General features: G+C 40.5%; 54 protein-coding genes (1 of these 54 running past the window's edge). 21 read left to right on the top strand and 33 right to left on the bottom strand.

Features of this window, described 5'->3' with window-relative positions:
* From hisB to hisG, 4 genes are all read right to left on the bottom strand, one after another.
* A protein-coding gene (gene hisB, locus AB4140_RS10370; RefSeq protein WP_102437271.1) for a bifunctional histidinol-phosphatase/imidazoleglycerol-phosphate dehydratase HisB crosses the window boundary here: on the bottom strand, window positions 1-188 show its 5' portion. Its footprint begins 880 nt before the window's first position; 188 of the gene's 1068 nt are visible here — the first part of the coding sequence; it begins with the start codon at window positions 186-188; its stop codon lies beyond the left edge, outside the window.
* 126 nt (window positions 189-314) lie between these two features.
* Entirely contained in the window at window positions 315-1382 is a 1068-nt protein-coding gene (gene hisC / locus AB4140_RS10365; protein ID WP_102476616.1) for a histidinol-phosphate transaminase, read from the bottom strand.
* A 23-nt stretch (window positions 1383-1405) separates the two neighbouring features.
* On the bottom strand, window positions 1406-2692 hold the full coding sequence (gene hisD, locus AB4140_RS10360; RefSeq protein WP_102476649.1) for a histidinol dehydrogenase: 1287 nt from the start codon (window positions 2690-2692) through the stop codon (window positions 1406-1408).
* Between the two features lie 26 nt (window positions 2693-2718).
* The gene (hisG, locus tag AB4140_RS10355; RefSeq protein ID WP_102437275.1) at window positions 2719-3618 is read right to left on the bottom strand and encodes an ATP phosphoribosyltransferase; all 900 of its coding nucleotides are present in this window, start codon (window positions 3616-3618) and stop codon (window positions 2719-2721) included.
* Window positions 3619-4203: 585 nt separating this feature from the next.
* Between hisG and AB4140_RS10350 the strand changes: the two genes are divergently transcribed.
* The 8 genes from AB4140_RS10350 to rnd all read left to right on the top strand — a co-directional run bounded on the left by AB4140_RS10350 (window position 4204) and on the right by rnd (window position 13193).
* Window positions 4204-6147, top strand: coding sequence for an ATP-dependent DNA helicase (locus tag AB4140_RS10350; RefSeq protein ID WP_372000856.1), 1944 nt, complete (start codon window positions 4204-4206; stop codon window positions 6145-6147).
* Between the two features lie 147 nt (window positions 6148-6294).
* Window positions 6295-7002: a tRNA (adenosine(37)-N6)-threonylcarbamoyltransferase complex dimerization subunit type 1 TsaB gene (tsaB, locus tag AB4140_RS10345; RefSeq protein WP_102437279.1), complete on the top strand. Its 708-nt coding sequence runs from the start codon at window positions 6295-6297 to the stop codon at window positions 7000-7002.
* Between the two features lie 127 nt (window positions 7003-7129).
* On the top strand, window positions 7130-7528 hold the full coding sequence (locus AB4140_RS10340; RefSeq protein ID WP_102437281.1) for a hypothetical protein: 399 nt from the start codon (window positions 7130-7132) through the stop codon (window positions 7526-7528).
* On the top strand, window positions 7521-8207 hold the full coding sequence (locus tag AB4140_RS10335; RefSeq protein WP_372000854.1) for a M50 family metallopeptidase: 687 nt from the start codon (window positions 7521-7523) through the stop codon (window positions 8205-8207). The genes AB4140_RS10340 and AB4140_RS10335 overlap by 8 nt, the downstream gene beginning before the upstream one ends.
* Window positions 8208-8372: 165 nt before the next feature.
* Window positions 8373-9149 carry a class I SAM-dependent methyltransferase gene (locus AB4140_RS10330; RefSeq protein ID WP_372000867.1) on the top strand — a complete coding sequence of 259 codons (777 nt, stop codon included), beginning with the start codon at window positions 8373-8375 and terminating at the stop codon, window positions 9147-9149.
* A gap of 43 nt (window positions 9150-9192) precedes the next feature.
* Window positions 9193-10107, top strand: coding sequence for an alpha/beta hydrolase (locus AB4140_RS10325; protein WP_102437287.1), 915 nt, complete (start codon window positions 9193-9195; stop codon window positions 10105-10107).
* A 230-nt stretch (window positions 10108-10337) separates the two neighbouring features.
* Window positions 10338-12011, top strand: a complete 1674-nt coding sequence (gene fadD / locus AB4140_RS10320; RefSeq protein WP_102437289.1) for a long-chain-fatty-acid--CoA ligase FadD — start codon at window positions 10338-10340, stop codon at window positions 12009-12011.
* Between the two features lie 69 nt (window positions 12012-12080).
* Entirely contained in the window at window positions 12081-13193 is a 1113-nt protein-coding gene (rnd, locus tag AB4140_RS10315) for a ribonuclease D (RefSeq protein WP_102476621.1), read from the top strand.
* A gap of 117 nt (window positions 13194-13310) precedes the next feature.
* Here the strand turns inward: rnd and minE are convergent, their stop codons facing one another.
* From minE to minC, 3 genes are read right to left on the bottom strand one after another with little or no spacing between them, the layout of a single operon-like run.
* Complete coding sequence (gene minE, locus AB4140_RS10310) at window positions 13311-13571, bottom strand: cell division topological specificity factor MinE (protein WP_076537720.1); 261 nt, start codon at window positions 13569-13571, stop codon at window positions 13311-13313.
* 2 nt (window positions 13572-13573) lie between these two features.
* Window positions 13574-14383, bottom strand: a complete 810-nt coding sequence (gene minD / locus AB4140_RS10305) for a septum site-determining protein MinD (protein WP_076537724.1) — start codon at window positions 14381-14383, stop codon at window positions 13574-13576.
* Between the two features lie 28 nt (window positions 14384-14411).
* Window positions 14412-15077 (bottom strand): septum site-determining protein MinC, encoded by a 666-nt coding sequence (minC, locus tag AB4140_RS10300; RefSeq protein ID WP_076537727.1) that lies wholly within the window; start codon window positions 15075-15077, stop codon window positions 14412-14414.
* 122 nt (window positions 15078-15199) lie between these two features.
* Between minC and AB4140_RS10295 the strand changes: the two genes are divergently transcribed.
* The 3 genes from AB4140_RS10295 (at window position 15200) to AB4140_RS10285 (ending at window position 17068) form a co-directional block, all read left to right on the top strand.
* On the top strand, window positions 15200-15478 hold the full coding sequence (locus AB4140_RS10295; protein WP_102437293.1) for a YcgL domain-containing protein: 279 nt from the start codon (window positions 15200-15202) through the stop codon (window positions 15476-15478).
* Between the two features lie 134 nt (window positions 15479-15612).
* Window positions 15613-16587, top strand: coding sequence for a lytic transglycosylase domain-containing protein (locus AB4140_RS10290; RefSeq protein WP_102437295.1), 975 nt, complete (start codon window positions 15613-15615; stop codon window positions 16585-16587).
* A 40-nt stretch (window positions 16588-16627) separates the two neighbouring features.
* A complete protein-coding gene (locus AB4140_RS10285) occupies window positions 16628-17068 on the top strand; it encodes a YcgN family cysteine cluster protein (protein ID WP_303502664.1) in 441 nt (146 codons plus the stop codon).
* 7 nt (window positions 17069-17075) lie between these two features.
* On the opposite strand, the gene dsbB is transcribed toward AB4140_RS10285, so the two are convergent.
* Together dsbB and nhaB are read right to left on the bottom strand one after the other, a co-directional pair.
* Window positions 17076-17585, bottom strand: a complete 510-nt coding sequence (dsbB, locus tag AB4140_RS10280; protein WP_372000850.1) for a disulfide bond formation protein DsbB — start codon at window positions 17583-17585, stop codon at window positions 17076-17078.
* 110 nt (window positions 17586-17695) lie between these two features.
* Window positions 17696-19282 carry a sodium/proton antiporter NhaB gene (nhaB, locus tag AB4140_RS10275; RefSeq protein WP_102437301.1) on the bottom strand — a complete coding sequence of 529 codons (1587 nt, stop codon included), beginning with the start codon at window positions 19280-19282 and terminating at the stop codon, window positions 17696-17698.
* 445 nt (window positions 19283-19727) lie between these two features.
* Here nhaB and fadR point away from each other — a divergent pair, with 445 nt between their 5' ends.
* Window positions 19728-20459, top strand: coding sequence for a fatty acid metabolism transcriptional regulator FadR (gene fadR, locus AB4140_RS10270; protein WP_102437303.1), 732 nt, complete (start codon window positions 19728-19730; stop codon window positions 20457-20459).
* A gap of 80 nt (window positions 20460-20539) precedes the next feature.
* Here the strand turns inward: fadR and AB4140_RS10265 are convergent, their stop codons facing one another.
* From AB4140_RS10265 to sodB, 4 genes are all read right to left on the bottom strand, one after another.
* Window positions 20540-22162 carry a SpoVR family protein gene (locus tag AB4140_RS10265; RefSeq protein WP_102437305.1) on the bottom strand — a complete coding sequence of 541 codons (1623 nt, stop codon included), beginning with the start codon at window positions 22160-22162 and terminating at the stop codon, window positions 20540-20542.
* A gap of 9 nt (window positions 22163-22171) precedes the next feature.
* Window positions 22172-23443, bottom strand: a complete 1272-nt coding sequence (locus AB4140_RS10260) for a YeaH/YhbH family protein (protein WP_102437306.1) — start codon at window positions 23441-23443, stop codon at window positions 22172-22174.
* 70 nt (window positions 23444-23513) lie between these two features.
* The gene (locus AB4140_RS10255; protein WP_102437308.1) at window positions 23514-25448 is read right to left on the bottom strand and encodes a PrkA family serine protein kinase; all 1935 of its coding nucleotides are present in this window, start codon (window positions 25446-25448) and stop codon (window positions 23514-23516) included.
* 316 nt (window positions 25449-25764) lie between these two features.
* Complete coding sequence (gene sodB / locus AB4140_RS10250) at window positions 25765-26349, bottom strand: superoxide dismutase [Fe] (protein WP_102437310.1); 585 nt, start codon at window positions 26347-26349, stop codon at window positions 25765-25767.
* Between the two features lie 233 nt (window positions 26350-26582).
* On the opposite strand from sodB, the gene grxD reads away from it, so the two are divergent.
* Window positions 26583-26924, top strand: coding sequence for a Grx4 family monothiol glutaredoxin (grxD, locus tag AB4140_RS10245; protein WP_076537750.1), 342 nt, complete (start codon window positions 26583-26585; stop codon window positions 26922-26924).
* A 158-nt stretch (window positions 26925-27082) separates the two neighbouring features.
* Here grxD and AB4140_RS10240 read toward each other — a convergent pair whose 3' ends face one another.
* Window positions 27083-28309: a uracil-xanthine permease family protein gene (locus AB4140_RS10240; protein ID WP_102437312.1), complete on the bottom strand. Its 1227-nt coding sequence runs from the start codon at window positions 28307-28309 to the stop codon at window positions 27083-27085.
* A 186-nt stretch (window positions 28310-28495) separates the two neighbouring features.
* Between AB4140_RS10240 and AB4140_RS10235 the strand changes: the two genes are divergently transcribed.
* Window positions 28496-29626 (top strand): DUF2066 domain-containing protein, encoded by a 1131-nt coding sequence (locus tag AB4140_RS10235; protein WP_102437314.1) that lies wholly within the window; start codon window positions 28496-28498, stop codon window positions 29624-29626.
* A 53-nt stretch (window positions 29627-29679) separates the two neighbouring features.
* Complete coding sequence (gene hda, locus AB4140_RS10230) at window positions 29680-30390, top strand: DnaA inactivator Hda (protein ID WP_076537757.1); 711 nt, start codon at window positions 29680-29682, stop codon at window positions 30388-30390.
* 122 nt (window positions 30391-30512) lie between these two features.
* Here hda and AB4140_RS10225 read toward each other — a convergent pair whose 3' ends face one another.
* From AB4140_RS10225 to AB4140_RS10210, 4 genes are all read right to left on the bottom strand, one after another.
* Window positions 30513-32462 carry a hypothetical protein gene (locus tag AB4140_RS10225; RefSeq protein ID WP_372000846.1) on the bottom strand — a complete coding sequence of 650 codons (1950 nt, stop codon included), beginning with the start codon at window positions 32460-32462 and terminating at the stop codon, window positions 30513-30515.
* A gap of 238 nt (window positions 32463-32700) precedes the next feature.
* Window positions 32701-33078, bottom strand: coding sequence for a DUF2069 domain-containing protein (locus AB4140_RS10220; protein ID WP_102437317.1), 378 nt, complete (start codon window positions 33076-33078; stop codon window positions 32701-32703).
* An 8-nt stretch (window positions 33079-33086) separates the two neighbouring features.
* Window positions 33087-33437 carry an arsenate reductase (glutaredoxin) gene (arsC, locus tag AB4140_RS10215; RefSeq protein ID WP_102520231.1) on the bottom strand — a complete coding sequence of 117 codons (351 nt, stop codon included), beginning with the start codon at window positions 33435-33437 and terminating at the stop codon, window positions 33087-33089.
* 96 nt (window positions 33438-33533) lie between these two features.
* Complete coding sequence (locus AB4140_RS10210) at window positions 33534-35003, bottom strand: M48 family metalloprotease (protein ID WP_372000844.1); 1470 nt, start codon at window positions 35001-35003, stop codon at window positions 33534-33536.
* A 120-nt stretch (window positions 35004-35123) separates the two neighbouring features.
* Here AB4140_RS10210 and AB4140_RS10205 point away from each other — a divergent pair, with 120 nt between their 5' ends.
* Together AB4140_RS10205 and AB4140_RS10200 are read left to right on the top strand one after the other, a co-directional pair.
* Entirely contained in the window at window positions 35124-35357 is a 234-nt protein-coding gene (locus AB4140_RS10205; protein ID WP_102437321.1) for a sulfurtransferase TusA family protein, read from the top strand.
* 69 nt (window positions 35358-35426) lie between these two features.
* Window positions 35427-36533: an AI-2E family transporter gene (locus tag AB4140_RS10200; protein ID WP_372000842.1), complete on the top strand. Its 1107-nt coding sequence runs from the start codon at window positions 35427-35429 to the stop codon at window positions 36531-36533.
* A 235-nt stretch (window positions 36534-36768) separates the two neighbouring features.
* Here the strand turns inward: AB4140_RS10200 and AB4140_RS10195 are convergent, their stop codons facing one another.
* The 11 genes from AB4140_RS10195 to AB4140_RS10145 all read right to left on the bottom strand — a co-directional run bounded on the left by AB4140_RS10195 (window position 36769) and on the right by AB4140_RS10145 (window position 46185).
* Window positions 36769-36975 carry a DUF2897 family protein gene (locus AB4140_RS10195; protein ID WP_102437325.1) on the bottom strand — a complete coding sequence of 69 codons (207 nt, stop codon included), beginning with the start codon at window positions 36973-36975 and terminating at the stop codon, window positions 36769-36771.
* Between the two features lie 39 nt (window positions 36976-37014).
* Window positions 37015-37758 (bottom strand): 3-deoxy-manno-octulosonate cytidylyltransferase, encoded by a 744-nt coding sequence (kdsB, locus tag AB4140_RS10190; protein WP_102437327.1) that lies wholly within the window; start codon window positions 37756-37758, stop codon window positions 37015-37017.
* A gap of 175 nt (window positions 37759-37933) precedes the next feature.
* Entirely contained in the window at window positions 37934-38548 is a 615-nt protein-coding gene (gene can, locus AB4140_RS10185; protein ID WP_102437329.1) for a carbonate dehydratase, read from the bottom strand.
* A 190-nt stretch (window positions 38549-38738) separates the two neighbouring features.
* The gene (locus AB4140_RS10180; protein ID WP_102437331.1) at window positions 38739-39545 is read right to left on the bottom strand and encodes an alpha/beta fold hydrolase; all 807 of its coding nucleotides are present in this window, start codon (window positions 39543-39545) and stop codon (window positions 38739-38741) included.
* 99 nt (window positions 39546-39644) lie between these two features.
* Entirely contained in the window at window positions 39645-40331 is a 687-nt protein-coding gene (locus tag AB4140_RS10175) for a M15 family metallopeptidase (RefSeq protein ID WP_241904077.1), read from the bottom strand.
* Entirely contained in the window at window positions 40325-41455 is a 1131-nt protein-coding gene (gene dapE / locus AB4140_RS10170; protein WP_102437333.1) for a succinyl-diaminopimelate desuccinylase, read from the bottom strand. The genes AB4140_RS10175 and dapE overlap by 7 nt, the downstream gene beginning before the upstream one ends.
* Window positions 41455-41805 carry an arsenate reductase gene (locus AB4140_RS10165; protein WP_102520235.1) on the bottom strand — a complete coding sequence of 117 codons (351 nt, stop codon included), beginning with the start codon at window positions 41803-41805 and terminating at the stop codon, window positions 41455-41457. Before AB4140_RS10165 ends, dapE begins: the two co-directional genes overlap by 1 nt.
* A gap of 54 nt (window positions 41806-41859) precedes the next feature.
* On the bottom strand, window positions 41860-42369 hold the full coding sequence (gene crr, locus AB4140_RS10160) for a PTS glucose transporter subunit IIA (protein ID WP_102437337.1): 510 nt from the start codon (window positions 42367-42369) through the stop codon (window positions 41860-41862).
* 74 nt (window positions 42370-42443) lie between these two features.
* Window positions 42444-44138 carry a phosphoenolpyruvate--protein phosphotransferase gene (gene ptsP / locus AB4140_RS10155; RefSeq protein ID WP_303413109.1) on the bottom strand — a complete coding sequence of 565 codons (1695 nt, stop codon included), beginning with the start codon at window positions 44136-44138 and terminating at the stop codon, window positions 42444-42446.
* Window positions 44139-44163: 25 nt separating this feature from the next.
* Window positions 44164-44436 carry an HPr family phosphocarrier protein gene (locus AB4140_RS10150; protein WP_102437341.1) on the bottom strand — a complete coding sequence of 91 codons (273 nt, stop codon included), beginning with the start codon at window positions 44434-44436 and terminating at the stop codon, window positions 44164-44166.
* A gap of 102 nt (window positions 44437-44538) precedes the next feature.
* On the bottom strand, window positions 44539-46185 hold the full coding sequence (locus tag AB4140_RS10145) for a methyl-accepting chemotaxis protein (RefSeq protein ID WP_372000838.1): 1647 nt from the start codon (window positions 46183-46185) through the stop codon (window positions 44539-44541).
* Window positions 46186-46475: 290 nt separating this feature from the next.
* Between AB4140_RS10145 and AB4140_RS10140 the strand changes: the two genes are divergently transcribed.
* The 4 genes from AB4140_RS10140 (at window position 46476) to AB4140_RS10125 (ending at window position 50323) form a co-directional block, all read left to right on the top strand.
* Window positions 46476-47174, top strand: a complete 699-nt coding sequence (locus AB4140_RS10140) for a DUF3334 family protein (RefSeq protein ID WP_102437345.1) — start codon at window positions 46476-46478, stop codon at window positions 47172-47174.
* A gap of 88 nt (window positions 47175-47262) precedes the next feature.
* The gene (locus tag AB4140_RS10135; RefSeq protein WP_102476632.1) at window positions 47263-48303 is read left to right on the top strand and encodes a LacI family DNA-binding transcriptional regulator; all 1041 of its coding nucleotides are present in this window, start codon (window positions 47263-47265) and stop codon (window positions 48301-48303) included.
* Window positions 48304-48379: 76 nt separating this feature from the next.
* Window positions 48380-49351, top strand: coding sequence for a transporter (locus tag AB4140_RS10130; protein WP_303502659.1), 972 nt, complete (start codon window positions 48380-48382; stop codon window positions 49349-49351).
* A 30-nt stretch (window positions 49352-49381) separates the two neighbouring features.
* Window positions 49382-50323: a DUF808 domain-containing protein gene (locus AB4140_RS10125; protein ID WP_372000835.1), complete on the top strand. Its 942-nt coding sequence runs from the start codon at window positions 49382-49384 to the stop codon at window positions 50321-50323.
* 103 nt (window positions 50324-50426) lie between these two features.
* Here the strand turns inward: AB4140_RS10125 and AB4140_RS10120 are convergent, their stop codons facing one another.
* The 4 genes from AB4140_RS10120 to AB4140_RS10105 all read right to left on the bottom strand — a co-directional run bounded on the left by AB4140_RS10120 (window position 50427) and on the right by AB4140_RS10105 (window position 57614).
* Window positions 50427-50780, bottom strand: coding sequence for a DUF805 domain-containing protein (locus AB4140_RS10120; protein WP_102437350.1), 354 nt, complete (start codon window positions 50778-50780; stop codon window positions 50427-50429).
* A gap of 174 nt (window positions 50781-50954) precedes the next feature.
* On the bottom strand, window positions 50955-53462 hold the full coding sequence (locus AB4140_RS10115) for a glycoside hydrolase family 15 protein (RefSeq protein WP_372000833.1): 2508 nt from the start codon (window positions 53460-53462) through the stop codon (window positions 50955-50957).
* Between the two features lie 62 nt (window positions 53463-53524).
* Window positions 53525-55093 carry an MFS transporter gene (locus tag AB4140_RS10110; protein WP_102476635.1) on the bottom strand — a complete coding sequence of 523 codons (1569 nt, stop codon included), beginning with the start codon at window positions 55091-55093 and terminating at the stop codon, window positions 53525-53527.
* 496 nt (window positions 55094-55589) lie between these two features.
* Window positions 55590-57614, bottom strand: coding sequence for a glycoside hydrolase family 97 protein (locus AB4140_RS10105; RefSeq protein WP_372000865.1), 2025 nt, complete (start codon window positions 57612-57614; stop codon window positions 55590-55592).
* Between the last annotated feature and the right edge of the window lie 57 nt (window positions 57615-57671).

Raw genomic sequence — 57671 nt, 5'->3', positions numbered from 1 at the left:
GAGTCTGTGCCTAAACCATCTTGATTAGACACCATGACTAAGCGATAGCCCGCTTTTTGTAGCTTAAGCAGAGAAGGGATAACCTGTGGCTCAAACACCAATTTGTCTAAACGATCGAGCTGTTTATCTACTGCTGGTTCTTCAACTAAAGTACCGTCTCGGTCGATAAAGAGTATTTTCTGTTTCATCTTACTTCCTTCAATTTTTATCATTCTGTTTCGCAGGACGTTAACGTCTTAATTTAATGCGTTATGAGTAGCTATTTATCCAGCGATTATATTTTTAATAGGGGTTGAGCGTTTTTTGTATTTAGTTTAAGAGTGAGTTTTTAGCGTTCTGAACATAGTGATTAATCTATCGGTATCGGCTGGTGAGCTAAAACTAAAACGAATACGCGAAGCAAGTCTGTTGTCTTTGTAGGCTCTTGCGACAATGCCCGCTTGTTTTAGTGCGACGGCGACCCGTTCTACATCCTCAAATTCCGCTAAGATGAAATTGCCATTGGCAGGTAATACCTTGGCGCCAAACTCAGTTAAGGTTGCGGATAATCTATTACCTTGCACTTTTAGTGCTTCAACCTGTTGTTGCATCAAGGAGATACCATTTGCGGATAAGGCTTTTTCTGCCACTTGTTGAACAGGTAAAGGCACCGGATAGGGCGCGATGACTCGCATGATTAAATCAATGATGTCGGTATTTGCCATTAAGAACCCACAACGTGCGCCAGCCAGTGCAAAGGCTTTTGATAATGTTCTTAACACCACTAAATTAGGGTACTTAGGGAGCAGGTCTGCAACAGAATATTGGGCTGAAAATTCAATGTAGGCTTCGTCAATCACCACAATGGCATTAGGCATAGCAGCAATAGCGGCTTCAATGGTGTCTTTATCCATGATGGTGCCAGTGGGGTTATTCGGATTACAAATAAACACCAGTTTGGCATTCTCGACTTGCTGGGCAAAAGCATCAGGTAACTGATAATCTTTGGTCAGCGATAAGTTGGTGATGCCAATATTGAATGTTTTAGCACTGATGGCATACATGCCATAAGTGGGGCCAAAGCACGCAATACTATCAACCGCAGGAACACAAAATGCTCTTATTAATAATTCGATAGCTTCATCAGCCCCGCGGCAAGTGACAATTTTATCTGCGCTCACTTTTGAGTATTCAGCATAAGCATTAATCAAACTTGCTGGCTGGCATTCAGGGTAACGGTTGAGCTTATCAAGTTCATTATTGTTAAATGGCGACTCGTTAGCGTTTATCCATACATCACCTTGACCGCCAATACGCCTTGCACTTTCGTAAGGCGTTAACTCAAGCAGTTCTGGTCGTGCAAGTCTGGCTGCTATTGGCGTATTCATCGAATCAGTCATCATCCTAATCTCACTTCACTTTTATTTCACAGGCTGTTTAAACGTATGGCAACGGCTTGCTTATGGGCATCGAGTAATTCATTTTCAGCCAATACCATCACTGTCTCACCCAAGCTTTGTAATCCTTGGGCGCTCAGTTCTTGTACGGTAAAGCGGCGGCTAAAATCTGCAAGGGATAAGCTTGATACAGAGCGGCTATAACCGTATGTCGGCAGTACATGGTTAGTGCCGCTAGCATAATCACCAACAGATTCAGGGGTATAAGCACCCAGAAACACGCTACCTGCGCCGCGAACTTGTTTTAGAACTGCACGTGGGTTGTTGGTTTGAATGATTAAATGCTCCGGCCCATATAAATTAGACACTAAAGCCGCTTGCTCAATATCATTCACAATAATACTGCGACTACAGCTCAGTGCTTGAGCGGCTATATCACTGCGCGATAAGGTCTTTAATTGAGACTCAAGCGCCATATTAACTTTTTCAGCTAACGCCATAGACTCAGTAACTAACATAACTTGTGAATCAGGGCCGTGTTCAGCTTGTGATAATAAATCTGCCGCAACAAACGCAGGCTCAGCGTCTTTGTCGGCAATCACTAATACCTCTGATGGACCTGCTGGCATATCAATAGATACACTGCAGCGACCATCTTGGGATACTAAACGTTTTGCTTCAGTCACAAAGCGATTACCAGGGCCGAAGATTTTGTCTACTTGAGGAATACTTTCAGTGCCAAAGGCGAGGGCGGCAATTGCTTGTGCGCCGCCAACTTGATATATCTCAGTAATGCCGCATACTTTTGCTGCGTAAACAATGGCATCATTAATTGGTGGCGGGCTAACTAAAACCCGTTGTTGGCATCCAGCAATTTTTGCCGGCAGCGCTAGCATCATTACAGTGGAAATCAACGGCGCACTGCCGCCTGGAATATACAAACCCACATTTTCAATAGCTTCAGAGCGAAGCTCGCAGCGGATCCCTGGCTGAGTTTCAACATCAATAGGGCTAAAGGTTTGTGCCTGATGAAAGCGTTCAATATTTTCTGAGGCCACGGCAATGGCTTGCTTCACCTCATCAGATACGCGGGCGCAGGCGGCATTAACTTGCTGCTCAGTTAACCCTAAGGTGTCGACTTCAACGCCATCAAACTTTTGATTAAAGAGCGTTAACGCTTGATCGCCGTCTTTAACCACAGCATTAATTATGTCGCGCACGGTTTGCTCAACACTATAATCACCAATTAATGGCGAGCGAGCTAAGGCTTGTTGCTGCGCCTTAGCATCAAGCTTGGTCCATTGAAGAATTTGCATTTGCTGCTTCACATTTGCCATAAAGGCTACCCCGCCATTTTTTCAATTGGCATAACTAGAATTGAACTTGCCCCTAAGGCGGTTAATTCTTCCATCGTGTCCCAGAATAAATCTTCAGTGCTGACAGCGTGAACAGCAACTCGATTGCTATCATCGTTTAATGGCAGCACAGTTGGGTTTTCAGCGCCCGGTAATAAAGCCACAATTTGATCTAATGTTTCAGTTGGCGCGTGTAGCAGGATATATTTACTTTCGCGAGCGCGAACCACACCATTCATGCGTGATAATATTTTATCGATAAGTGCTTGTTTAGCAGGCACTTGCTCTTGTGCTGATTGGATAATACAAGCCATTGAACGGTAGATAACGTCAGTTTCGTATAAGCCGTTGGCTTCAAGGGTGGCACCAGTTGAAACCAAGTCACAGATCCCGTCAGAAAGGCCTGCACGTGGTGCGACTTCAACTGAACCTTTAAGCATACAGTCACTGTAATTAATGCCTTTTTCTTGCATATAACGACGTAGCAGGTTGGGATAAGAAGTGGCAATACGTAAACCTTCTAAAGAAGTGGCATCTTGGTAGCTAAATTCATTAGGCACCGCCAGTGATAAACGACAAGCACCAAAATCAAGTTCGCGTAATTTAACGCAATCTGATGGTTTACCCAGTGATTGACGCTCTATTTGTTCTTCTTCTAGAACATTCTCGCCAATAATCCCTAAATCAACCACACCATCCATAACTAGACCCGGAATATCATCATCACGTACCCGCAATAAATCGATTGGCATGTTGTCAGCGTGCACAATCAAGCGCTGCTCATTAACATTGAATTTAACGCCACAGCTTTTTAATAGCTTTTGAGACTCTTTTGAAAGTCGGCCAGATTTTTGGATTGCGATACGTAGTCTGTTATTTTCGCTCATAATGAAGCCTCTAATAAAATTGATATAAAAAACAAATATTTAAAACCTAAAACTAAAAAACCCCTGAAATTTCTTTCAGGGGTTTGGGTATTTTGTCCACCGCCTGAAGGAAATAGTCCTTCGGCAGTTAGCATCCGAAGGCTACCGCATATGGTGATGATGATGATTTGTATTGATTCGGATGAACATAATAAATTCTCTTTAAATTAACGTATGTAATTTTTTTACAACCTATTTTGCGACAGACTGTAATTTGTGTACAAACACGTTAACCGCTTTTAAGTTTGTTTGCAATACAGAATAAACACATATTTTGTATTTTTTTGAAATAAAAAATATATCTTATATCAGGCTGATGATTACATGGTTTTTAGGCGTTTATTTGTCCAGTTTGTATATACAAGTTAATGATAAACATTAGTTTATGTAAAGTTAAGGATTTTATCGATATTTAAAAAGGGCTGTAAAATAGTGAGCCTAGATTACTGTTCGAATAGCAACTTTAAATTGATAAATTGATAGGCAAAGATTGTTACCCAAGCGATTAAAATAGATAATAAGCCACATATAAGTTGCTTACTATCAATGCTGAAAGAGTCAAATGTGACCACTCGATTACAAAAAGAAGTACAACTGGCTTTTTCGCCAACTGGCGCATTAGCGAGAGGGATCCATTCCTATCGCCCAAGACAAAGCCAATACGATATGGCGCTGGCGGTGAGCGATGCTATAGATCAAAAGCATAATGTGATCCTTGAGGCTGGTACTGGGGTGGGTAAAACATACGCCTATCTGATCCCGGCGTTATTAAGTGGCAAACAAATTATCATCAGCACTGGCAGTAAAAACCTTCAAGAGCAGTTATTTTTTAAAGACTTACCTTTATTACTGAAGATGTTTTCAGTAGCGCCCAAAACCGCCTTATTAAAAGGCCGTAGTAATTACTTATGCCAATTAAAATTGGACAAAAACTTACAACATATTAGCCAGATGCCACCGAAAGTGGTTGATGAACTCATTAAAATTAATCAATGGGCCAGTGTGACCAAAGATGGTGATATTGGTAACTTGACCGCTGTGGCTGAAAACTCAGCCACCATTGCCACAGTAACCAGCACCAAAGAAACTTGTACCGGTAAACGTTGCAGTTTTTATGATGATTGTTTCAATCGTAAAGCCAAAATAAAAGCACAAGATGCCAAAGTTGTGGTGGTGAATCATCACTTGTTTTTTGCCGATCGTTTATTAAAAGACACTGGCTTTGCCGAGTTATTGCCCGATGCTGATGTGGTCGTTTTTGATGAGGCACATTTGGTGCCTGATGTTTGTATTAATTATTTCGGCCAACAAATTCCAACCAGAGAGCTAGACAGATTACTTCATCGTATCATTGAGGTCTATCGCAACGAGCTGCGCGATACCATTCAGCTTGAGCAATTAAGTCAACGTTGTTTAATCAAATTGGCTTCGTGGCAAAATGATTTGATTGATGCTGATGTTTCTGACTGGCGACAGGTTATTTCCAATAAATCACTTGCGAGTTCATCTTGGGAATTGTTGAAAGAATTCAATTTATTAACACAGGTTATTACCGAACACGTCGGACGAAGTGAATCTTTAGATGACATTGTAGTGAAGTTATCGACACTGGTGGCTAATCTTTATAGTTACTTTGAATGCAATGACAGTAATGCAGCTTATAGTGTTGAGCCCAGCGGGCAGCATACTATGCTACGGATCTCGCCGATTAATATTGCTAAACAATGTCAGCAATTATTTGATAAGCAAACCCAGTGGATCTTTACCTCGGCGACCTTGCAGGTTAATCGCCAGTTAACGCATTTTGCCGATGAAATGGGTTTATCGAAAGCCAAGCAAATGATTTTAGATAGCCCATTTGATTACCCCAATCAAGCGATGTTTTGCGTGCCGCGCCATTTAGCGAAATCAGGCCAGTCTGCAGCTAATGTTAATCAGCTGGTGGATGTTTGTATTCAAGCCATTAATGCGGCCCAAGGGCGAACGTTTATTTTATTTACCAGTCACCAGATGTTGCAGCAAGTGGCTATCGCATTACAAAGGCGAGTGCAATACCCCTTGTTAGTGCAAGGCTCGGCCAGTAAACAAAGTCTGTTAAACAAGTTCAGGCAACTCGGTAATGGGGTATTACTTGGCACCAGCAGTTTTTGGGAAGGTGTCGATGTAAGAGGGCGGCTACTTAGCTGTGTGATTATTGATAAGCTGCCGTTTGTTTCACCTGATGATACCTTGTACCGCGCCCGTGCAGCTAATGCTGAACGCAATAATAAAGATCCCTTTGCCAGTATATCTTTGCCCCAAGCGGTGATCAGTTTAAAGCAGGGTGTAGGACGGTTAATTCGAGATGAGAAAGATCGCGGGGTGTTAATATTGTGCGACAATCGCATCGTAAACAAAGCTTATGGTGAAGCTTTTATTAACTCGTTACCGCCAATGCATCGCACCCGAGATTTAGATAAAGCGTTAAGCTTTTTAAAAAGCATCCCATAAGTTATTATACTGTAGTTGATGATTTAGCTGACTCAGTGCCGATACAATGCCTTGCAGGCTTTAGGTTATTTAGCTAAATCACCATACTCAGCATTAGTTAGCCCAGCATTTTTTCCATAGTTAATGGTAAGGTAAACACGTTTTTACATGACTCAACTTCATACAGATTTAACGATTCTCGCATTAGATACTTGCACTGAATCTTGTTCAGCGGCTTTGTTACATGACAACAAACAGTATAATCGCGTGTTTGATGCACCAAGAGAGCATAGCCAACGTATATTACCTATGGTTGATGAGGTGCTAACCGAAGCCGGCATTAAAATTTCAAATGTAAATTTAATAGCCTATGGTCGTGGACCTGGCAGCTTTACCGGTATTCGTATTTGTACCAGTATGACTCAAGGCCTCGCGCTTGGTCATGATATTCCCGTGATTGGAGTATCAACCTTGGCTGCAATGGCGCAAATGGCCATCGAAACCGAACAAGCTGAACAGATATTTTGTGCCATTGATGCCCGTATGAGTGAAATTTATTGGGGACAATTTATTAATGTCGACGGCATTGCAACGCTAGTGGGGGCTGAGCATGTTTCTAGCCCTGATTCAGTTGACGTTATTTTAGATAAGCAAAAGCCAATGCATATTTGTGGCACTGGTTTTGTAGCCTATCCAGATTTATTAAATGATGTAGCGAAAAAACAGGCGACCCAGATAACATTACCCGACGCATCAGCTATGATTAAGTTAGCTATAAAAGCTCATGAGCAAGGACTTGCGACCTCTGTGGATGAACTTGCACCTGTGTATTTACGTGACAAAGTCACCTGGAAAAAATTACCTGGTCGTGAATAAATAACACCATGAGTTTACAGCAGTGATAGGGAGCTATTGTCAGCTATCACTGATGTAACAGATAAGGCCGATTGGGTTGCCATTGTCAAATGCGCCATAATGGCTTTTTATAATAGGAGTGATAACAATGAATGCTTTTTTACATACTTCAGTTCAGCCTTTATCCTCCTATAATCCCAGCAATATTAATGGGCATAAAAACGTTTCAGCTATCTCAACTAACGCTGTTGTTAAGCTTTCTGCATTACAAAATCAAACTCAACTAACTAATCAAACAGATACGCTTGATGCCGTTAAAGATGACAGCAAACAGTTACCGGCGCTAACTAGCGCAGAATTTGATTCCAAGCTTGATGCTAAATTGCAATACGACAATGACATGGCGTCAGCGACAAGAGATAAGCCATTCAAAGACCATTGTCAGACATTGGCCAGTGCTGGTGCGATACAAGAATATTTAATAAACCAACATTCTGCGCAACGAGAACATATTCAACAAATGGTAGGAATAGATTTATATGCATGATGCGCGACCTAACAAGTTATCCGCTATCCCTTCAAAAGGTCGCTTTTTTCTCGAACTATTATTTGCCTTTTTAATTACCAAACTGCCTTTCATTAGTATTCCATTCAAATGGTTTGAAAGTTATTTCCATGAAATATCTCATGGCATAGCAGCCATCTTATCTGGCGGCATAGTCACTAAAATCCAGTTGTTTCCCAATGGTGCAGGCCTTTGTTTTACTCAAGGCGGTTTTGCGCCATTGATTACTTTTTCTGGCTACCCCGGTGCTGCCTTGTGGGGCTATATGATTTTCTTGCTAGCCACTTGGCGTGCAGGGATCCGCTTTACCTTAGGCATTTTAGGAATAACCGTTATTGGTTCATTAATCCTGTGGGCACGGGATCTACTCACCATCGGCATATTAATTTCACTTGCGGTGGTATTCTTATTACCTCTTAAATTTGATCATAATGCTTTACTTAATAGCCTATTAAGGGTCATGGGATTGATGATTGTCTTAAATGCCATGGCGAGCCCTACGGTACTATTTCGAGTCGTAGGCCAAGGGGATGCAGCTAAACTGTCGCAACTGACTTGGATTCCTGCATGGTTTTGGGTGATTATGTGGCTGATATTCAGTTGTTTTATGTTATGGATGTGTTGGAAAAGAGTTGACGACAAAAAGCTGCAAATCGGCTAAAGTGATCGACTTAGCAACCTTTGCCGTACCAGTTGCTGATATTTTCGAGACAATTTCTTCAGGGAGAAGACAATGAAACGTACGTTATTATTATCTACCGCTATTGGGCTTAGCGTTTTAGGCTTGTCTGCTGTCACTAACACAGCAATAGCTCATAACCATGGCATGGCTGAAAATACACAGGCTGTTAAGGTTAACCCGCAACTGGCTGCAGCCGTCGCCAGTGATTTCAGAACCGAGAAAAGTAGCGCACGGGATAAATACCGTAACCCATCAGAAACTTTAACATTTTTAGGTATTCAACCTGATGATACCGTGATTGAATTATGGCCTGGCGGTGGCTGGTATGCGCAAATTTTAGCACCATACCTAGCTGATAAAGGCCAGTATATTGGTGCGATTTTTGAGACCAACCCAAAAGAAGACACTAAAAGAACCCAGTATTACGCTAAAGCCGGTAAAAAGTTTGAAGCTTGGCTTGCTGAAAACAAAGCGGTATTAGGCAATGCTTCAACAGTTACATTCCAGCCGCCAGCATCATTAGCTTTAGGGGATGATAACAGTGTTGATTATGTACTGACTTTCAGAAACCTACATAATTGGGCTGGGCAAGCGCAATTAGAAAATGCCTTCACTGCATCTTATAAAGTGTTAAAAGAGGGTGGTGTGTTTGGTGTAGTAGAACACAGATCAAACCCTGGAATGTCATTTGAAAGCGGTTATATGGATCAAGCTGAAATGATTACTCTAGCTGAAAAAGTGGGTTTCACGCTAGCGGCAACATCTGAAATTAATGCTAACCCTAAAGACACCAAAGATTATGAGAAAGGGGTTTGGACTTTACCACCGCGTTTAGCATTAAAAGAGCAAGATAAAGACAAGTATCTTGCTATTGGTGAAAGCGATCGCATGACGCTAAAATTCATCAAAAAAGCTAAGTAATCTTAAGTTAGACATTCAGATAAAAAGAGTCAATTACGTGCTTATGAATGAGTCAATTGAACAATCGCTGCCAGTTGAAGAAGTCGATTTTCAATTGGCTCATATTCGTTTAAGCGCCAAACGCTATGGCTGTAAAAATAAGCCTATTTTATTGGCTTTACATGGCTGGTTAGATAATGCTGATAGCTTTGAACCTTTAGCTAAAGCGTTACATACTCAGGGTATATTAAGCCAATTTCAACTACTCGCTATTGATTGGCCAGGTCACGGTAATTCACAACATAGACCTGGTAGTTATCCACTTCATTGGCTTGATTATATTTATGACTTGGATGAATTAATCAATCAAATAAGCCCTTCATCCCCCCTCAACATCATTGGACACTCTTTAGGTGGTATTATTGCTGCGGCTTATAATGCTTGCTTTGCACACAAAGTCGATAAGCTCATTTTGATTGAAGCATTAGCACCGTTATATGAAAAGCCAACCCATGCCCAAAAGCGGTTGATTAATAGCTTTCAACAGCATAATCGTTTTAATGGCGCTAAATCATCGATGGCAAACATAGCAATAGTTAAGCAAAGCTTTACCCTCGACAGGGCGGTTAATGCCCGTCATCAGTTAACTGGCCTTGATAAAGTATGGTGTGAGTTAATCATTAAACGTAATGTTGAAATTAAACATCAGCAATTATGTTGGAAAAGTGATCCCCGCCTTAAGCTAGACTCACCTTATCGTTTAACCTTTGAACAGGTTGACGCATTAATGAGCATGAGCGATACCCAGTGTTTATTAATATTAGGCGAGCAGGGCTTTAAGCAGTTAAAATTAGCTTTACCTCAAGCATTATCATGGTTTAGTCGCCTATCCCATATACAAATTGAAGGTGATCACCACCTACATATGGGTAGTGCAAAGCTTGTGTCCGATAAAATTAGAACTTTTATTCTAAGTTAGTATCTTGTTGTGGTGAAATCACTAGGATTTTTATTTCATTTATGTGATTATGGTCCGAATTTAAACGGCCGTATGATTTTATGGCTAAACAATAAAAATTAACGCAAACAACTTTGCTGCGACTAACAATAATAAAATTTTACGCTAGTTTTAAAGAGCAGTGATTTTTAGACCTTGCCAATATTGAAGGGCTCCTTCATAGCAATGGGCTAATTAAATAGGAGAAAATTGTGGACCATCCTTGGATTAATAATTTACCAGAAAATGTACCAGCAGAAATTGACTCTGAACAATTTACCTCTTTGGTAGACATGTTTGAAACAGCAGTGTCTAAATATGCTGATCAGCCTGCTTTTATCAACATGGGGGCGACATTAACCTATCGTAAGTTAGAAGAAAGAAGTCGTGCATTTGCTGCCTATTTACAAAACGAACTCAAGCTTGAAAAAGGCGATAGAGTCGCGTTAATGATGCCAAACCTGTTGCAATACCCTATTGCACTGTTTGGTATTTTACGTGCAGGGATGGTAGTGGTAAACGTCAATCCACTTTATACCCCAAGAGAACTTAAACATCAGTTAGTCGACTCTGGCGCTAAGGCTATTGTGGTGGTATCTAATTTTGCCCGCACCCTTGAAGAAGTCGTTGCAGAAACACCGGTAGAATCTGTGATTATCACCGGGCTTGGTGATCAGCTTAGTGCACCTAAACGCACCCTAGTTAACTTTATTGTTAAATATATCAAAAAGATGGTGCCTAAATATGATTTGCCACATGCATTATCTTTCAGACAGTCGCTTACCAAAGGTCGCCGTTTACAATATATCAAGCCTGAGATAACCACTGATGACTTATCATTTTTACAGTACACCGGTGGTACCACAGGTGTTTCTAAAGGCGCAATGCTAACTCACGGCAATGTGGTCAGTAATGTCTTGCAAGCTAATGGTGCCTATTCGCCAGCCTTAAAAAATGGCTCAGAGTTTGTGGTTACCGCTTTACCGCTTTATCACATATTTGCATTAACTGTTAATTGCCTATTGTTTTTACACAAGGGCAGTAAAAACTTACTTATTACTAACCCAAGAGATTTGCCAGCATTTATTGGTGAACTTAAGAAATATCCATTCACAGCCTTAACTGGGGTTAATACCTTATTTAATGCCTTAGTGAATAACGAAGATTTTAAAAATTTAGATTTTAGCCGCTTAAAGTTCTCAATTGGCGGTGGCATGGCGGTACAAAAAGCGGTGGCTGATAAATGGCAGGCCATTACCAAAACGCGACTGTTAGAAGGTTATGGTTTAACCGAGGCATCACCACTAGTGACCTGTTGTCCTTATAACCTCGAAGGTTACAATGGCTCAATTGGTTTTCCTGCTCCTTCGACTTTCATTCAAGTCCGAGATGATGACGGTAAGGTATTAGCCCAAGGTGAAACAGGTGAGTTATTTGCTAAAGGCCCTCAGGTAATGAAAGGCTACTGGCAACGCCCAGAAGAAACTGCCAAAGTGATTGATAAAGATGGTTGGTTAGCCACGGGTGATATTGGTTACATGGATGAGCAAGGCTTCTTTTTTATTGTTGACCGTAAAAAAGACATGATTTTAGTTTCTGGCTTTAATGTTTTCCCTAACGAAGTGGAAGACGTGGTGGCATTGCACCCAAAAGTGGTTGAAGTTGCTGCTGTTGGTGTTCCAAATGATGCAAGCGGGGAATTAGTTAAGATTTTTGTCGTTGCAAAAGATAACACTGTGACTGAACGCGATCTCATTAAGCATTGTCGCCAACATTTAACAGGATATAAGGTACCAAAACTGGTAGAATTCAGAGATGAGTTACCCAAATCCAATGTAGGTAAGATTTTACGACGAGAACTTCGAGACGAAGTTAAATCAGCGTAAAGTAAAGCCGGCAATAGCCGGCTTTTTATTAGCTTTATATTGGTTAAAAAGATAAAATTGGAGCGTATTTTGTTATCGTTTGAATATATCAGCGACCCAGAAAGTTTAGCGAAATTAGTAGCACAGTATCAGCAAAGTGAATTACTTGTGCTTGATACCGAATTTGTTAGAACACGAACTTATTACGCAAAGTTAGGGCTTATTCAAGCCTATGATGGTAAGACGCTAGCGTTGATTGATCCCGTTGCCTTAGCTGATTTATCAGCATTTTGGCAGTTATTGTCAGATACGAAGATCACTAAACTTGTTCATTCATGCAGTGAAGACTTAGAAGTGTTCGCGCGCTATGGTCAATGTCAGCCAAGTCCCTTATTTGATAGTCAAATTGCAGCGACCTTTACAGGCCTAGGGCATGGTTTAGGTTACGCGAAACTGGTTAATACCTTTTTAGATATCGAAATAGATAAAGGTGAATCACGCACCGACTGGATGAAACGTCCACTGACTGATGCACAACTGCAATACGCTGCAAATGATGTGTTTTACCTTTACAAGCTTTACCCGCAATTGTTAGCGAAAATACAACAATCTAACCGTATGGATTGGCTACTTGAAGAAGGTGAGCGCATGACAGAAGGGCGTTTAACTCCGCCTGATGAAGAGCTTGCTTATTTAAAAGTGAAAAATGCGTTTCAACTATTTCCACAGCAGCTCGCTTACTTAAAAGTATTAGCTACTTGGCGCTTACAAAAAGCGTTGAAAAAAGACTCAGCCCTTGGGTTTATCATTAAAGATCATGCCTTAATTGCATTAGCTAAAAAACAACCTAAGACAGTGATTGAGCTTAATCAGCTAAATGATCTAACAGAGCATGAAAAACGCTTTCACGGTAAAGAACTGATTAAAGTGTTACAAACTGCTGACTTAAACAATCTGCCTGAAGCAGTAGATGTAATCGCTCTGAAAAATGGTTACAAAGCCTCATTTAAAGAAGTGAAAAATATTCTTATTCAGGTGGCTGAGCAACATGACGTTGCTATTGAGTTTATCGGTTCTAAACGTTTAATTCATGAGTTTTTAATGTGGTTGTACAATAAGCAACCTGCAGAAAAACCATTGTTATTAAAAGGCTGGCGCGCCAAGCTAGTAAAAGATGCCCTAGTTGCAATCAAGTTTAGCTAAATAGACACATCAAGTGTAAAAATTGCTGCTACAAAAAAGCCAAGAGTAAACTCTTGGCTTTTCTTTACGCTCTGTGACTAGAGAGTATTTTTTACAAGCTCAGGCACAAACTCAGGCTTATTTACCTTCAGGTAAGGTCACATTTAGTTCTAATACAGATAGGTTTTCATCATTTTGTTCTAATTGAACCGATACCTGATCTTCAGAGATATGTACATATTTTCTAATGACTTCAAGGATCTCTTGTTTCATTTTCGGAAAATAATCTGGCGCGTCACGTTCACCACGTTGGTGCGCAACAATAATTTGTAAACGCTCTTTAGCTGTGACCGCTGTGTTGGTTTTTTTGTTACTTTTAAAGTAGTCGAGTATAGACATAGTTAGCTACCAAATATCCTTTTTAGGAATCCTTTTTTCTCTTCTGTCAGAAATCTAAATGGTACTTCTTCACCAAGTAAACGTTGTACAGTATCAGCATAAGCAAGACCTGCATCACTTTCGTCATCGATAATTACTGGCACACCAGAGTTTGAAGCTTTTAGCACTGCTTGTGACTCAGGAATGACCCCAAGTAATTTAATTGCCAAAATCTCATTCACATCTTCAACACTGAGCATTTCACCTGTTTTAACTCTAGCAGGAGAATAACGTGTTAGTAATAGAAACTCTTGAATAGGTTCTAAATTTTGTTCAGCTCGACGTGAACGGCTTTGCAACATTCCCAAAATACGGTCAGAATCTCGTACTGAACTGACTTCTGGGTTGGTGGTAACAATAGCAATATCAGCAAAATACAATGCCATCATTGCGCCTTGCTCGATTCCTGCCGGTGAGTCACAAACAATATAATCGAAATCTTTGCTTAGCTCTTCTAATACACCGCCAACGCCTTCTTTAGTCAGGGCATCTTTATCACGTGTTTGTGACGCGGGTAAAATAAACAGTTTGTCACAACGCTTATCTTTGATTAATGCTTGATTAAGATTGGCTTCACCATTGATAACATTGACAAAGTCGTAAACGACTCGTCGCTCACAACCCATAATTAAATCGAGGTTTCGTAAACCGATATCAAAATCAATGACGACTGTTTTCTTTCCTTTCAAGGCTAAGCCAGTCGCTATTGCTGCGCTTGAGGTTGTTTTACCAACACCGCCTTTTCCTGATGTGACAACAATAATCTGTGCCATGTTGTTATATATCCTTTTAAGTTGCCACTTACTGTGGCAATGATTCAACCATGAGTGTTTCGCCATTTAAGCGAATGCAGCCGCGTTGGTCACTGCAGTTTTGTTGCAAATGCTCAGCTAACCAATACTGCCCAGCAATAGAAACGAGTTCGGGGTCTAATGCATTGGCAATAATAATACTATTAACATCGCCAGACGCCCCGGCCATTGCTTTGCCACGTAATGCACCGTATATATGAATGCTACCATCTGCAATGACTTCTGCGCCATTGCCAACCGCACCAAAAATGACTAAATCAGCATTTTTTGCGTAAATTTGTTGTCCTGAACGGATATTTTGCTTAACTATTTTGGTTTCTTTTAATGGCGCAGGCATACTTTTAGCTTGTTTGCCTGATTTAACCACTGCAAGGCCTAATAGTTTGGCTTGGCTACTAATGCTTTCATTTGCTGATGTTACACCCACTATAATGAGTTGGTTATCAGTAAGAAGTTGTTTTAATGCGGCTAAATTAATGTTTTCTTGCTCAATTGCACTTAAATTTAAGATTAACGGTGCACCAATAAAAAACTGTGGCGCTTGGGATAATTTACTTTCTAAGTCAGCTGCAATAGCGTTGAAATCATGGGTGTTGATATGGAGTACTGAAAGCGTGAAAGAGGTAGCTTTTAACTCGAGACTTTGTGTGGCCATCCAGGCTTTACTCTCCAAAAAATGTCAGTCTAAGAACTGAATTACAATTAATTTAATCATTGTCCATGTTATAGTGTGCGTTGTTTACTATCAAGCAAGAAACAGAGGAATTTAACCCCAAGATGATTTGTACTGTATATAAAAGTAGTCGAAAAGTTGATACCTATTTATTTGTCGAGAAGCGTGACAATTTCGATGCCGTTCCTGAGGCTTTAATGAAAATGTTTGGCGTCCCCAAACTGGTGATGATGGTGCCTTTATTAAAAAGAACTGAACTTGCCATGGCCGACATTGAAAAAGTAAAAGCTGAGCTTGCTGACAAAGGCTACTATTTACAAATACCGCCCCCTGTTGTTAATTTACTGGCAGAGCATCGTAGAAGTTTAGGTTTAAATGACTAGCGATATTTTTTAAAATAGTTATAGTTTGTTTATGATATAATTATATATTTTACTATTCCGGTGCCTGCTAAAACGTGTTAACGTTTAGTTAATAAAAATAAGAATAGCAATGCTGAGTTAATTTAGGACAATTTATGATTTGGAAGATCATTTCATCTGTAATAGTTTATTTATTGGCTGTGAATTTGGTTTTTGCGCAGCAAGATATTAGTTTTGATGATTATTTAGACTCACTTAAAGATAAAGCTATCGCTGCGGGTATTTCCTCAAACACGATCGATGAACATTTCTCAAAAATCAAAGTGTTTAAAAGAGCCACAGTAAAGGGCTCTGAAACCAGTTTGAATCTAGAAAGTTACATACCTAAAAATGTACCTGAAATAACCGTCGTTACCGCAAGAGCTATGCTCAAAGAGCAACAAGACGCTATCGTTGCTATTGGCGATCGTTATGGTGTTCAGCCACGTTTTTTAGTTGCGCTATGGGGATTAACCTCAGAGTTTGGTGAGCAACAAGGTAATTTTCCGATTTTATCTGTCACCGCATCCAATGCTTATTCTGGCAATCGTGAGCAATTTTACATTGATGAATTTATTGCTGCTTTACGCATCATTGAATCTAATGATGTTCAATACGAGCAATTAATCGGTTCATCAACTGGCGCTATGGGCCACCTACAATTAATGCCGTCACAGTACTTAGCTTTTTCGCAAGATGGTAATGGCGATGGCAATAAAGATATTTGGAATAATCAGTACGATGCCTTTGCAACTGCAGCATCAATGCTGCAGGCATCCGGTTGGCGTAATGATGAAACCTGGGGGCGTCAAGTTAGCTCAATTGAAGCATTAGCCGTGGAAGATACCGGTATAGACAATGCTAAAACGTTTAATGAATGGCAAGCGCTTGGTGTACGTCGCTATAACGGTAATGATTTGCCCAAGCGTGATGATATGCAAGTTGCTTTGTTAATGCCTGACGGTGAAAAAGGTCGCCAATATCTGGTGTATAATAATTTCAAACTGCTTCAAAAATGGTCTAACAGCGAACATTTTTTATTAACTGTGACTTACCTTTCTGAACGAATCAAAAATCCGCCAATCAATTAGTGGTACAATAGCGGCAATGTTATTTTATTACTATTGAACTATGTCTTTTTGGAATGAAAAAAAACTCGAAGAAATGAGTATCGTGCAGTGGGAATCACTGTGCGATGGTTGTGGAAAATGCTGCTTAAACAAATTAATCGATGATGAAACAGAAGAGTTGTATTACACCAATGCAGCTTGTCATTTGTTAGATGATGAATCTGGCGGTTGTCGACGTTATCCTGAACGCTTCAAATATGTTCCAGCCTGTACGGCCATTAATGCAGATAATGTAGCTGAATTAACATGGCTACCAGATTCTTGTGCTTATAAGCGTTTATACCAAGGCAAAACGCTTCCCAGCTGGCATCCTTTACTGACAGGTTCTAAAGAGGCCATGCATGAAGCTGGCATATCGGTGAAGGGTAAAACCATTAATGAAACCAAAGTACGTGAGCTAGAAGACTATATCGTACTTTGGCCATTAAAAGACGTTGAATAGTCATTTTTTATTTAGCTGGTTTTACTGCAGGAATGATCATTACTGCCAGTACGACTAAATAAACGATAAAAGTGACAACCATCCATTGCGCCATGCTTACTGATAAGAATGTCCAAGGCGAGTCACTGCACATGCCAGTAGGGGAAAACACTGCTGGGAGCCATTTATCCAGTGGCATCCATGTTGGAAATTCAGGGAAAAATGAGCAGGTGGAGAAAGGCGATGGGTCGACCTGTAGTTTATTAAGTTCAAGTGATAACTTTAATCCCCAGGCAGCACTGACTCCCCAAGCTCCGATAGCTATTATTCTGGTTAACCAGAATTTTGGTGCTATCAGCCCCACCATAGCGGCAATAATTAATCCTAAAACCGCCACTCTGACATAAATGCACATGACACATGGGGCTAAATTCATCACGTATTGGAAAAATAGCGCAGCAGCCTCTAGGCCAATTGCTGACATAAGTAATATTAACCAAGCGCTACGTGAACGAGTGAAACTCTGTAAACGATTCAAATCAAACTCCTTTCGATCTTATATTTATTATTAGTATGAAAACTCAACGGGATATAAAAAAGCACCCTCATTAGAGGGTGCTTAATTGATAATGTTAAAATTATTAAACATTAATGCCCGCTTGCAGCGCCAATAACGTCTTTCGCAGTATGATGAATAATGATGTGACTATCATAAAAATACTGGGTCATATCGGTTAAGAAGCCAGATTCAATAGTAACAACACCGACAATTGACAGTACAATCGTATAAGGCAGTGCCATCCAAACCATACGGCCATAGGACAGTCTTACTAATGGTGCTAAAGCAGAGGTCAGTAAGAATAAGAATGCAGCTTGACCGTTAGGGGTCGCAACAGAAGGCAGGTTAGTACCTGTGTTAATCGCCACAGCTAATAAATCAAATTGGTCACGGGTGATTTGGCCACTGATTAATGCTGCTTTTACTTCATTAATATAGACAGTACCCACAAACACGTTATCGCTCACCATCGACAATAAGCCATTAGCAATATAGAACACCACTAACTGGGCGTTACCTTCAAAGCTTAGTGCCCATTGAATAACAGGGGCGAATAAATGTTGATCAATAATCACACCAACCACGGCAAAAAATACCGCAAGTAAGGCTGTGAAAGGTAAGGCCTCTTCAAATGCTTTACCAATCGCATGTTCATCTGTCACGCCATTAAATGCCGTGGTTAAGATGATAACGGATAAACCAATCAAACCAACAGAGGCTAAATGGAAGGCTAAACCTACGACCAACCAAATACCTACAAGAGCCTGAACAACCAGTTTCATCTTATCGGCAGTGGTTCTGTTTGCATCTTCATAGGCAGCATAATCGCTTAAAATTTTATGAACCGCATCTGGCAGTTGTGCGCCATAGCCAAACCATTTAAATTTTTCAACAATGAAGCAAGTGGCTACACCCGCGATTAATACTGGCATGGTAACAGGTGACATACGAATAAAGAATTCACCAAATTGCCAATGAGCTTGGGCTGCAATGATTAAGTTTTGTGGTTCACCGACCATAGTACAAACACCGCCAAGAGCAGTACCTACACCAGAGTGCATTAGTAAGTTTCTTAAGAAACCACGAAAAGCCTCTAACTCTTCATCGCATAACTGTTCACGATCTTCTTTAGTGTGGTCATGATCTGAACTAAAGTCTTTACCTGATGCCACCTTGTGATAAATCGAGTAGAAACCAACGGCTACAGCGATGATAACCGCGATAACTGTTAGGGCATCTAAAAAGGCCGACAGAAAAGCAGAAGCGGTACAAAACATCAATGAAACAACAATTTTTGAACGTACTTTAGTGATCATTTTAGTGAATACAAAAAGTAGCAATTGCTTCATGAAGTAAATACCAGCAACCATGAAGATTAATAATAATAATACTTCTAGGTTAGCTTCTATTTCATGTAGAACTTGTGTGGGGGAGGTCATGCCTATAATTACAGCTTGTATGGCGAGTAAGCCGCCAGGCTGTAATGGATAGCATTTTAGTGCCATTGCAAGGGTAAAAATAAATTCTACTACCAGTACCCAACCTGCGATGAATGGGCTGACATAGAAAAATAATAATGGATTTATAACGAGGAACAACAATATTGCATATTTATACCATCTTGGTGAATTACCCAAGAAGTTATGAAAAAATGCATTACCAGCAGTTGACGGCATAATAGCCTCTCCAGTTGTGATTTTGTGATAGTGAAATTTACTGGAAGGAATTTCGTGACAAATAGAGCGACGTATTTACAGCTGACTTTGAATAAGACGAATTACATTGTTTCTAAACTATCTTGCTCAGTAAACAATTTTTCGTCATAGCCTTTTTTATCAGTCATTTAAACGCATTATATTTGTTAGTTTCAAAATTCGTTAGCTGTATCGCTAACTTACATCCTTTTGTTTGACGCGGTATTTTAGCGCAAACTTCATTGATTGTAATCCAAGAAAATCTATCATTCGACAAATAGCCAACGAATATAACTGCTACGTCACAAACTTATCTGCGATTGGTGAAAAAGTAACCGGTAACAAGGTTAGATCTAGGCTTTAACTGCTATGTATGGTGTGTATTTATATTTCCTCTGGTATGATCTGTCTATTGGTTAACCACGGGATGTTAAAGTTGACAATTATCAATGCAAAGGGTCCTGCAAGTTTTGCAGAAAAATGGATTGTACGTTCCATCTGGGAAAATAAGTTTCCACCGGGGTCGATATTACCCGCAGAGCGTGAACTATCAGAATTAATTGGCGTAACAAGAACAACATTAAGAGAAGTGTTACAACGATTAGCGCGTGATGGTTGGCTCAAAATTCAACATGGCAAACCAACCCAAGTGAATAATTTTTGGGAAACCTCTGGCTTAAATATTTTAGAAACTATTGCTGATTTAAACCCTGAGGGATTCCCGTTATTGGTTGATCAGCTGCTTTCAGCGCGAGCCAATGTGAGTATTATTTATTTTCGCGGCGCCATTAGAAATAACCCAGAAAAAGCTCAAGCGGTATTAGCAAAAATTCATCAGTTAGAAGACACTGCTGAAGCTTATGCTGATTATGATTATGAATTACATCATGCGTTAGCGTTTTCTTCAGGAAACCCGCTCTATGTTCTTATTCTTAATGGTTTCAAGGGATTGTATAGCAGAGTAGGTCGCTATTATTTCTCGAGTGAAGAGGCGCGAGCGATCTCACTAGATTTTTACAAAAAGCTTGAAGTTTTAGCCATTGAGCACAAATACAATGACGTTAATGGGTTGATGAAATCAAATGGCATTAACAGCGGCGTTATGTGGCAAAAGTTGCGTGATGATATGCCTGCAGAGATTGCTATCAGTAATAAATAATAGCTAATTAATACAGTAAAAAACCAACCGCGAGGTTGGTTTTTTTATGGCTTAAGTTTAATGGAACTCAATAGCAGTGATTACATGGTAGTCATCTTAGTTTCTGCTTTAGCTGGGGGGCATTGCGACAACTTAGTTACATTACCAGACTCTTCAAGTTGCTCAATGCTGACATCAAAGCCCCATAAACGGTGTAAATGCTTTAGCACTTCTTCGTGGCTGTGGCTCAGTGGAATACGTTTATTGGGGATGTAGCGTAATGTTAATGATCGATCACCATTAACTTTTACTTGTTGCACTTGGATATTTGGCTCTAGATTTGACAAGTTATATTGCTGTGATAATTTTTCTCTGATTAAGTGGTAACCACTATCATCATGAATAGCTGAAATAGATAAACGGTTACAACTATCATCATCTAACACACTAAAGAGCTTAAAATCTCGCATAACTTTTGGCGACAGGTATTGGCTTATAAAGCTTTCGTCTTTAAAGTTTTCCATTGCAAATGTAACCGTTGTTAACCAGTCGCTTCCGGCTATCTCAGGAAACCAACGTTTGTCTTCTTCAGTAGGGTGCTCACATATACGCCTGATATCAACAAACATGTTAAAGCCCAAAGCATAGGGGTTTATGCCACTATAATGTGGGCTATTGTAAGCTGGCTGAGCGACCACAGCAGTATGACTTTGTAGAAACTCCAACATAAATCTATCTGTCACAGTGCCTTGATCAAACATATGATTCAAAATGGTGTAATGCCAAAAAGTGGCCCAACCTTCGTTCATTACTTGGGTTTGTTTTTGCGGATAAAAATATTGCGCCATTTTCCGCACAATTCGAACGATTTCACGTTGCCAAGGTTCAAGTAATGGGGCGTTCTTTTCGATAAAATATAAGATATTTTCCTGTGGTTCTTCAGGAAATTTAATTTCATTTTCCGCTTTTATGTTATCAGGGTTAACTGGTACGGTTCGCCACAGGTCGTTAACCTGACTCTGTAAGTAACTCTCACGGTCTTTTTGGCGCATTTTTTCTTCTTTAAACGATATTTCAGCAGGGCGTTTATAACGGTCAACACCATAATTCATTAATGCGTGACAAGAGTCGAGGGTTAGCTCAACTTGCTCAACACCGTAAGTTAATTCGCATTCTCGGATGTAGTTTTTAGCAAACACCAAGTAATCAATAATCGAGCTAGCATCGGTCCATGTTTTAAATAAGTAATTATTTTTAAAGAAACTATTATGGCCAAAACAGGCGTGAGCCATCACAAGGGCTTGCATGGTAATGGTATTTTCTTCCATTAGATAAGCAATACACGGATCGGAATTAATCACAATTTCGTAGGCTAATCCCATTTGACCCCGACGGTAACCTTGCTCCGTTTCAATAAAACGTTTGCCAAATGACCAATGGGTGTAACCAATAGGCATACCGATACCTGCATAGGCATCCATCATTTGTTCTGCGGTGATCACTTCAATTTGATTGGGATAACTTTCTAATTTGTAAAAAGCCGCTACTTTTTCAATTTCTGCCATGTAGGTTTCGAGTAGGTCAAAGGTCCAATCAGGGCCATCATCTAAAGGCTGTTTACCATGGGCTTTAGGCTGTGATTTTTCGGCAATATTGGCTGATTGTGCCGTGTTTTGTAGCTCTTCAATGCCAGCACTTTTGTCGTCAGTAGTCGGTTTTGTCATTGTGACTCCTTAGCTAGGCTGCTTTTTGAATAATTCACGGAACACTGGATAAATATCGTCTACTTCTTTGATGTGTTGTACGGCGATATTGCCAAATTGTGCTTGTAAGGTTTCATATTCACGCCAAAGCGTTTGATGCGCTCTACGGGTTATTTCGATGTAACTAAAATAGCGAGATACCGGTAATATTTTCTCAGCAAGGAGTTGCCTACAAGCTGGTGAGTCATCAGCCCAATTATCGCCATCAGAGGCTTGTGCGGCATAAATATTCCACTCATCAGCAGGGTAACGTTTTTGCTGAATTTCATGCATTAAATTTAAGGCACTAGAAACAATGGTACCGCCTGTTTCTTGTGAGTAGAAAAATTCATGTTCGTCTACTTCTTTTGCTTGGGTGTGATGCCGGATGTAGACCACTTCAAGATTTTTATAGGTCTGGGTTAAAAATAAATACAGTAAAATATAAAATCGTTTTGCCATATCTTTGGTGGCTTGATCCATTGAACCTGAAACATCCATTAGGCAAAACATGACTGCTTGGCTAGATGGTTTTTCACGTTTGGAAAAATTATTAAAACGTAAATCGAAACTGTCTATAAAAGGCACGCTATCGATACGCTTTTTAAGATCTTCAATTTGCTGTTTTAAATCCATGATCAACTCAGCTTGGGTGCCGGGGGTATTTTCAAGCTCGTGAAGCTGCTTAATAAGCTCGGCGAGTAATTTCTTTTTACCTGCAGTCATGGCAATGCGTCTAGCCAATGAAGATCGCAGTGAGCGGACAATATTGATATTGGCTGGTACGCCGACATTAGTGTAACCAGCGCGGTATGTTTCAAACTCAACCATTTGCTTGGCGTTAGTTTGCTGTAAATCCGGTAACGCCAAATCTTCAAATAACAGCTCTAAATATTCATCATTTGAGATTTCAAACAAGAATTCATCTTTACCTTCGCCGCTATTAGAGGCTTCACCTTCGCCACTACCTTGTCCGGCTGCGCCGCCTTTGGGGCGCTCAATTTGATCACCTTTATTAAACTGATCGTTACCTGGGTGGACACGCTCTCTCACACCGCCTTGTCCTTGATGAAATGTCGGTTCGCTGATGTCACGTGTTGGGATACTGATTTTCTCGCCTTTATCGATATCAGTAACACTTCTTCTGGTTACGGCTTCACTGACTGATTTTTTGATTTGCTTTTTGTAGCGTTCAATAAAACGTTGCCTGTTGACGGTACTTTTACCTTTTGCATTGAGGCGTCTATCAATAAAATTTGCCATACACAACTCCTAATGGACTTTGCCCTTAACGGTTTTTAGCGCATAAAGGTAAGGGCAAAGTTAGCAATACTTATGACGATTTACGTACCCTCAAGTACCACTCTGAAAGTAATCTGACTTGTTTTTGGGTATAGCCTTTTTCCATCATGCGATTGATAAAGTCATCGTGTTTACGTTGATCATCTGCTGAGGTTTTCGCGTTAAAAGAAATAACCGGTAATAAATCTTCGGTATTGGAGAACATTTTTTTCTCAATCACCACTCTGAGCTTTTCGTAACTGGTCCACAGTGGATTATTACCGTCATTATTGGCTCTAGCACGTAATACAAAGTTGACGATCTCATTACGAAAATCCTTAGGGTTACTGATACCAGCTGGTTTTTCGATTTTTTCTAATTCAGCATTTAGCGCTGAGCGGTCAAATAATTGGCCAGTTTCTGGATCTCTAAACTCCTGATCTTGAATCCAAAAGTCTGCATAAGTGACGTATCTATCAAAGATGTTCTGACCATATTCTGAATAAGACTCTAAGTATGCGGTTTGGATTTCTTTACCGATAAATTCAACATACTTAGGAATGAGATAACCTTTTAAAAACTCGAGGTACTTTTCACTTAACTCTGCAGGGAATTGTTCCTGTTCGATTTGCTTTTCAAGTACATAAAATAGATGTACTGGGTTTGCAGCAATTTCAGTATCGTCAAAGTTAAACACTCTAGATAATATCTTGAATGCAAAACGAGTTGATAACCCCTGCATTCCTTCATCGACACCGGCATAATCACGATACTCTTGGTACGACTTGGCTTTAGGGTCAGTATCTTTTAACGTTTCACCATTGTAGACGCGCATTTTTGAGTAAATAGAGGAGTTCTCAGGTACTTTTAAGCGTGACAGAATACTGAACTGAGCTAAAGTTTCTAGGGTGCCAGGGGCACAAGGCGCTTTGGATAGTTCTGAGTTTGACAGTAATTTTTGATAAATTTCCATCTCTTCAGAGACCCGTAAACAGTAGGGCACTTTTACGATGTAAACTCGGTCTAAAAATGCCTCATTGTTTTTATTATTTCTAAAAGTGGTCCACTCAGACTCATTGGAGTGAGCTAAAATCATACCGTTATATGGCAAGGCAGATAAGCCCTCTGTACCGTTGTAATTACCTTCTTGTGTGGCTGTAAGCAGTGGATGCAACACCTTAATTGGAGCCTTAAACATTTCCACAAACTCCATCACCCCTTGGTTCGCACGGCATAATGCGCCCGAGTAGGCATAAGCGTCAGCGTCATCTTGTGAAAAATGCTCTAACTGACGAATATCAACTTTACCCACCAATGCTGAAATATCTTGGTTATTCTCATCACCGGGTTCGGTTTTAGCGATAGCGGTTTGATCTAAGATCGAAGGGTAAACCTTAACTACTTTAAATTTAGTAATGTCCCCACCAAATTCATGTAAACGTTTTACTGCCCATGGTGACATGATGGTTTTAATATAACGTGGTGGAATCGCATACTCGTTAGTTAGCAGCTCAGCATCTTCATCGGGATCAAATAAGCATAAAGGGTGATCGTTAACGGGGCTGCGAACGCCATTGGCACTTAAGATGTAAATAGGCACCTTTTGCATTAAGGCTTTGAGTTTTTCTGCTAATGATGATTTACCACCACCTACTGGTCCTAACAGATAGAGGATTTGTTTTGATTCCTCTAGACCTTGGGCAGAATGTTTAAGGTAAGAGACAATTTGTTCAATGGACTCTTCCATGCCATAAAAATCAGTAAAGCTTGGATAGTAAGAAATTAATCTATTTGAAAAAATTCTACTGAGTTTAGGATCTTTTGAAGTATCGATGGTTTTAGATTCACCGATGGCCATTAACATCCGTTCGGCCGCCGACACATAAGCACTTCTGTCTTCCTTACAGATTTCAAGAAACTGCTGCAGTGAGTATTCTTCGTCTAGTTTTTGCTCATAACGTTGTTGGTAATGTTCGAATATGCCCATAAGAAACCCCTTTAAACTAAGGTGAAAGTACTTGAGTGACAGCGCATTTATGGTGTTAAGCCGATTTTAATTTAAACAAAATAGTAGTGCTTTTTAATGGCCGTTAGATAAAGTCTAGGTCAGGGATTTGAGATTAGCGAATAGGGAATTGTAAAAAATTCTAATAAAAACAAAGATAAAACGTTGCAAATGCAACTGTTGCAAATGTAGTTGGTCGGTTTGAGCAGTAACGATAAAACAGAAACACTAAACATGAACCAATAAAAAAGGAGCTAATTAGCTCCTTTTATTCATCTCATTGTAAACTTGTTAGCATTTAGCCAGCGAAGTTTGCGTTAACGAATTCCCAGTTAACTAATTCCCAGAAAGCAGCTAGGTAGTTAGGGCGAACGTTACGGTAATCGATGTAATAAGCGTGTTCCCAAACATCAACAGTCATCAATGGTGTTACTGACTCGTCAGTTAAAGGAGTCGCAGCATTGCTTGTGTTAACAATAGCCACAGAACCGTCAGCATTTTTAACTAACCAAGTCCAAGCACTACCAAAGTTGTTTACTGCAGAATCAGTAAATTTCGCTTTGAATTCTTCAAATGAGCCGAAAGCTGCATTAATTGCTTCAGCGATAGCACCCGTTGGAGCACCGCCAGCATTAGGCGCTAGACAGTTCCAGTAAAAAGTGTGGTTCCAAATCTGAGCTGCATTGTTGAATACGCCACCAGTTGAAGTTTTTACAACTTCTTCTAAGGTTTTGTTTTCAAATTCAGTACCTGCAACAAGACCATTAAGCTTAACAACATAAGTGTTGTGATGCTTACCGTAATGGAATTCGATAGTTTCTTCAGAAATATGTGGTACAAGTGCGTTCTTAGCATATGGTAATGCTGGTAATTCGAAAGCCATTAGTATCTCTCCATGGACTTAGGTTATCGTTTTATATACCTTTTGGTATGACATGCTCACCCTGACATTGTACTTAAAATTTTTGTGATGTGAATCATTGTTTGATGAAATATGTCGATACAGTCAATCGAAAAAATCATTTTCTAACAAAACCCTACAAACTGTGGGATTTTGTTATGATGAAAGCTGGCGTACAATAGCCTTAGATTATTAAGTAGCACTTAGGAATAAAAATGGAAACAGTAGACAAAATTAAGCAGCAAATTAGTGAAAACCCTATCATTGTTTATATGAAAGGCTCTCCAAAATTACCAAGCTGTGGTTTTTCATCTCAAGTCGCGCAAGTGATGATCAACTGTGGTGAGCAGTTTGCTTTCGTAGACATTTTACAGCATCCAGATATCCGTGCTGAATTACCAAAATTCGCTAATTGGCCGACATTCCCACAGTTGTGGATTGAAGGTGAGCTTATCGGTGGTTGCGATATCATCACTGAGATGTACCAAAAAGGTGAGTTACAGCCAATGATCACCGCAACAGCTGATAAGTTCCGCACTGAAGAAGACGCTGAATAAGTCATTTTTTGTTGCGCCTGTAAGCGTTAGCTTCGAATTTTTCAAAGCTTAAACGCAAAATAGATGAACTTTTAAAGTAAAAACCCTTAATTTGCTTAAATTAAGGGTTTTTTGTTGCCTATAATTTGTTGCCTACAATAGTAATATGGAATTAAAACTTAATCGGCTTGAGGCTCTTTTGGCATAGGTAAGACTAAATTCATTACAATCGCCACTAAGCCACATAGGCTAATGCCTGTCAGGCTAAACTCACCAATACCAAAAGCCATTCCCCCAATACCGAACACTAAAGTCACCCCAACAATGCTGAGATTACGTGGCTCATTTAAATCTACCTGATTTCTAATTAAGGTATTTAAGCCAACTGCGGCGATGGAGCCAAATAATAAACACATAATGCCGCCCATAACGGGTAACGGAATTGTTTGCATCAATGCGCCTAATTTACCAATAAACGCTAACGTGATCGCCGTGATAGCAGTCCAAGTCATTATTCGCGGGTCAAAGTTTTTTGTCAGTGTTACTGCGCCAGTGACTTCACTGTAGGTAGTGTTTGGTGGTCCGCCTAGTGCTGAGGCCGCAATGGTGGCCACGCCATCACCCGTTAACGTACGGTGTAGCCCAGGCTTTTTAAAGTAATCCTTACCTGTCACATTTGAAATCGCTAATAAGTCGCCAATATGCTCAACGGCTGGCGCTATGGCTACGGGGATCATAAACAGTATCGCTTGCCAGTGAAATTCAGGGGCAACAAATTTGGGAACAGAAAGCCAACTTGCCTGCGCAACTGGACTAAAATCAACAATACCGAACGCCAAGCTAAAGCCGTAACCCACCAAAATACCGGCAAGGATCGGCATTAGCTTAAGCACACCTTTGGCAAAAACGGCAATTAACACAGTGGTCGCTAATGACATTAGCGCGATAAATAGTGCAATTTCTTGTTCAACAATAACGCTACTACCGTCACCTGTTTTACCCAGCGCCATGTTAACGGCCATAGGCGCAAGGCCCAAACCGATAATGATAATGACAGGCCCAACAACAACCGGAGGTAAAAGCTTATGAATAAAGCCACTCCCTTTGACCTTGACCATCAAACCTAACAGCACATAAACGAAACCTGCCACCATGAGTCCACCCATTGTGGCGGGAATGCCCCATGTTTGTACCCCATACATAATTGGCGCTATAAACGCGAATGATGAGGCTAAAAAAATAGGCACTTGGCGCTTAGTGATGATTTGAAATAACAATGTGCCAAATCCGGCAGTGAATAGGGCGACACTTGTATCAAGCCCACTTAACAATGGCATTAATACTAAGGCACCAAATGCAACAAACAGCATTTGTGCGCCCTGTAAGGGTATGAACAAGCGTTTCATATAAATCCTATGTTTATTATAAATGAGAGTTTCGAATTTAAGATAAGTGAAATTGCTAATAATGTCTGTATTTTAGATCATCTTTAACAGCCTTTTGCTGCAAATTACAGCACTGTAATGTAATTTTAGAAGTAAAATTAATATGCTACACTTCGAACACTTTTCTTAGATTGCGTTTACTTTGCCATGTTAAAACTTTTAATTCAGTTCATTGTTATTGGTTGTGTGTTTGCCCTAAACAGCTTTGCTGTTATTGCTGCTGAAATCGCTTTACTCGATGAAGCTGATGTTGTGGTAACTTCTCGAGCCACAAATGAACGACAAGTTGCCTTAAAACAAGCGCTATCCACTGTATTTATAAAGAATTCGGGCTTAACTTCAGTGCTTGAACACCCATTGATTAAAAGTCATATTAACAAGCCTGAATCCTTACTGACTCAATACGGCTACAGCCAAGTGGATGATGAGTTAGTGTTAAAGGCAAACTTTGATCATAAACGTATTATTTCGGTCCTTCGTGAAGCAGAATTACCAGTGTGGGGCCGCCAACGCCCATCAACTTTGTTATGGATGTCTATCGAAAATGCTGGCGATAGAGCTATTTTAGCGGATGCAGCTGAATCTGATATTAGAACGCAAATCGATTTAGATGCCAATAATAAAGGCATTCCAATCCTGTTACCTGTGATGGATTTAGACGATGTGATGCAAGTTAATGTCTCTGATGTACGAGGCATGTTTGCCGATGTGGTTGCCAATGCATCAAAACGCTACCAAGCGGACTATTTTGCCATGGCCGATATTGATCAAGTGGGCGGTTTTGTGCGCTTTAATGTAGCTTTATTTGATAAAGGCAATGCTAGCGGTGTTATGCAGCCTTTAATTAACCACCAAGCAGAAGTCGCGGATTACGAGCAAGCAACAGATGAAATCTTATCAAGGTTAGCGGGATATTTTGTTAGCCAATATGCCTTCGCTGACTCAGGAAACAGCGCCCAAACTAAGTTAACCTTAGTAGGGGTTCAAACTATGGCGCAATTAGTTGACATTGAAGCTTACTTAACCCAATTAAGTGCGATTAAGTCGGTGAGTTTAAGCCAGTTTAAAGCTGATACCGTTACTTACAACTTATCGTTATTTGGTGATGCCAGCGATTTAGAAAAATTACTGAGTATTAATAAAAGACTGACGCAAATTGATACTGTTAACACAGTGGTTCCACCCAATTTAAACGCTGGGCAAGAAAACAGTATCAATAATGTTGATCCTAATCTAGATTCTGAAACAACAGTGTCATTAATCTATCAATGGCATTAGATTGAGTGTGTTATACTAACTGTCGCTTGTATTAATTATTAGAGAATTTTTGAGTGACCCAAAACTCACCAAAACAATTATCGTTACCAGTTTATTTACCTGATGATGAAACATTTCAGAGTTATTACCCTGCAGTAGGTAACGATGAGTTAATCCAAAAGCTACAGGCTGCCGCTGAAGGCAGCCTTGCTTCTAGTTTGTATTTATATGGTCCGGTAAAGTCTGGCCGTACTCACTTAATGCACGCAGCTTGTGCGCACGCGAACGATTTAGAGCGCCGTACTTTATATATCCCACTTGGCATTCATGCCAGTATTTCTCCTGAGCTATTTGAAGGTATTGAGTCGTTACAACTAATTTGTATCGATGATATTGATGCCATTGCAGGACACCCAATATGGGAAGAGGCGCTGTTCCATTTATACAATCGTATTGAAGAGCAGCAAGATTGTCGCTTGATTGTAAGTGGCACCTCATCACCAACTGAAGCTGGTTTTGCATTACCTGATTTAATTTCACGGATGCAGTGGGGCTTGATATATCAATTACAACCCATGGCAGACGAAGAAAAGTTAGTGGCATTACAGCGGCGTGCAGCGATGCGTGGTTTGCAGCTTTCTGATGAGGTGGGGCGCTTTCTGTTAACTCGCATGGCTCGAGACTTACGTACCTTATTCGATGTGCTTGATAAGCTAGATAAAGCTTCTATGGTACATCAACGTAAATTGACGATTCCTTTCATTAAAGAAATGCTGCGATTGTAAGTGACAATTTTTTATAATTGAGTTTTACGCTTTTATGAAAGCTTACAATCTAAAATAAAAAACCACCGATTAAGGTGGTTTTTTATTGGTAGTCACAAAAAATTGGTTAATTTCTGATTTGGTTAACGCGAGGGTATAGGCATATCTCTGTGCTCACGACCCACTTGTATTGCAGGCCTATTATCTGATGTCACAGCGTTAGCGTCTGAACTGATGTTTGACATTGTGCTGGCTCTAGACATGTTTCTTGACAGGCTGGGTGATATATCGACATTATCAAACCAATCTTGGCCGGCAATCATGTTTATTGGCGCAGGTAAGCCATTTAATAACGATTCACCATCTACTTCAGGCATCATTTGATTAATAACAAATGCAGCTCGGGTTGAGAGTTCGTCTGCGCCAATGCGGCCTCGCTGCCCCCAATCTACGATTAAGTTATCGGTATCTGTGACTGCCACATCCCTTTGAATTTGATAACGATGACTCATAAAGGCTTCTTCAAACAACATTGCGGCGTCTTCACGAGTCGACGAGTAGTTATAAAAATCATTAGCATAATCGGTCAAAAAGAAGCTAGTGACATCACTAGGTACATAGGCTTTTTGAGTTGCGTCAGCGGTTTCACCTAAAAAGCTGACGGCGGCTAAACCATACATTTCAGCGCTGGTTAATGGCTCAATATTCTGCAATTGATCAGATACCAGTGAATTGCTATTTGCTCTACGATAGAAGTCATCAATTAAAGTCGGGCCTTGTAACTGGCTATGGGTCGAACGCGGGAAAAAGTCATTAGCGTGAGCTAATTCGTGATACATCAAACTGGCTAAGCGCGGTGTAAGATCTGCAATAGTGCGCGATTGACGGATTGCCCGATCATAACTAATAGATACATAGTCATTATTTTTCACATAACGCCACGGCATAATAAATTTTAAATCGTTACCAAAGTCACTACGATAATCAGGTGCTTCATTGATGGTGTCTCTTTCCGTCGGGCTTAACCATAAATACTCAGGGTCGAGGTAAATAGCGCCCGTAGCCCACCAGTAAAATGATGGTCTAATATCATAGCTAATGACAACTGCGCTTACTGATTGTAATAACTTGATAAAATCACTGTTAGGATCCGATTGAGTTAAAAATTGCTCAAAGTTTCGGCCCATCCAGTCATGGGAAACAACCACTCTATCCATGACATCTGCAATGGTTTCTGAGTCTAGTTGTTGGCCAATTAACGGTAAGTCATTTAGCTGGCAAGTTTGGTTTAATTGATTAGAGTAAACACACCGCTGCGCGTTAATTGCATAAGGTGATGCACTGTTATAAGCATAGGTTTTAGCGATGGGGCTATCAAAGTAGGGCGAGGTGATGGCGTTTTGTTTCGTCACTAATACAAAGACTTCATCGGTTAAGGTTTCACCGGCAAAGTCTGCGGTCACTTTAAGGCCAACAAAGGTATCTTCTGCAATATTATCTGGTGCGGTAAATAGTGGCCTTTCTGCATTGGTTAAATCAAGGCTAATTTGTTGGTCTGAAAAATAACACCATTGTATGTTAGATGGCACTTGGTTGTTGATCTGACCAAGGCGCAGGCTGACATCATTACCTGCAACAACTTGATGATCGCTATAGACATTTAACTGTTGCGACATTTGCGCAGCACTGATGGAAATTTTGTCGCTGTAAGAAATTTGGCCACTGGTTGCCTCGACAGTGAAGCTATAGTCTGCAGCTTCAGGAATATAAAATGCCAGCACTGGGCTGTTTTCTGAGCTGATATCTAATGCAGGTCCTGCAGTTTGTTGCCAGTTAAACTGGTAGTCGTTGCTGTTTTGGTTACTGACCCCAACAGTAATACTGGCGGATTGATTGACGTAATATTGCTGTTCAACATTAAAATTCAATTCTGTGCCATTATTAACGGTTGTTAAACCGGAGCTGGTTTCGCAGACATTGATGGGCAATGTGGTTTCAGGGTCTCCTGGCGAAGATGAGTCAGAGCTACCGCCACAGGCTGACAGAAAAGTCACTGAGGCGAGTATAGCTGTAATAGCCATGTTATTTTTCATACACAATCTCCGTTGCTTTTGCATTTTAATCTAAAAATGTTATCAAAAATCAATATAGCATGGAGTCTTGCTTGCAAAAAGAATGGTGAAACTATTTGTTAACCTTTTGCTTACCTTGCGGTTACGTGTTCACTTACTTTAGCGCTTGATTATGGTGAAATAATTGTCGGTTACTTTTACAACAAAAAAAGCGCCCAAAGGCGCTTAAATAATTTCGTTTATAAGTAGCAAGCTTATATTATTGGTCTTTGGACTTTTTCTTTAAACCTAAGCCTAGTTCTCTACCACGTAGGCGGGCATAAAAAGGAAAAGCGACTAACAGTGCGCTAATAAGTACAGATTCAATAAGCGCAAAATATAATGCATCTTCTGTGACATACAGCAGGGTTAGTCCATGTAAAAGGTATAAGCATAAAATGAAACTTGCCCAGGCATAAGTGTATGGCTTACCTGTTAATATCCCTTTAATGGGCAGTAACAAAGGGGCTATCCATAACAAATTAAAGGCTAATGAATATTCACCTGTCATGCCTTGCTGGATAAACCAGCCAGTAAGCAACATTAATAATGAGACATAGCCCACACGGCATAGTTGAAATAAGGTATGTGTTGTCATGGTTATTCTCACAAAATGGCTAACACATTTTCAGGTGGTCGACCTACTGCAGCTTTGCCGTTTGCAATAGCAATAGGGCGCTCAATTAATTTAGGGGTGTTAATCATGGCGTTGATTAATTGCTCATCGGTTAAATTAACATCCGCAAGGTTTTGTTCTTTGTATTCGGTTTCTTTAGTGCGCATTAGCTCTCTTGGACTGATTGCTAACATGGCTAAAATAGCGCTAATTTCGTCGCTAGAAGGAACGTTTTTTAAATATTCAACAATGTTTATTTGAACATTTTGTGCTTCTAGTAACGCAAGGGTTTGGCGGCTTTTTGAACAGCGAGGGTTATGATAAAGGGTAACAGTTGTCATTAGATTGCTTCTTTTTTATATTTTGGGGCATATTAACAAAAAATCTAAGCAATGGTTAGCTATCTGATAACTTAACTCACCATTGCTTAGCGGTAATTATTTGAGAGCGTCAAGCTCACGTTTAGCTTGTCTAAATTGGCGGATCCTCGCCTCAATTCTGGCAACTTGTAACGATTGGCCTTCTGAGTGGCGATAGGCATAGTTAAGTTGATCAATCGCGCCATCATAATTGGCCGCTAAGGCCATGACTTCAGCATTAGTATAATATTCAAGTGCCTTATTACCCATTTTGCGATAGGCCTGAGTTAAAATTTGATAAGGCAATATATTTTGCTTATCTAGAAATATAAGATCTTCTAATAGCGGAATGGCTTTTTCGGGTTGTTCAGCTTCCACATACACGTTGGCAAGGTTAGCTGAAATTACTTGCGACATAGGTTTAAGCTTATTGTGATGCAATAACATCTCAATGGCGCCGTCAAAATCTTTCTTTTGAACTAACAAATCAGTTTTAGTATCAATATAAAACAGATTGTTTGGCTTATTTGCTAACAAGTCATCGATAATATCTTCTGCTTCAGTAAAGCGTTTCGCTCTAAATAGAGCCAATGCTTTCCCATAAAGTGCAGCACTTTTAAAGCTATAGTTTTCTTTTTTTAGTTGCTGCTCAAACATAGATAATGCTGCTTGTTCACTGTAACTTGAAAAGCGCACTTGAATACGCGCTTTAGCAAGTTGGTAGTTTAACTGATCAGGGATATATCGATGAGGAAACTGGGTTGCGCGGTTACGGGCATCGGTAATACGTGACTCAGGTAATGGGTGAGTCAGTAGCATTTGCGGTGGCGTAGTAGTAAAGCGATAGCGTATAGCAAGCTTAGAGAAAAAATCGGCGGCGCCATTGGGGTCAAACCCCGCAGCTGCGAGCGTTTGCATGCCAATTCTATCAGCTTCTCTTTCATGTAAACGTGTGTAGTTAATGCGTGATTGTGTAGATAACGCTTGGGTTGTAGCTAACGCTGCCATACCTGCTTGTGGCGCAGCAATGGTTAATAAAATCGCCCCTAACATCCCCACAATAGTAGCAGTAGAACTTTTTTCTTGTGCTTCTAACGAACGGGCTAAGTGACGTTGCGTTACGTGAGTAATTTCATGGGCAAGTACAGAGGCTAATTCGCTTTCTGTGTCGGCATTAAGAAATAAGCCTGTATGTACGCCTACATGGCCCCCGAAAAAAGCAAAGGCGTTAATTTCATCATTTTTTAATAAGAAAAAGTAAAAGGGTGTTTTTACTCCAGTGGCGTGGGCAACCAGTTTATTGCCAAGTTCTGACATATATTGATTCAGCACAGGATCACTAACAATAGGTGCTGATGAACGAATGACCCGCATATAGGCATCGCCATATACCATTTCTTTTTCTAAACTAAAGGTATTGACTGCGGCAGTACCAAGATCGGGAAGATTGTTACTGGCAAAGCTTTTTGCCACACCAGCGGTTAGCATTAAGGCAACTGCAGTTGTTACAACACTTTTTGAGAATTGGGTAAACGATAATTTGCGCAAATGTAACCTTTATTATAATTATTTAAATAGGGTGGTAAGCAATTTAAGCTAAAGCGAATTACTTGTACTTTACTATCCTTGCTAGGATAATGGCTAGAGAATTTTTTAAGCAAATTTATAATGAAATTAATTGATTTAACTGCATATCAATGCCCGTATCCTTTGGTACAAATCAAGTTGGCATTGAAGAAGCTCAAGCTCGGTGAATCGCTATCTTTCAGTATCTCTGACTCTGGTTCACGTCGAGATGTTCCGCAGTTTTTAAAAAAAATGGGTTATCAGCTCAAAATAACTGATGAAAGCCCTAACTCTCTGTCTTTTATGGTTACGAAAGGTAACAATTTAACTGAATAATTAGGCTGACTTAAGATTAGTTAACTCTTAATATGACTCAGTCTTCTGTGACACTGTTTAAGGAACAAAATGCTTTCATTTTTAGGTGATTGGTATAAAGCGCGCTTTAGTGATCCACATGCAATTACATTATTATTTATATTAGTGGGGATTGGGCTATTAATTTATTTTGCTGGTGGCTTACTTGCGCCATTGTTTGTAGCACTCATTTTAGCTTTTTTACTTGAATGGCCTGTGGCGCAAATAGCGAAATTTGGTATTAATCGCACAGTCGGCGCCTCACTGATCTTAGTGTTATTTGTCGGCCTTATGGTATTAGTCGCATTTGGGCTTATCCCTAGCTTATGGCGTCAAGGAGTTGCCTTAGCTACGGACTTACCGATAATGATCGATACCGGGATGCAGTCACTTAAGGCATTAACGGTTGATTACCCACAATATGTCAGCATTGAACAAATTGATGCCATGGTAATAGAGCTTAAAAAGTTAGTTGATACCCAGCATTTATTTGATATAGGCAAACAACTTTTAGGTTACTCTGCCTCGCTACTGGTATTGATGGTATACGTGATTCTAGTGCCGTTATTGGTGTTTTTCTTCTTAAAAGATAAAGATCAGTTACTGAAAAGCAGTAAACGTTTTTTTCCGAATAATCGTGATTTAGCTCGTAAAGTTTGGTTTGAAATGGACCAACAAATTTTTAATTACATTCGCGGAAAAGTGATTGAGATTGTCATCATTGGTACTGTGAGCTACGTATTTTTTGCCATTATGGGACTGCGTTACTCAGCATTGTTAGGGGTGCTAACGGGTTTATCCGTATTGATCCCCTATGTTGGCGCGACCCTGGTGACATTACCCATAGCGTTAGTAGCCTTTGTTCAGTGGGGCGTAAGCCCTGAATTTGGTTATGTGATGATTGGCTACGGGATAATCCAAGCCCTTGATGGTAATGTGTTGGTGCCAATATTATTTTCTGATGCAGTGGATTTACACCCAGTGATGATTATTGCCGCGGTGTTGGTTTTTGGCGGCTTATGGGGCGTGTGGGGGGTATTCTTTGCAATTCCATTAGCGTCACTGGTAAAAGCGGTGATTAATGCTTGGCCTAACAGTAGTAATCAAAACAACAGTTTAGCTTTAGATAAAGAGACTTCATCTGTTTCAAAATCCTAAATAGACACTCAAAACCTGTTAAAACTGAGCCAAGCTACTGCTCTAATTCAACTGGCATAGTTTGTATAAATTTAGAGAAAACTACAAAAAGCGAATGACTACTGCATATAAACAGTGTCATTCGCTTTTTTATTTTTTTCGATCAAGTCAGGCTAATTTACCAGGGCTGAAGCCTATGAGTCATACCTGATGCATCATAAGGTATTTAAGCCGGTAGTTACTTGAATTACTTGAGTTACTTGTCGTTATCACCCTTATCCGTTGGCGCTTGGTCGGTATTAAGATCTTTTACTGATTCGTCTTCTGCAGCTTTATCAGTTTTAGTTTTTGGCTCACCAAACTGCGGCATTTTAAACTTAGCGCTATATTTTAATACCGCTAAATTACTGGCAATAATACCGACGACTAAAATGATAATAAGCCAAACTTCTAAATCGTTCATGATAATCCTTAACTGGTGTTTTGACCATTAAGTTGCTGATTAATCAACAGCTAAGCGTTGTTCACATTTACGGATATCTTCAGGGGTATCAACTTCTGGTGAGTTGAAAGCGCTGATGGCGATTTTTATCTTATGGCCATATTCAAGGGCTCGTAACTGTTCAAGTTTTTCAAGGTTCTCTAAGCGACCGAGGGGCAATTTAGCAAACGCTTTAACAAATTTACTGGTGTAAGCATAAATGCCGATATGCTTGTATACCGCGTAATCCTCACTGTCATTATCACGGCAAAAAGGAATACGAGAACGTGAAAAGTACAGGGCATTAAACTCGTTATCAAAAACCACTTTTACTTGCATAGGGTCATCAATATCTTTGTCTTTATCAATTTTATAACCTAATGTCGCCATTTCGAATTCGCCTGGGTGGCGTTCAAATAAGCTGATCATTTGTTCAATTGAAATAGGGTCAATTAACGGTTGATCCCCTTGTACATTAATCACTAAATCACTGTCGTCCAATCCAAGTATATCAATGGCCTCATTGATGCGATCAGTACCAGAAGCCGCATCAGAGCTGGTCATGACTACTTGACCACCAAAAGACTCAACCGTGTCTTTTATGCGAACATCATCAGTAGCAACGTAGATATTATCTAACCCTTTAGCGAGTGCCGCACGTTCACACACATGCTGTATCATTGGTTTGCCGTTAATGTGTGCCAGTGGTTTACCTGGAAAACGACTTGAGCCATATCTTGCTGGGATTAAAAGAGTAACTTTCATCAATATCCTACTTATCTGAAACGCTAAACAAAGGGGCTACTGAGCCCGAATGTAACTTATGCTTTATTATATACAACCAATTAGCTTAGTCAGCATTTGGTTGTTACCTATTTAGTTTAATCTCTGTAAAGATTATCTGATCTGCAGAGATGGTTCGTTGGCCATATCAACATTTTTACAGCGCATTATTGGCATGCTCACTATTTACCGTGACATCTAAATCTGTAAGTAGTCCGTTATTAATGCCATATATCCAGCCGTGAATGGCAATTTCTTGGCCTCTGTCCCATGCATCTTGAACAATCGTTGTGCTGGTAACATTGGCAACTTGTTCCATAACGTTTAGCTCGCACAAGCGGTCAAAACGTTGTTGTGGGCTAAGTTGTTCTAGGTTTTTGTTGTGTATGCGGTAAATATCACGAATATGACCTAACCAGTTATCAATCAAGCCTAAACGCTCTTTGCTCATAGCCGCTTTTACACCGCCACAGCCATAATGCCCCACAACCATAATATGTTTTACTTTGAGCACTTCCACAGCGTATTGAATGACAGATAAGCAATTAAGGTCGGTATGGATCACCATATTAGCAATATTACGGTGCACAAATACTTCGCCAGGCATCAAGTCGATAATTTGATTTGAAGGTACGCGGCTATCAGAGCAACCGATCCATAAATATTCAGGATTTTGCTGTTGGGCAAGCTGGGCAAAAAATTCAGGATCTTCCTTACTAATGCGTTCAGCCCAGCGGCGATTATTGTCAAAAAGAGGCTTTAATAATTTCATTTATGCTTTATAACCGTTTTTAAGTTTACTCGGACAAACAGGAGTACTGGTTGCACTATAAATTTTTATTATTATATCAGTATATTGCAATGTACTGTTTAATCTATATAAGGTGATGAAAATGCGTAATTATTATAACTTTTAATCAAGTCGTGCAGCTTATTAGCAGTAACATTAGTTGTTTTAGGCTTTATAAAAAAGCGTGTAAAAGCTGGTTGAATTCGTCTGCCTGTTCTTGATTACACATGTGACCAGCGTTACTGATCTGCAGCTGTTTACTGGCGCTAATACAGTCTTGCATTAAATAGGCTTCTAGCGGCGTTCGCAGTTTATTTTGTGAGCCAACGAGGATTAAACATGGCAGGGTGAATTGCTCTGCTAATTCTAAGCTGTCACGTTTGTAAAATACTAACGGCGCAAACAAGGCAAGTTGTTCAATGCGTTGAGCTGATAACCCCATTAGCTGTTGGTTAAAGTTAGCCATTAATGTTTGAGAATCATCGGTTGCAGCAAAAAACTGGCTGCTTATCGTATCGGCGAGTGCTTCACTGCACTGTTTAGCTGCGCAAAGCTCATCAATCCATAATTGGTATTTGGCACTATTAACCTGTGGTTCAAAGCCAATAAAACTGTTGGCTAGGACCAATTTTGAAATCGTTTTCGGTTGGGCTAAGACCATTTCTGCTGCAATAGCGCCGCCGCAACCATTACCAATAACCATACACTGATCAATATTTAAATGGGCTAATAAGGATAAGCAATGCTGAGCGACAGTGACCAAAGATGTGGTGCCACTAGGTAGTGCACCTGATTGACCGTGAGCCCATAAATCAACCGCAATACAGCGATGAGATAGGCTAAATAATTCTATTTGCGGCTGCCATTGTTGACAATCACTGAGGAAGCCGTGGATAAACAAGATGACAGGACCTTGGCCTTGATCAATAAAATGTAGCGGTTGTTCATTAATAGCAAAGGTCTGGCTTTGATTAGGCATGAATGGTCTCAATAAAGGTTAACAATATAAAAATAATCTGCGGATACTATGATAAATTCATCAGATCTAGTGTTTGATACTGATTTAACCGGCTTAAAATCACTTCGGCGCATCTGCAATAAAATACACATAGCGGTCAACTAATTCATCGAGTCGATTTATCAGCGCTGATTTTAATGAGATATTAGAATTAGACAACAGTTGTTTGAGGCTTTTGCGATCGTATTGGGCTAAATAAAGGCTAGATTCAGGAAAATAGCTTAAATGCCAAGGTTCTGGACTCACGCCGCTGCGCCCGGCTTGATAAGGTAAATAAAACCCATATTGTTGAGCATGATGTTGCAACCATACTGAAAGGGCGCCGCAAGGGCCATCAATCAAGTATTCGTCACTAATTAATTTTAGTTGTTGCCGATTTATGTTATTGCCATCATAGACATCAATGTCAGTCCCCCAGTGATGGCGTGATGCGCCGGGTAGGGCAGACCAATTTAAAATCGTATCAACAAGTTGATCGTCAGTGAGGTTTTGACAATCCAATACTTGGTTGTTGAGGTCTAAAAGAATCCGTTTCCCTTGGGCTTTCGCGTTCCAAATTGCGGCTTGTTTAGCAAAATTGCGGTGAGCCGAACAAAGCTCAATGGCAATACCATCAAGGACTGCGTGTTGCTGCATTTGGCCAAATGCGTCAGCGGTTTTTTGAGTCAGTAAATGCCCTTGTACAGTGACAAGTTGTGATTCGTCCAGCCCATAAAGGGCTGGATTGCTGATATCAACATTTAGCACAAAAGCTTTTCCAATATAGACTCATAGCATAGGGCTAAGACTTCTAAATCTGAGACTTTCACGCATTCATTGACCTTATGAATGGTCGCATTTACCGGACCTAACTCGATAACCTGTGCGCCTGTTGGTGCAATAAAGCGTCCATCAGAGGTGCCACCTGTTGTTTGAGGATCGGTTTCATAACCAGTGACTTCTAAAATCGCGGCTTTAGTGGCTTCAAGCAAGGGTCCGCCGCCGGTTAGAAAAGGCAGGCCGTTAAACACCCAGTCAATTTCATAATTTAATCCATGGGCATCTAAGATGTTGAGCACGCGTTTAATTAGTTCCTCAGCAGTGACTTCTGTTGAATACCTGAAGTTAAACATCACCTCTAGTTCACCTGGAATGACATTGGACGCACCCGTACCACCATTAATATTGGCTATTTGAAAGCTGGTTGGTGGAAAGAACTCATTGCCATTATCCCAATGCATTTGCGCAAGCTCAGCTAATGCGGGTGAGGCTTTATGGATTGGGTTATCTGCAAGGTGCGGGTAGGCAACATGGCCTTGAATGCCATGAACGGTAAGATTACCGGTTAAGCTGCCTCGACGGCCATTTTTTACAATATCACCTAACTTATGGGTCGATGAAGGCTCGCCAACCAATGACCAGGTGATTTTTTCATTGCGAGCTTCAAGGGTATCAATAACGCGAGTGGTGCCATTGATAAATGGGCCTTCTTCGTCACTGGTGATTAAAAATGCAATAGAGCCTTTATGATCGGGATGCTTAGCCACAAAACGTTCGGTAGCAATAGTCATCGCTGCCAGTGAACCTTTCATATCTGCGGCGCCGCGGCCATGAATATAGTCATCTATAACCGTAGGTTCAAAAGGCGGGGTGTGCCATTTATTTAAATCGCCCGCGGGCACCACATCAGTGTGACCAGCAAAACAAAAAACAGGCGCTTCGGTGCCCCGTCTTGCCCACATATTTGTGGTGTCTTCAAATACCATAGGTTCAATGTTAAACCCAGCAGCTTCAAGGCGCTCAGCCATTAAGGTTTGACAACCTTCATCTAATGGAGTCACAGAAGGGCGTGAGATTAACTCTTTGGTTAATGCTAATACGTCTTGAGTCATTAGTTAAACCACGCTTGATAATCGGAAGCTTTAAAGCCAATAAGGATCTTATTATTTTGAATAAGGACGGGACGCTTAATCAAGGTTGGGTGTTCAACCATCAAGCTGATGGCCTTTTGTTTATCTATGCCGTCTTTTTGGGCATCAGTTAAGGCGCGAAAACTGGTGCTACGTTTATTGAATAATAATTCCCAGTCGGTTAATTCAGTCCACTGAGTAATGGTTTTGGCATCGATACCTTGTTCTCTAAAATCGTGAAAGCTAAAAGGTTGGTTTTCTGCTTCTAACCACTTACGGGCTTTACGTACGGTATCGCAATTCTTTATTCCGAAAATAACACTACTACTCATTTTTGTTTGATTTCCCAGTATGGTGGTGTGATAGTCATTATGTTGCTGCTAACGTTATAATTCAACGGTAAATATTACGTCTTTCCCAGCAATTACTGCGCCTTGGGCTTTATCTAAATATTGCACATCTTCCATGTTAGCGAGCACTACAGGGGTTAACAGGCTTTCAACTTGATCGGTTAGATAGTCTAAATCAAATTCTAAAATGGGTTCGCCAACTTTAACTTGTTGGCCTTCTTCTGCGAGTCGTTTAAAGCCATTACCGCGCAATTCGACCGTGCCGACTCCAAAATGCACAAATAGCTCGAGTCCTTGGTGTGACTCAATACTGAATGCGTGGTTTGTTTCAAAAATTTTACCTATGGTGCCGTCAATCGGCGCTAGGATGAATTTTCCTGTTGGGTTAATTGCAAGACCATCGCCGACAATTTTTTCGGCAAAAACTACATCCGGTACTTTCTCGATATCAACTAGCTCGCCAGAAATTGGCGCGTAGACTTTGATCCCACCAGTTAAGGTCGGTTGCCCTGATATTAATCTGCGTATACGGCTTAAAAATCCCATTACATGCAGCCTCTTTTATTATGATTATTTCGATGTTTAAAATAGTTAACGATAACACATCGCTATCGCTGTTATTAATTTAACAATTCGTTGAGCTGGTTAATATGACTTAAGGTTAATGCTTGCTCAGCTTGTTGAGTAAACTGGGCGTAATTGCCGTTACAAATAGTGGCTTTTACATCCAATAAACTGGCACTGTTAACGCTTAACTCATCAATGCCTAAACCCACCAGTAGGCTAATGAGTTTGGGTTCGCTGGCCAATTCTCCGCATAAGCAGACTTTGGTTTGATGCGCTTTACACTCATCCACCGCCATTTTGATAAATTTGATCATTGCAGGTGATACGGGGGGATAATCCTTAACCAGCTCAGGGTTACCTCGATCTGCAGCAAGGGTGTATTGGGTTAAATCATTACTACCAATACTGATAAAGTCTAACTTAGGCAATAGGTGGGGTAAATTTAATATTGCAGCAGGTGTTTCAACCATGATGCCGATATTAATCTCACCAAAGCCTTTTTCCTCTTCAATTAATTGCTGCTTACACCAGTCTATGATTTCAAATGCTTGCTCTAATTCTTCTATTTGATTGACCATAGGAAATAATAGCCGAACTCGGCCATGATTAGCGGCCCGTAACACTGCTTTAATTTGAGTACTAAATAGCGATTTATGTTGCAAACTGTAGCGGATCCCCCGTACGCCCAGTGCCGGATTGTCTTCATAATCTTGACTTAGGCAGGGGATTTCTTTATCTGCACCAATATCGAAGGTACGTATGGTCAGCACCTTTCCATTTAAGCTGTGCAGCGCATCGCAGTATAAATGAAACTGTTGTTTTTCATCAGGTACTCTATCCACTTGCATGAGTAAAAACTCTGTGCGGAATAAACCGATCCCCGCTGCGCCCGCATCTTGTATTTGGCTAACATCATTTAAACTACTGACATTAGCGAGTAAGCACACAGGATGGCCATCTTGGGTGATACTGTCTTGGTCCACATACTGTTTTAGTGCTTGGCGTCGTTGAGTTTCTTGTGCTGATTTAAGCTGAAGTTGCTGGGTAATTGATTCAGTGGGATTAATGTGTAATTCACCACTAATGCCATCTAAAATAAGTGGGCTACCATCATTTATATTGAAATTGTCAAACTGACAACTTAGCAGTGCTGGAATACCGGCCGCCTTGGCTAAAATAGCAGTATGGCTGGTAAGCCCACCTGTTTTGAGCACTATGCCTTTAATTTTATTGAGTGGAATAGTGGCAAATTCAGCAGGGGTGAGGTCTTCAGCCAGCAAAATGGCATTTTCAGTTAACTTTGAAACATCCCACAGCAAGGTACCATTTACGGCAGCCATCAACCTTTTGCCTAAGCAAATAACATCATTACTGCGATTAGCCATATAAGGGTCGTCTAGCTGAGCCAGTTCATCAGCATGTTGAGCAAATACCCGCTCAATGGAAACTTCGGCTGAAAAACGAAAGCGGGTGATATACTTTTTTAGTTCTAAGGCCAAATCATCATCTTGTAATAACATGATGTCAGCATCTATCAGGCTAAAGTGTTCGCTGTCTACGGCAAGGTGTTGCTGGCAATCAGTTAAATATTGACTTAGGAAGATAATCGCCTTGGTGGCTTTTTCACATTCTTGTGGGATTTGTGCGACAGGCAATAATCTGTAGTCCACCTTTGAGTGGTGCAGATTAATATGAATAGCTTTACCAAATGCTATTCCTGGTGACACTACAATACCTGATACCGCCATATGACTTCCTGTAAATTTTATCCTACTAACTTAAGGTGATGAGTAATTCAGACACTGTCTCAACGGCTTCTTCTGCTTTATCACCTACGGCAAAGACCTTAACTGATTGACCTAAATATAATCCTAAGGTTTGTAATTTAAACAAACTTTTGGCACTGGCCTGTTTACCATTACATTCGACAATGACATCACAGTCAAAGGTTTTTGCCGCTTTTACTAATAAAGCTGCAGGTCGCGTATGAATGCCATGGGGAGCGATAATGGTAACGGTTTTTTCATAATAGATTCTATCGGACATTGAAGTTACGTTCTTAGCATTAATAATACAAATGATAATAACGCAAACACGCTAGTGTAAGTAGCGGGTTTACGTATTTTTTAGGCTTTAAATTAAAAAAAATTATGTTTTAAACTGACTCAAGGTCTGAGTCACATGTTGGCTGATGTGCTGTAATGACTGCGCGGCTTGGCTATTCGTTTCATTGGATTTAACCGCTACCTCAGTGAGATCTGAAATCGTGGTGATATTACGGCTAATTTCGGCGGTTACATGTGACTGCTCTTCGGTAGCACTGGCAAGTTGCGTGTTCATATCACTGATACTGGCAATCACGGTTAAGATTTCAGTCATGGCTTGTTGCGATTGTATTGCTTTAGTTTGTAATTGCTCAGATTGCAACTGGGTTTCAGTATTACTTGTTATGACATGTTCAACGCCATTGTGGATCTGAGAAATTATTTTATTAATTTCATTGGTAGAGGCTTGGGTACGGGTGGCAAGGGCGCGAACTTCATCGGCAACTACAGCAAAACCGCGACCATTTTCACCGGCCCGCGCAGCTTCAATTGCAGCGTTTAATGCTAATAAATTGGTTTGATCTGCAATGGCGCCAATGGTGTCTAAAATGCTGCTGATTTCAACTGAAGATTTACCTAAATCATGAGTAACGCTTTCAGCATTTTTAAGTTCAGTCACCAGTATTTGGGTTTCATGCACTGTTTGCTGCATAAACTGCTGAGACTGCTGCGCTTGTTGTTTAACGTTGTTGGCACCATCTGCAGCTTGATAGGTGTTTTGTGCCATGTCATTAGTGGTGGCTAACATTTGGTTAACAGCAGTGGCGACACTTTGGGTTTCGCGGTGTATTAGCTCCGCGCTTTGGTTGGATTCTTCCACGGCCACCAATAGCTGCTGCGCATCGGTATCAAGTTCAGTACCTAGTGGTTTTAAGTTGGCCACCATAGTTGAAATTTTTTCGACAAATGCATTAAAGGCATCGGCCATTTTCGCCACTTCGTCATTACCACTGTTGTTTAAGCGCTTAGATAAATCACCTTCACCTTTTGCGATATCTTCCATAGCAGCAATGGCTGCATTAATAGGTGAAGTGATTGATACATTAAGCAGTAAAAAAAAGCCAAAAATTGGGATGGAGATTATCAACATAATAATCAAATAATTAATAATCACACTGCCCATACTCTCATTAACATCGGCGGCGCTTGCTTGAGCGATAATGGTCCAGCCCCATTGAGGATAAAAATGCGCTTCAGCCAAAATTGTTGTAACTTTACTCGAATATCCTTTACTGCCTTGATAATCCAAATGGGCAGTTGTGTTGGTTTTAGCTTCAGTGATTAACTCAACAAAGGGCAGGCTGCCATCAGCTGCAATAAATGACTCTGCGCTGCGGCCCAAATTTGACTCGTTAGCTGGAAAACTGATTACGCTGCCTTCTTGGTTGAATACAATATAGGCATCATCTGTCAGGTAGCGGATATCATTGATAATTGAGAGTGCTTGCTCGGCTAATCTTTGATGATCATTAGTGTCATTATCAACTGTTAGCTTGTTAGCGCTCAGTGCATCAAGCATCGATACCGCCGTGGAAACTTGTGCATCAAGTTGTAGATGTTTTTGCTTTAATAAATTGTTGTACTGCTCATTAATCGAGAAGCTGGCAAAAATGACAGTACCAACAGCTGCTAGGCCTAGCATTATAAAAAGGCGTTTTAAAATTGTTAATTGCCGTAAAAAGGAAATCATTTTTGACCTTATGTATTTAGGTAAATATTTATGAGTAAAACATTGTCATAAATTGTTATATAAATAACAATTTATGTGGTTTTTTGTGAGCTAATAACGGTTTCGTACAAAATGATACATTTTTAGGTGGGGAAAGGTTTAATTATATTGATCTAAACCATTAAAAATATTTGCTTATATTGAGCATTTGTTGGTGCGGGTATTTATTTTTGCTAATAAAATGTTTTAGCTTTGATTTGTTCAGTGATAAGCCTAAAATGAAGCAATTTTAAAACAAGGCAAACATTGTTATGAATTCTCTGCAAGTCGTTACTACTGATGATATTTTACTCAAGTTATGTCACTCAGTAACCCATGTCCTCTCAAGCACCAGCGACAGTCAAGTGACTCATGCCGGTATGGTGCAAAACATCACTCGCACCTGTTTAAAACCTGATCTTGGCTGTTTTTCTATATTTGATGGTGGTTTTTCTGGCTTAGTGGTGATCAATTTTACCAAAGAAGCGGCTATAGAAATTTACCGTCGCTACATGCTTAACATGGGCATGCCTGAATCTGAACTAGCCATTTCACATACATCTGATGATGTTGCCAATGTGATGGGCGAATTAATGAATCAAATTTTGGGTAATTTCATTAAAACCATTTCTAAGGAATTACAAACCTCTATCAGTCAAAGCCAGCCTAAAATGTTGACTATCAATAAAGAGCTGACTATATCAATCGATACCAATTTAGATGAGGCCGTATCTCGAAGAGTTACCTTTAGAACGGCAGATAATCATATCTTTTATCTTGAATTTGCCATGGATAAAACGGAGTTTATTAAACTTAAAGAGTTTGCCATGGATGAAGATATAGACCCTGATGCTTTAATTGAAAGCCATGGCAATCGTGTTAACAAGCAGGCAGATTATTTGGCAGCAACAAGTGCTGCAGTTGCTGTTACAAATGAAGCTGATGATCTGTTAAGTGAATTAGGTTTATAAAAGTAATTAAACGGTGATTGTTAATGTCATTTTAGGTATAAACAATAACAGAGTACCTAAAAAACTATAATAAAGGCGTGATGCGAATATGACATCTAAAGCTACTTCAATTGATATTGCTTACAAAGCAGGTGTATCTCAATCGACTGTTTCTCGTGCGCTGAGAAATAGTCCCTTAGTCAATCTTGAAACAAGGCAACGTATTCAAGCTATTGCGAAAGAACTTAACTATAAAGTGGATAAAAACGCCAGTAATTTACGTACTCAAAATAGTTACACGCTGGCATTATTGATTTGTGAAGATCCCACTAACGATGAATCGTTAATCAATCCATTTTTCTTATCGATGCTAGGCTCTATAACCCGTGCTACGGCGCAGCAAGGTTATGATTTGCTGGTATCTTTTCAGCAGCTTTCTAGCGACTGGCATGCCGATTATGAAGACAGTAATAAAGCCGATGGCATTATTTTATTAGGTTATGGCGATTATGTGGATTATGGGCACAAACTACAAAAGCTGCTGGAGCAAAATACCCATTTTGTCATTTGGGGCGCAGAGCCTAACCACAAAGAAGTGTTATCAATTGGCTGTGACAACCAGCAAGGTGGGGTGATAGCCACAGAGCATATTATCTCGTTAAATAAACAAAACATTGCCTTTTTGGGTGATGCATCTGAGCATAGCCCAGAATTTAGAGACCGTTATCTAGGCCATGTTGATGCATTAAAAAAAGTAGGCATTAAAGCCAATAAAAATATTCAGTTTGATGCCATTAGCACTGAAAGCTCAGGTTTTGATGCGGCCATCAATTTATTGGATAGTGGCCATCCATTTGACGCTATTTTTGCCGCCAGTGATTTAATTGCAATTGGTGCGATACGCGCTTTAAAGCAACGGTGTGTGAGGGTACCTGAAGATATTGTTGTGGTTGGCTATGATGATATACCAGTGGCGAGTTTTGCTAATCCGGCGCTGACGACGGTTAGGCAAAATACTAAATTAGCCGGTGAGATCCTGGTAGAAAGTCTGCTAAAACTCATTCGAGGGAAAGAAGTGGCGCCGCAACTTATTCCGACTAATTTAGTGGTGCGTCAATCATGTGGTACTGCAGAGCAAGATCAAAGCTAATCAGATAAATACTGACGGATTCACACTTGACCAGCTATTATTTCATAGCTGGTTTGAAATTATTATGGATAATAATGTGACATTTAAAGGTGTATTTTTGCTGGTCATTGAGACTCGACACTACTGGCGCCAGTTATTTTACTGGCCATTAAGCTGGCTATTGCTCATCCTCTTACTCATCGTACTGCTACTATTTCCACTATCAATTAAAGCCCAAGACCTTGAACCGAGAAGTTACACCAATATTCCTATTGGCATGCACTTTGTTGCCCTTGGATATTTACACTCTGAAGGGGCATTATCGCCATCTCCTTCAGTTCCTCTCAAAGATGCCCAGCTCACACTTGATGCCGCGGTAGTGGGTTATGCCACAAGCTTTGCTATTGCGGGCCGTTCATCAAAACTAGACGTTTCTGCTTCACGAGTTTGTATGAAAGGCAGTGCAAATTACTTGGGCGAATTTGTAGAAGCTGATCGTTGTGGTTATAGTGATCCTAATGTACGGCTAACATGGAACTTTTACGGCGCTCCAGCCGTTGAAAAAAAAGACTTTGGGCAATATCGTGAAGGACTCGTAATGGGGACAAGCTTACAGCTGAGCATTCCTGTTGGTTCTTATGATGAAACCAAACTGATTAATGCTGGTGCCAACCAATGGGTATTTAGACCGGGCATTGGTATTTCTTATAAAGTAGGCGATTGGTATTACAGTGCCATGGGCTCTGTTCGTTTTTATAGTGATAATGATGAATTTTATAATGAGGTTTTACTTTCAAAAGACCCACAATATACTTTTCAAGGTCACATTATTTACAGTATTGCTCGTGGCCAATGGTTGTCGTTAAGCGGCAATTATTTTGTTGGTGGTGAAACGGATAAAAATGGTATTGATGCGAATGATAGTCAGGATAATTCGCGCTTTGGATTGACTTACTCATTGGCTTTAAATCAGCAACACAGTATTAAAGTGTATGCCAGTACCGGTGTTATTACCCGTATAGGTAACGATTTCGATACCTTTGGTCTATTATGGCAAATTGCCTTTTAACTGATTAGTAGAAATGACAAGGATGCCATTATGGCGGGTGCAAGCTTATTAGTTTTACTCGATGACATTGCAACAATATTAGATGATGTCGCCGCGATGAGTAAAGTCGCGGCAAGAAAAACCGCAGGGGTATTGGGTGATGATTTAGCGCTTAATGCGCAACAAGTTTCTGGTGTTGCATCAGAGCGTGAGTTACCGGTGGTATGGGCGGTAGCCAAAGGCTCTTTTAGAAACAAATTAATTCTAGTCCCGGCCGCTTTACTCATCAGCGCTTTTATTCCTTGGGCGATCACCCCTTTACTGATGTTTGGCGGCATCTTTTTATGCTATGAAGGCTTTGAAAAGGTGCACCATAGTTATGTACATCGTAAAGATAAAAAAGTGGCCGTGGCAGATGAACAAATTGTTGAAAAATCAAAACAAGATTTGGCCGCATTTGAAAAGAAGAAGGTTCAAGGTGCCATTAGAACTGACTTTGTCCTGTCTGCTGAAATTATAGCGATAAGCCTCGGTGTTGTTTCTCAAAGTAGTTTAATGAGCCAGTTTTTAACCTTAAGTATAATAGCAATAATTATGACTGTAGGGGTGTATGGCTTAGTGGCTGGCATAGTAAAAATTGATGATCTAGGCCTCTACCTTACCCAAAGAAAAGGTGAGGGCACATTAGTAAAAATATGGCACAAAATCGGTTTTTGGCTACTTGCAGCAGCGCCATATCTAATGAAGGGCTTAACCATTATTGGCACCATTGCGATGTTTATGGTGGGTGGCGGCATTTTAACCCATGGGATTCATATCGTAGGTGAACAAATTAGCCATATCGCTGTAATGGCGGGAGAGTTAGCTTATGTTGGCGTGATACTACAAGCTATTACGCCAAGCTTGTTAAACGCATTATTTGGACTCATTGCTGGTGGTGTCACTTTGCTGTTAATAAATGCAGGCTTAAAATTAAAACAGCAATTGAGTTAGTTTCAGGAGTCTGATTTTTGTTTGGGCAAATAAAAAAGCATATTGAAATTCAATATGCTTTTTTTTACTAACTTAGCTTTGTAATCATACTCGTTGTTCGATATTAGGCGTCAGTGTTAACCGCTTTAGGATTGGCGCCATAATCATTGTCTTCCTTACTATCTAAGCAGAAGAAAACAATAAGAGCGATAATACCAACTAGTGGAATTAAACCAATTAATAACCACCAACCAGTTCGATCTGTATCATGAAGACGTCTTACAGAAACAGCAATTCCTGGTATTAAAACAGCGATAGAATATAGTGAATATATAAAAACCGTGCCTAGAGCTTGATCCGCTAACATCAACACGATGCAGAAAATTAAATTAATTAGACCAAACATCCAATACTCTTTGCGTCTTGCTCGTCCTGAAAAATCAAAATATTGTTTTAAAACCTTAATATACCAATCCATGGGTTGTTCCTTAACGTTGTTTGTTTATTGTTTGGTTTGCAACAATTTGTTGCGAGAATAGTATTAACTACTTTAGTCAGACATACCAACAATTAAGCACGTTTTTTTGGCCTAAGTGCATAAAAAAGCCGCAAATTTTATTTGCGGCTTTTGAATGTATGTAAACCTTTGCGGTTATTTAGCCAGTTTGTCAGCCACGATAGGGTAATAGTCCCATACGGCTTTATCTGTCATAGAGCGAACCAGTTTCACGTATTCTGCGTGTGTCCATGCAAGTGGTGTCGCTGAGTTGGTGCCATCGCCCATCGCGTAGTTATAACGCGTCGGGTTACCCACACCGTCCCAAGCTTGTTCTGGTAACATCATGCCTTCATTGGCAAAGGTTTCCATGCCTTGAACATAGGTGTTTATAAGCGCTTGATGGCTTTCAGTTGTCAGAGTGTCATTGGCTTTAGCTAACGCCAGTTCATAATGTCCACGCTCACCAGTAAAGAAAGGCCATACGCGGCCACGTTGGTCTTCAGTGTTGCCTTTTTCGGCATAACTTAAACCCGTAGTGATATCTTCGCCATAACCATCATTTCCATAGCGTCTAAAGCCAGGAATTAAACTGCCATCTTTGGCTTTAAATTCGTACTTAACTCTTAGGTTGTGCTCAAGGCTTGTGTCATCAATTAGCATAACGCTGTTTTGAATCACACTGTCATTAGCGACTTTTACGCCGTAACGTACTAACTCTAAAAAACCGCCATCAAGAATGACTCTTTGATCAAGACCCGGTTTGCCATTGTTATCTAATAACTTGTCGGCATTGTTTGGGTTACCATTTGGGCTAATACGAACATAATAAGGTTTATTGTCCTGACTTAGTTCACCCGTTGTCGTCACCATTGTTGATTCAAGACTGGCTTCTAGCTTACGCGCCAGTTGTAGGTATTTATCAGCATCTTCATCTTTGGCCAGCTTAGCTAAATCACTGGCGGCTACCAGCCCAGCAATAACCGCAGCAGTGGTAGAAGGTGAGAAGCCCGCTTGTTCTTCCCAGCGTTCTTGTTGGGTGCTAGGAGGCGTAATACTGGTGTCATTCCAATCTAGTTTTACATTGCCGCCAGTGACCAAGAATTCTGCCGCAGGTTTAAGCATGTCGCTATACCATTGACTGATTTCTGCATCAGTTAATACGCCCGTTTGCCATAATTTCCAACCAAGCATAATTGGCATTGCCGTTTGATCAAGCTGGACGCCAACCCATTCAATTTCACCATCGACGTGGGTTTTTTGTAAAAACCAGCCAGGTGTACCGACATATTCAGGTGTTTGTTGGCTGACTTGTACTTTCTTTAAATATTCAAAAGCCACTTTTGGGGTTTGTGTGTCACCCATGGCTAAAAATGCCATGGCGCACTGATAAAAATCACGCGGCCATACCGCTTTATAACCGGTGCTACCCACCTTTGCAGAAACACTGTCTCCCCAAGGGTTAGACAGTGAAGCGATTAATGCGCCTGCGTGGGTTTTATCTTCTTGAGCTTTTAACACAAGAGCACTGGTATAAAGCAATTGACCGTTATCAGTGGTATTAACACTCATGTCGTTTAATACCGGTAACGAACTTAAATAGTCTTTCCAGCCGACATGTTTGTCATCGCCAAGATAAGCACTTAATACCTTGTCATAGCCGCTAGTCAATGTGGCATCGACATTGGCTAAACTGCTTTGCTTATCATGACCAAAGCCGATAGCAATATTCATTTCTAGGGTATTGTTATCTGCTGATTTGCTTAAGGTTGGATATTGAGCAGTAAGCGCAACATTGCCAATAACACTGTTATCACTGCTGGTGGTGTTATAGAGGTTATTGAGCTGACCGTTGTCTTTTAGATCAACTAATCCATCAGATTTACCGACAAAACCGGCACTGGCTTGAGTAAATTCTACATCAGATTTGATGGTCATTACTGATGAGTCAGCATTATTGGTGTATGCCACTAACGCGCCATTTTCAATACTGGCGATATCATTGGCGCCACTATTATCTACATGTGGATTGGCATATAAGTGTGGGGTAATACCATCAGCAAAAGCGGTAAAAATCACCTTCATCATCATGCTGTCACGGTTTGGATCGGTAAAAATATGCTTTTCAATTTGGTACTGGCCATTTTTAGCTTTATTAATCACTTTATAAGCTAATGATAATGGACGGCCTTGATCATCTTGATGTAAATATTCGATGCTACTGATGGTGTCTTGTTTTTCAGTATCAACAAAGCCATCACCAGTAATGATGAACTGCATTTCTTTTAACTGCGCATTGTGGATCAAGCCATACATGGTTTCTGTTAGCACACCTTGGGCTATGGAAAACCAGACTTTACTCACTGGGTTGTCTGCTGTGCTTTGGTATTGACCGTTTACATAAGGCTCATAAGAGGTGCCAATACCAGTCTTACCAGAAAATGCCCAGGTTGGATCGATACCCGGAGCGCCGGGGGCGACTTGCTTAATGGTGGTGATCTCAGCCGCTGTTTCAATGGTTTGTTCTGGTGCTACTTCAGCGTCAGAGCAGGCTGATAATGCCAGTAATGAACCCGTTACAACAGCAGTATTGATCGCCTTAGCGACAAATGACTTTTTAAAACAAATTGTTTGTGAGTTATTAATATTTAACATTGCGCTCATGAATAACGTTCCCCAAATATTTTTAAATAATTTTTATAACTTAATGAGTTTTGATTTTCTGTTTAAGCTTGTGAACTGGGTTGATCGACAAATAACACCGCAATACCAGCAATAATCATAAATACCCCACCAGTGATTAATGCAAAAATGGGTTCACCATCGAATAAGCCATTTAAAATCACCCCTAAAACACTTGCGGCAAGTAATTGTGGAATAACAATAAAGAAGTTAAATATGCCCATAAATACGCCCATTTTTTTAGGCGGTAATATGCCTGATAGCATGGCATAAGGCACTGATAAGATAGAGGCCCAAGCGATGCCGACACCAATCATTGGGATCCATAACATTTGTGGGTCTTTAATAAAGTAAAAGCTAATTAGCCCTAGTCCACCGAGTGTTAAGTTGATGGTGTGAGTAAATTTAATCCCTACGGCTTTAGCTAAAAAAGGAATCATCACAGCAGCAAGGGCGGCAAACCCATTGTATGAAGCGAATAACATCCCGACCCAGTCAGCGCCGTCGTTATAAGCTTGTGAAACAACATCAGAGCTGCCGTAATGATAAGAGGTCACCGCTGAGGTGGTATAAATCCACATGGCGAAGAGTGCAAACCATGAGAAAAATTGTACTATAGCCAGTTGATGCATGGCTTTAGGCATATGAAATAAGTCATCAACGACGTTAAATACCATACCTAAAGAGTCACGTTTTTTACCCTTGACCCCAGCAAGTACCTTAGCGCAATAAAGCTGTAATGGGCCAAAAGCAAAGATGCCAATACTAAGAATAAATAACTGTTTGTCCCAACCGAGTCCATAAACTAACCCAGTAAATATCGCACCAATAGTCATCCAAACCAGTGCTGCTGTTTTATATTGCGTAGCGGTGCGGCTGCGAGTTTCATCAATACGGTCTTCTTGCTTAGCGGTTTGTTCATGTGCATGGAAGGCACTGATTTCTTCTGGCGAATATTCTTTAGAGCTAACAATGGTCCAGCCGACAGCTAAGAATAATACTGCGCCACCAAAGTAGAAGGCATAACGAACTGAGTCGGCAATCTCCCCAGCAGGTGCTGTGTTTGCAACATCAAAGTAATTGGTAAGAATATAAGGCAGTGCAGAGGCAACAACCGCGCCAATGCCGATAAAGAAGCTTTGCATCGCATAGCCTTGAGTACGTTGACTCTTAGGCAAGTTATCACCAACGAAAGCACGAAACGGTTCCATAGCGATATTGATTGATGCATCCATAATCCACAACATACCGGCAGCAATCCACAGAGTAGGAGAGTGCGGCATGACAAATAACGCCAGCGTGGTACAAATTGCGCCAATTAAAAAATACGGGCGACGACGGCCAAGCCCGTTCCAGGTGTTGTCACTTAAATAACCGATAATTGGTTGGACTATGAGTCCAGTCAGCGGAGCAGCTATCCAAAGAATAGGAATTTCGTCAATTTCAGCACCTAGCGTTTGGAAAATACGGCTGACATTGGCATTTTGCAGTGCAAAACCGAATTGGATCCCCAAAAAACCAAAGCACATATTAAAGATTTGCCAAAAGTTGAGTTCTGGCTGCTGACGCTGCTGAGTATTTGTCGATGTTTGACTAATCGTATCGGTAGACATGTATCTTCCTTTTTATAGGTCGTTCAACTTCATGGCTGAACTCTTATTATCACGTTTGCTAATGTACTAGGTAAAAAAATGGCGAATACACATCTCCCTAAGACGGGTATTCGCCAAAGACCTGGTTTGCACTTCAAAAAGGCTGAAGTAAAAAAAGGCACTTAAAACCTGACACAATCCGATGAAGGTGATGCGCCAGTAACGACCTAGCCCATTTCATCCACACAAGCAGAGGAGAAATTTAGCAGGTTTCATATTAGCCTTGTGTCGGATTTAGGCACAACCAATTACATACGTATTCATCATTTATGCACAACGAAAGCTGATCATATTTGTAACAGGAAGGGGGTAAATAGCGCATTAACCGATATTTGGTAGGTCAATGTAAATGAACAAAAACCTGATGGCAATGAACACAAAAAGTGAACATTGCAATACATCAGGTTTTATTGGGGTAAAATTGTTGTGTTTTGTCTTTAAAGCGCTTTAAAAGGCTTTAATTTAAGGCTTTAAAACGAATCGCAGTACCACCACTTTTTGCTAATACCAGTGACAGATTGTCTTTCGAAGTCACTTTTGTCGTTTCAATGACGTAATCATATGGGTTGGTTTCCCAGTTCGCTTTATCGCCATCACGATATATTTGTGCTTCATATTGTTGGTTATTATCTAAAAATGATAATACAACATCAAAACTGCGGGCTTGTTCATCAGTGAGTGCGCCAAGATACCAATCATCAGAGTGACGGTCTTTACGCGCAAAGGCAACAAAATCACCGACTTCACCAGCAACCGCAATACTCTCACTCCAATCAGTGGGAACGTCTTGAATAAACTGAAAGGCGTCAAGGCGTTCAACATAATTACGTGGTAAATCCGCCGCCATTTGAATTGGACTATAAAGCACTACATACAAAGCGAGTTGCTTAGTTAATGTTGTTTGCACCCGATTAACCGCATCTAAGCCTTCTGGTGCGAGATTAAATATCCCTGGAGTGAAATCCATTGGCCCTGACAGCATACGAGTAAAAGGTAAAATCGCGGTATGTTCTGGGTTATTGGGCGGAGTTCCCCAAGCGTTAAATTCTTGGCCGCGGGCGCCTTCTCGGGCAATCCAGTTTGGATAGGTGCGGCGCAGACCAGTATCTTTAACGGGTTCGTGAGTATTAATACTAATGCCACGCTTTGCGGCTTCGGTAATACTGTGCAGGTATTCATTCACCATAAACTGGCCATCATGCCATTCATGGCGGGTAATACCGTTTTCATCAACACGCTTGATGTCACCCCCATCTGCCACATAACCCGTTTTGATTTGAGTTACGCCATGCTTTTTATATAAATCATAAGCATCACTCATTTGATTACGGTAATTCGTTACAGAACCTGAGGTTTCATGGTGACCAATTAAGCGCACGTTTTGTTTAGCGCCATATTCACTGACAGCATCAATATCAAAATCATCATATGGTTTAGTAAAGCTAAACACATCGCCATTATGGAACCAACTGCCATCCCAGCCGACATTCCAGCCTTCAACTAATACGCCGTCAAAGCCGTACTTAGCAGCAAAGTCCATGTAACGTTTAGTTTCGCTGGTCGTTGCGCCATGTTTATCACCTGAACCCCAAGTATTTTCATTAAGATGCATTCCCCACCAAATCCCAACATACTTACCTGGTTCAACCCACGACACATCACCGAGCTTGTTAGGTTCGTTTAAGTTAAGGATTAAATCTGAATTGAGTAAACCAGTGGCTTTTTCGGCAATTTGAATGGTTCGCCATGGGGTAGTAAATCCAGGTTTAGTTTTGACTAAAATGCCATCTGACCATGGGGTTAAATCCGCTTTAAGGGTGCCATCACGGCGCTGATCTAACACCATTGCGGCATAATCGGTCAGTGCCGCTTCGTGAATACTTAAATGAGTGCCTGAAGCGAGTTTATAAGTGAAGGGGGTATGAGCACGGTCGACTTTGTTTACCGTCGTCGTGTTATATAAGTATTCGTATCGATTCCAGCCGCGCCCCGGTATCCACCAAGCAGTCGCATTATGGGCATCAGGAATTGAAAACTCAGTTAGTTCATTGGTAATGTTTAAGGCGGATTTTGAGGCAAGCCCTTTTTGTGTTGGCACTTGATATCTAAAGCCTAAACCATCATCAAACACCTTAAATTCTACGATAAAGTGGTAATTACCGTTACTAAAGCTGGTGGTGAGTTTATTGTGATGATCTTCAATCCATTCACGTTCGCCCCAAGGTTGTTGCCAGTGCGATTGATTGCTGTCAGTGGCAGATTTACTGATCTTAAAACCACTGCCAAATTCTCCCAAAGACTCAAAAACCAAACCCATTCGAGATGCGTTTACTACCTGTTCGCCGTTAAAGGTGACGCTATATTCTGGTCTATCAGCATCATCAGATAAGCTGACGGTAATATTGTTACTGGGAGAGCTGATTGTCACCGTTTTTGCCTGAACTCCTGGCGTTATTCCTGACAGGACACAGCTAATGAATATGGAAAGTGCGCTGAGATTAAAAACCGACTGATATTTTGTTTTAGTTTTAGTTTTAGT

Origin of the sequence: Shewanella sp. 10N.286.51.B2 (genome assembly GCF_041469265.1) — a bacterium.
Lineage (GTDB): Bacteria > Pseudomonadota > Gammaproteobacteria > Enterobacterales > Shewanellaceae > Shewanella.
The sequence above is the reverse complement of the archived record's forward strand: the minus strand, read 5'-3'. Positions and strand labels throughout refer to the sequence as shown.

What these genes read in the sequence shown, in the direction of transcription:
- hisC (WP_102476616.1), bottom strand. Translation starts at nt 1,382, where the DNA reads ATGATGACTGATTCGATGAATACGCCAATAGCAGCCAGACTTGCACGA.
- hisD (WP_102476649.1), bottom strand. Translation starts at nt 2,692, where the DNA reads ATGCAAATTCTTCAATGGACCAAGCTTGATGCTAAGGCGCAGCAACAA.
- hisG (WP_102437275.1), bottom strand. Translation starts at nt 3,618, where the DNA reads ATGAGCGAAAATAACAGACTACGTATCGCAATCCAAAAATCTGGCCGA.
- AB4140_RS10350 (WP_372000856.1), top strand. Translation starts at nt 4,204, where the DNA reads ATGCTGAAAGAGTCAAATGTGACCACTCGATTACAAAAAGAAGTACAA.
- tsaB (WP_102437279.1), top strand. Translation starts at nt 6,295, where the DNA reads ATGACTCAACTTCATACAGATTTAACGATTCTCGCATTAGATACTTGC.
- AB4140_RS10340 (WP_102437281.1), top strand. Translation starts at nt 7,130, where the DNA reads ATGAATGCTTTTTTACATACTTCAGTTCAGCCTTTATCCTCCTATAAT.
- AB4140_RS10335 (WP_372000854.1), top strand. Translation starts at nt 7,521, where the DNA reads ATGCATGATGCGCGACCTAACAAGTTATCCGCTATCCCTTCAAAAGGT.
- AB4140_RS10330 (WP_372000867.1), top strand. Translation starts at nt 8,373, where the DNA reads ATGGCTGAAAATACACAGGCTGTTAAGGTTAACCCGCAACTGGCTGCA.
- AB4140_RS10325 (WP_102437287.1), top strand. Translation starts at nt 9,193, where the DNA reads ATGAATGAGTCAATTGAACAATCGCTGCCAGTTGAAGAAGTCGATTTT.
- minE (WP_076537720.1), bottom strand. Translation starts at nt 13,571, where the DNA reads ATGTCTATACTCGACTACTTTAAAAGTAACAAAAAAACCAACACAGCG.
- minD (WP_076537724.1), bottom strand. Translation starts at nt 14,383, where the DNA reads ATGGCACAGATTATTGTTGTCACATCAGGAAAAGGCGGTGTTGGTAAA.
- minC (WP_076537727.1), bottom strand. Translation starts at nt 15,077, where the DNA reads ATGGCCACACAAAGTCTCGAGTTAAAAGCTACCTCTTTCACGCTTTCA.
- AB4140_RS10295 (WP_102437293.1), top strand. Translation starts at nt 15,200, where the DNA reads ATGATTTGTACTGTATATAAAAGTAGTCGAAAAGTTGATACCTATTTA.
- AB4140_RS10290 (WP_102437295.1), top strand. Translation starts at nt 15,613, where the DNA reads ATGATTTGGAAGATCATTTCATCTGTAATAGTTTATTTATTGGCTGTG.
- AB4140_RS10285 (WP_303502664.1), top strand. Translation starts at nt 16,628, where the DNA reads ATGTCTTTTTGGAATGAAAAAAAACTCGAAGAAATGAGTATCGTGCAG.
- nhaB (WP_102437301.1), bottom strand. Translation starts at nt 19,282, where the DNA reads ATGCCGTCAACTGCTGGTAATGCATTTTTTCATAACTTCTTGGGTAAT.
- fadR (WP_102437303.1), top strand. Translation starts at nt 19,728, where the DNA reads ATGTTAAAGTTGACAATTATCAATGCAAAGGGTCCTGCAAGTTTTGCA.
- AB4140_RS10265 (WP_102437305.1), bottom strand. Translation starts at nt 22,162, where the DNA reads ATGACAAAACCGACTACTGACGACAAAAGTGCTGGCATTGAAGAGCTA.
- AB4140_RS10260 (WP_102437306.1), bottom strand. Translation starts at nt 23,443, where the DNA reads ATGGCAAATTTTATTGATAGACGCCTCAATGCAAAAGGTAAAAGTACC.
- AB4140_RS10255 (WP_102437308.1), bottom strand. Translation starts at nt 25,448, where the DNA reads ATGGGCATATTCGAACATTACCAACAACGTTATGAGCAAAAACTAGAC.
- sodB (WP_102437310.1), bottom strand. Translation starts at nt 26,349, where the DNA reads ATGGCTTTCGAATTACCAGCATTACCATATGCTAAGAACGCACTTGTA.
- grxD (WP_076537750.1), top strand. Translation starts at nt 26,583, where the DNA reads ATGGAAACAGTAGACAAAATTAAGCAGCAAATTAGTGAAAACCCTATC.
- AB4140_RS10240 (WP_102437312.1), bottom strand. Translation starts at nt 28,309, where the DNA reads ATGAAACGCTTGTTCATACCCTTACAGGGCGCACAAATGCTGTTTGTT.
- AB4140_RS10235 (WP_102437314.1), top strand. Translation starts at nt 28,496, where the DNA reads ATGTTAAAACTTTTAATTCAGTTCATTGTTATTGGTTGTGTGTTTGCC.
- AB4140_RS10225 (WP_372000846.1), bottom strand. Translation starts at nt 32,462, where the DNA reads ATGAAAAATAACATGGCTATTACAGCTATACTCGCCTCAGTGACTTTT.
- AB4140_RS10220 (WP_102437317.1), bottom strand. Translation starts at nt 33,078, where the DNA reads ATGACAACACATACCTTATTTCAACTATGCCGTGTGGGCTATGTCTCA.
- arsC (WP_102520231.1), bottom strand. Translation starts at nt 33,437, where the DNA reads ATGACAACTGTTACCCTTTATCATAACCCTCGCTGTTCAAAAAGCCGC.
- AB4140_RS10205 (WP_102437321.1), top strand. Translation starts at nt 35,124, where the DNA reads ATGAAATTAATTGATTTAACTGCATATCAATGCCCGTATCCTTTGGTA.
- AB4140_RS10200 (WP_372000842.1), top strand. Translation starts at nt 35,427, where the DNA reads ATGCTTTCATTTTTAGGTGATTGGTATAAAGCGCGCTTTAGTGATCCA.
- AB4140_RS10195 (WP_102437325.1), bottom strand. Translation starts at nt 36,975, where the DNA reads ATGAACGATTTAGAAGTTTGGCTTATTATCATTTTAGTCGTCGGTATT.
- kdsB (WP_102437327.1), bottom strand. Translation starts at nt 37,758, where the DNA reads ATGAAAGTTACTCTTTTAATCCCAGCAAGATATGGCTCAAGTCGTTTT.
- can (WP_102437329.1), bottom strand. Translation starts at nt 38,548, where the DNA reads ATGAAATTATTAAAGCCTCTTTTTGACAATAATCGCCGCTGGGCTGAA.
- AB4140_RS10180 (WP_102437331.1), bottom strand. Translation starts at nt 39,545, where the DNA reads ATGCCTAATCAAAGCCAGACCTTTGCTATTAATGAACAACCGCTACAT.
- dapE (WP_102437333.1), bottom strand. Translation starts at nt 41,455, where the DNA reads ATGACTCAAGACGTATTAGCATTAACCAAAGAGTTAATCTCACGCCCT.
- AB4140_RS10165 (WP_102520235.1), bottom strand. Translation starts at nt 41,805, where the DNA reads ATGAGTAGTAGTGTTATTTTCGGAATAAAGAATTGCGATACCGTACGT.
- crr (WP_102437337.1), bottom strand. Translation starts at nt 42,369, where the DNA reads ATGGGATTTTTAAGCCGTATACGCAGATTAATATCAGGGCAACCGACC.
- ptsP (WP_303413109.1), bottom strand. Translation starts at nt 44,138, where the DNA reads ATGGCGGTATCAGGTATTGTAGTGTCACCAGGAATAGCATTTGGTAAA.
- AB4140_RS10150 (WP_102437341.1), bottom strand. Translation starts at nt 44,436, where the DNA reads ATGTCCGATAGAATCTATTATGAAAAAACCGTTACCATTATCGCTCCC.
- AB4140_RS10145 (WP_372000838.1), bottom strand. Translation starts at nt 46,185, where the DNA reads ATGATTTCCTTTTTACGGCAATTAACAATTTTAAAACGCCTTTTTATA.
- AB4140_RS10140 (WP_102437345.1), top strand. Translation starts at nt 46,476, where the DNA reads ATGAATTCTCTGCAAGTCGTTACTACTGATGATATTTTACTCAAGTTA.
- AB4140_RS10135 (WP_102476632.1), top strand. Translation starts at nt 47,263, where the DNA reads ATGACATCTAAAGCTACTTCAATTGATATTGCTTACAAAGCAGGTGTA.
- AB4140_RS10125 (WP_372000835.1), top strand. Translation starts at nt 49,382, where the DNA reads ATGGCGGGTGCAAGCTTATTAGTTTTACTCGATGACATTGCAACAATA.
- AB4140_RS10120 (WP_102437350.1), bottom strand. Translation starts at nt 50,780, where the DNA reads ATGGATTGGTATATTAAGGTTTTAAAACAATATTTTGATTTTTCAGGA.
- AB4140_RS10115 (WP_372000833.1), bottom strand. Translation starts at nt 53,462, where the DNA reads ATGAGCGCAATGTTAAATATTAATAACTCACAAACAATTTGTTTTAAA.
- AB4140_RS10110 (WP_102476635.1), bottom strand. Translation starts at nt 55,093, where the DNA reads ATGTCTACCGATACGATTAGTCAAACATCGACAAATACTCAGCAGCGT.